This window comes from Phnomibacter sp., assembly GCF_036803085.1.
Taxonomy (GTDB): Bacteria; Bacteroidota; Bacteroidia; order Chitinophagales; family Chitinophagaceae; genus Phnomibacter.
Map to the genome: position 1 here is coordinate 576,715 of NZ_DAIRUZ010000002.1, position 57,671 is coordinate 634,385.

Annotated in this window: 54 protein-coding genes (2 of these 54 only partly in view); 27 read left to right on the forward strand and 27 right to left on the reverse strand. The window is 46.9% G+C overall.

Going from position 1 to position 57,671, the window contains the following annotated elements:
* Nucleotides 1–196, reverse strand: the start of a protein-coding gene (locus V7Q13_RS06210) for a hypothetical protein (protein ID WP_333799812.1). 917 nt of this gene lie to the left of the window's left edge; only the first 196 of its 1,113 coding nucleotides appear in the window; it begins with the start codon at nt 194–196; its stop codon lies off the left edge, out of view.
* Between the two features lie 185 nt (nt 197–381).
* On the reverse strand, nt 382–1,527 hold the full coding sequence (locus tag V7Q13_RS06215) for a methionine aminotransferase (protein WP_333799813.1): 1,146 nt from the start codon (nt 1,525–1,527) through the stop codon (nt 382–384).
* 64 nt (nt 1,528–1,591) lie between these two features.
* Between V7Q13_RS06215 and V7Q13_RS06220 the strand changes: the two genes are divergently transcribed.
* Nucleotides 1,592–1,996: a DoxX family protein gene (locus V7Q13_RS06220; RefSeq protein ID WP_333799814.1), complete on the forward strand. Its 405-nt coding sequence runs from the start codon at nt 1,592–1,594 to the stop codon at nt 1,994–1,996.
* On the opposite strand, the gene V7Q13_RS06225 is transcribed toward V7Q13_RS06220, so the two are convergent.
* Both V7Q13_RS06225 and V7Q13_RS06230 read right to left on the reverse strand, forming a co-directional pair.
* Nucleotides 1,991–2,752 (reverse strand): LytR/AlgR family response regulator transcription factor, encoded by a 762-nt coding sequence (locus V7Q13_RS06225; RefSeq protein ID WP_333799815.1) that lies wholly within the window; start codon nt 2,750–2,752, stop codon nt 1,991–1,993. The genes V7Q13_RS06220 and V7Q13_RS06225 overlap by 6 nt on opposite strands.
* On the reverse strand, nt 2,745–4,775 hold the full coding sequence (locus V7Q13_RS06230; protein WP_333799816.1) for a histidine kinase: 2,031 nt from the start codon (nt 4,773–4,775) through the stop codon (nt 2,745–2,747). The genes V7Q13_RS06225 and V7Q13_RS06230 overlap by 8 nt, the downstream gene beginning before the upstream one ends.
* Before the next feature lie 221 nt (nt 4,776–4,996).
* Between V7Q13_RS06230 and V7Q13_RS06235 the strand changes: the two genes are divergently transcribed.
* The 5 genes from V7Q13_RS06235 to V7Q13_RS06255 all read left to right on the forward strand — a co-directional run bounded on the left by V7Q13_RS06235 (nt 4,997) and on the right by V7Q13_RS06255 (nt 15,378).
* Nucleotides 4,997–6,265 (forward strand): OmpA family protein, encoded by a 1,269-nt coding sequence (locus tag V7Q13_RS06235; protein ID WP_333799817.1) that lies wholly within the window; start codon nt 4,997–4,999, stop codon nt 6,263–6,265.
* Between the two features lie 15 nt (nt 6,266–6,280).
* The gene (locus V7Q13_RS06240) at nt 6,281–7,885 is read left to right on the forward strand and encodes a tail fiber domain-containing protein (protein WP_333799818.1); all 1,605 of its coding nucleotides are present in this window, start codon (nt 6,281–6,283) and stop codon (nt 7,883–7,885) included.
* A gap of 104 nt (nt 7,886–7,989) precedes the next feature.
* Nucleotides 7,990–12,063, forward strand: coding sequence for a T9SS type A sorting domain-containing protein (locus tag V7Q13_RS06245; protein ID WP_333799819.1), 4,074 nt, complete (start codon nt 7,990–7,992; stop codon nt 12,061–12,063).
* Between the two features lie 110 nt (nt 12,064–12,173).
* The gene (locus tag V7Q13_RS06250; RefSeq protein WP_333799820.1) at nt 12,174–13,829 is read left to right on the forward strand and encodes a DUF1800 domain-containing protein; all 1,656 of its coding nucleotides are present in this window, start codon (nt 12,174–12,176) and stop codon (nt 13,827–13,829) included.
* Nucleotides 13,830–13,851: 22 nt separating this feature from the next.
* The gene (locus tag V7Q13_RS06255) at nt 13,852–15,378 is read left to right on the forward strand and encodes a DUF1501 domain-containing protein (protein WP_333799821.1); all 1,527 of its coding nucleotides are present in this window, start codon (nt 13,852–13,854) and stop codon (nt 15,376–15,378) included.
* Nucleotides 15,379–15,429: 51 nt separating this feature from the next.
* Here the strand turns inward: V7Q13_RS06255 and V7Q13_RS06260 are convergent, their stop codons facing one another.
* Nucleotides 15,430–16,512, reverse strand: a complete 1,083-nt coding sequence (locus V7Q13_RS06260) for a mannose-1-phosphate guanylyltransferase (protein ID WP_333799822.1) — start codon at nt 16,510–16,512, stop codon at nt 15,430–15,432.
* Nucleotides 16,513–16,551: 39 nt separating this feature from the next.
* Nucleotides 16,552–17,517 (reverse strand): KpsF/GutQ family sugar-phosphate isomerase, encoded by a 966-nt coding sequence (locus V7Q13_RS06265; RefSeq protein WP_333799823.1) that lies wholly within the window; start codon nt 17,515–17,517, stop codon nt 16,552–16,554.
* A gap of 299 nt (nt 17,518–17,816) precedes the next feature.
* On the opposite strand from V7Q13_RS06265, the gene recQ reads away from it, so the two are divergent.
* Entirely contained in the window at nt 17,817–20,144 is a 2,328-nt protein-coding gene (gene recQ, locus V7Q13_RS06270) for a DNA helicase RecQ (protein ID WP_333799824.1), read from the forward strand.
* 111 nt (nt 20,145–20,255) lie between these two features.
* Here the strand turns inward: recQ and paaE are convergent, their stop codons facing one another.
* Genes paaE through V7Q13_RS06285 form a run of 3 tightly spaced genes read right to left on the reverse strand, consistent with a single transcriptional unit; the run spans nt 20,256 to nt 22,169 of the window.
* Complete coding sequence (paaE, locus tag V7Q13_RS06275; protein WP_333799825.1) at nt 20,256–21,332, reverse strand: 1,2-phenylacetyl-CoA epoxidase subunit PaaE; 1,077 nt, start codon at nt 21,330–21,332, stop codon at nt 20,256–20,258.
* A gap of 21 nt (nt 21,333–21,353) precedes the next feature.
* Entirely contained in the window at nt 21,354–21,944 is a 591-nt protein-coding gene (locus tag V7Q13_RS06280; RefSeq protein WP_333799826.1) for a TetR/AcrR family transcriptional regulator, read from the reverse strand.
* Nucleotides 21,945–21,974: 30 nt separating this feature from the next.
* Nucleotides 21,975–22,169, reverse strand: a complete 195-nt coding sequence (locus tag V7Q13_RS06285; protein WP_333799827.1) for a hypothetical protein — start codon at nt 22,167–22,169, stop codon at nt 21,975–21,977.
* A gap of 465 nt (nt 22,170–22,634) precedes the next feature.
* Between V7Q13_RS06285 and V7Q13_RS06290 the strand changes: the two genes are divergently transcribed.
* From V7Q13_RS06290 to V7Q13_RS06300, 3 genes are all read left to right on the forward strand, one after another.
* Complete coding sequence (locus tag V7Q13_RS06290; protein ID WP_333799828.1) at nt 22,635–23,024, forward strand: PadR family transcriptional regulator; 390 nt, start codon at nt 22,635–22,637, stop codon at nt 23,022–23,024.
* Nucleotides 23,025–23,123: 99 nt separating this feature from the next.
* The gene (locus V7Q13_RS06295; protein WP_333799829.1) at nt 23,124–25,298 is read left to right on the forward strand and encodes a PspC domain-containing protein; all 2,175 of its coding nucleotides are present in this window, start codon (nt 23,124–23,126) and stop codon (nt 25,296–25,298) included.
* 191 nt (nt 25,299–25,489) lie between these two features.
* Complete coding sequence (locus V7Q13_RS06300) at nt 25,490–26,797, forward strand: NAD(P)/FAD-dependent oxidoreductase (RefSeq protein WP_333799830.1); 1,308 nt, start codon at nt 25,490–25,492, stop codon at nt 26,795–26,797.
* A 2-nt stretch (nt 26,798–26,799) separates the two neighbouring features.
* Here V7Q13_RS06300 and V7Q13_RS06305 read toward each other — a convergent pair whose 3' ends face one another.
* The 3 genes from V7Q13_RS06305 to V7Q13_RS06315 form a co-directional block, all read right to left on the reverse strand.
* Entirely contained in the window at nt 26,800–27,741 is a 942-nt protein-coding gene (locus V7Q13_RS06305) for a DMT family transporter (RefSeq protein ID WP_333799831.1), read from the reverse strand.
* A 76-nt stretch (nt 27,742–27,817) separates the two neighbouring features.
* A complete protein-coding gene (locus V7Q13_RS06310) occupies nt 27,818–28,804 on the reverse strand; it encodes a potassium channel beta subunit family protein (RefSeq protein WP_333799832.1) in 987 nt (328 codons plus the stop codon).
* 173 nt (nt 28,805–28,977) lie between these two features.
* Entirely contained in the window at nt 28,978–29,952 is a 975-nt protein-coding gene (locus V7Q13_RS06315) for a deoxyhypusine synthase family protein (protein WP_333799833.1), read from the reverse strand.
* A gap of 203 nt (nt 29,953–30,155) precedes the next feature.
* On the opposite strand from V7Q13_RS06315, the gene V7Q13_RS06320 reads away from it, so the two are divergent.
* Complete coding sequence (locus V7Q13_RS06320; RefSeq protein WP_333799834.1) at nt 30,156–30,773, forward strand: acyl carrier protein phosphodiesterase; 618 nt, start codon at nt 30,156–30,158, stop codon at nt 30,771–30,773.
* On the opposite strand, the gene V7Q13_RS06325 is transcribed toward V7Q13_RS06320, so the two are convergent.
* The 6 genes from V7Q13_RS06325 to prfA all read right to left on the reverse strand — a co-directional run bounded on the left by V7Q13_RS06325 (nt 30,765) and on the right by prfA (nt 36,139).
* On the reverse strand, nt 30,765–31,244 hold the full coding sequence (locus tag V7Q13_RS06325) for a GNAT family N-acetyltransferase (protein ID WP_333799835.1): 480 nt from the start codon (nt 31,242–31,244) through the stop codon (nt 30,765–30,767). The two genes, V7Q13_RS06320 and V7Q13_RS06325, sit on opposite strands and share 9 nt — an antisense overlap.
* A gap of 39 nt (nt 31,245–31,283) precedes the next feature.
* Nucleotides 31,284–31,907 (reverse strand): LPS export ABC transporter periplasmic protein LptC, encoded by a 624-nt coding sequence (gene lptC, locus V7Q13_RS06330; RefSeq protein ID WP_333799836.1) that lies wholly within the window; start codon nt 31,905–31,907, stop codon nt 31,284–31,286.
* Nucleotides 31,908–31,922: 15 nt separating this feature from the next.
* Nucleotides 31,923–33,230 carry a hypothetical protein gene (locus V7Q13_RS06335; RefSeq protein ID WP_333799837.1) on the reverse strand — a complete coding sequence of 436 codons (1,308 nt, stop codon included), beginning with the start codon at nt 33,228–33,230 and terminating at the stop codon, nt 31,923–31,925.
* Complete coding sequence (locus V7Q13_RS06340) at nt 33,223–33,960, reverse strand: type III pantothenate kinase (RefSeq protein ID WP_333799838.1); 738 nt, start codon at nt 33,958–33,960, stop codon at nt 33,223–33,225. The genes V7Q13_RS06335 and V7Q13_RS06340 overlap by 8 nt, the downstream gene beginning before the upstream one ends.
* A 361-nt stretch (nt 33,961–34,321) precedes the next feature.
* Nucleotides 34,322–34,909, reverse strand: a complete 588-nt coding sequence (locus V7Q13_RS06345; protein WP_333799839.1) for a hypothetical protein — start codon at nt 34,907–34,909, stop codon at nt 34,322–34,324.
* 165 nt (nt 34,910–35,074) lie between these two features.
* Entirely contained in the window at nt 35,075–36,139 is a 1,065-nt protein-coding gene (gene prfA / locus V7Q13_RS06350; RefSeq protein WP_333799840.1) for a peptide chain release factor 1, read from the reverse strand.
* Nucleotides 36,140–36,301: 162 nt separating this feature from the next.
* On the opposite strand from prfA, the gene V7Q13_RS06355 reads away from it, so the two are divergent.
* Entirely contained in the window at nt 36,302–36,721 is a 420-nt protein-coding gene (locus tag V7Q13_RS06355; protein ID WP_333799841.1) for a hypothetical protein, read from the forward strand.
* A 67-nt stretch (nt 36,722–36,788) separates the two neighbouring features.
* Here V7Q13_RS06355 and V7Q13_RS06360 read toward each other — a convergent pair whose 3' ends face one another.
* A complete protein-coding gene (locus tag V7Q13_RS06360) occupies nt 36,789–38,024 on the reverse strand; it encodes a caspase family protein (RefSeq protein WP_333799842.1) in 1,236 nt (411 codons plus the stop codon).
* Nucleotides 38,025–38,327: 303 nt separating this feature from the next.
* On the opposite strand from V7Q13_RS06360, the gene V7Q13_RS06365 reads away from it, so the two are divergent.
* A complete protein-coding gene (locus tag V7Q13_RS06365; RefSeq protein WP_333799843.1) occupies nt 38,328–39,749 on the forward strand; it encodes a tetratricopeptide repeat protein in 1,422 nt (473 codons plus the stop codon).
* Between the two features lie 19 nt (nt 39,750–39,768).
* Here V7Q13_RS06365 and V7Q13_RS06370 read toward each other — a convergent pair whose 3' ends face one another.
* Nucleotides 39,769–39,996 (reverse strand): hypothetical protein, encoded by a 228-nt coding sequence (locus V7Q13_RS06370; RefSeq protein ID WP_333799844.1) that lies wholly within the window; start codon nt 39,994–39,996, stop codon nt 39,769–39,771.
* A 239-nt stretch (nt 39,997–40,235) separates the two neighbouring features.
* Here V7Q13_RS06370 and V7Q13_RS06375 point away from each other — a divergent pair, with 239 nt between their 5' ends.
* The 9 genes from V7Q13_RS06375 to porG all read left to right on the forward strand — a co-directional run bounded on the left by V7Q13_RS06375 (nt 40,236) and on the right by porG (nt 48,835).
* Complete coding sequence (locus V7Q13_RS06375) at nt 40,236–41,252, forward strand: dienelactone hydrolase family protein (protein WP_333799845.1); 1,017 nt, start codon at nt 40,236–40,238, stop codon at nt 41,250–41,252.
* Nucleotides 41,253–41,357: 105 nt separating this feature from the next.
* Entirely contained in the window at nt 41,358–42,662 is a 1,305-nt protein-coding gene (gene murA, locus V7Q13_RS06380) for a UDP-N-acetylglucosamine 1-carboxyvinyltransferase (protein ID WP_333799846.1), read from the forward strand.
* A gap of 69 nt (nt 42,663–42,731) precedes the next feature.
* Nucleotides 42,732–43,187: a GatB/YqeY domain-containing protein gene (locus tag V7Q13_RS06385; RefSeq protein ID WP_333799847.1), complete on the forward strand. Its 456-nt coding sequence runs from the start codon at nt 42,732–42,734 to the stop codon at nt 43,185–43,187.
* Nucleotides 43,188–43,278: 91 nt separating this feature from the next.
* Complete coding sequence (locus tag V7Q13_RS06390) at nt 43,279–43,824, forward strand: CvpA family protein (RefSeq protein ID WP_333799848.1); 546 nt, start codon at nt 43,279–43,281, stop codon at nt 43,822–43,824.
* A 116-nt stretch (nt 43,825–43,940) separates the two neighbouring features.
* Nucleotides 43,941–44,717 carry an alpha/beta fold hydrolase gene (locus V7Q13_RS06395; RefSeq protein ID WP_333799849.1) on the forward strand — a complete coding sequence of 259 codons (777 nt, stop codon included), beginning with the start codon at nt 43,941–43,943 and terminating at the stop codon, nt 44,715–44,717.
* A gap of 24 nt (nt 44,718–44,741) precedes the next feature.
* Nucleotides 44,742–45,401 carry a CBS domain-containing protein gene (locus V7Q13_RS06400; protein ID WP_333799850.1) on the forward strand — a complete coding sequence of 220 codons (660 nt, stop codon included), beginning with the start codon at nt 44,742–44,744 and terminating at the stop codon, nt 45,399–45,401.
* Nucleotides 45,402–45,549: 148 nt separating this feature from the next.
* Nucleotides 45,550–46,905, forward strand: a complete 1,356-nt coding sequence (locus tag V7Q13_RS06405; RefSeq protein ID WP_333799851.1) for a POTRA domain-containing protein — start codon at nt 45,550–45,552, stop codon at nt 46,903–46,905.
* A 66-nt stretch (nt 46,906–46,971) separates the two neighbouring features.
* Complete coding sequence (locus V7Q13_RS06410) at nt 46,972–47,850, forward strand: NAD kinase (RefSeq protein ID WP_333799852.1); 879 nt, start codon at nt 46,972–46,974, stop codon at nt 47,848–47,850.
* 133 nt (nt 47,851–47,983) lie between these two features.
* On the forward strand, nt 47,984–48,835 hold the full coding sequence (porG, locus tag V7Q13_RS06415; RefSeq protein WP_333799853.1) for a type IX secretion system protein PorG: 852 nt from the start codon (nt 47,984–47,986) through the stop codon (nt 48,833–48,835).
* Nucleotides 48,836–48,942: 107 nt separating this feature from the next.
* Here porG and tsf read toward each other — a convergent pair whose 3' ends face one another.
* The 5 genes from tsf to V7Q13_RS06440 form a co-directional block, all read right to left on the reverse strand.
* A complete protein-coding gene (gene tsf / locus V7Q13_RS06420) occupies nt 48,943–49,773 on the reverse strand; it encodes a translation elongation factor Ts (RefSeq protein ID WP_333799854.1) in 831 nt (276 codons plus the stop codon).
* Between the two features lie 241 nt (nt 49,774–50,014).
* Nucleotides 50,015–50,923, reverse strand: coding sequence for a 30S ribosomal protein S2 (gene rpsB, locus V7Q13_RS06425; RefSeq protein WP_333799855.1), 909 nt, complete (start codon nt 50,921–50,923; stop codon nt 50,015–50,017).
* Between the two features lie 95 nt (nt 50,924–51,018).
* Complete coding sequence (gene rpsI, locus V7Q13_RS06430) at nt 51,019–51,408, reverse strand: 30S ribosomal protein S9 (RefSeq protein ID WP_333799856.1); 390 nt, start codon at nt 51,406–51,408, stop codon at nt 51,019–51,021.
* 64 nt (nt 51,409–51,472) lie between these two features.
* Entirely contained in the window at nt 51,473–51,916 is a 444-nt protein-coding gene (rplM, locus tag V7Q13_RS06435) for a 50S ribosomal protein L13 (RefSeq protein WP_333799857.1), read from the reverse strand.
* 260 nt (nt 51,917–52,176) lie between these two features.
* Nucleotides 52,177–52,749 carry a pseudouridine synthase gene (locus V7Q13_RS06440; protein WP_333799858.1) on the reverse strand — a complete coding sequence of 191 codons (573 nt, stop codon included), beginning with the start codon at nt 52,747–52,749 and terminating at the stop codon, nt 52,177–52,179.
* 233 nt (nt 52,750–52,982) lie between these two features.
* Here V7Q13_RS06440 and V7Q13_RS06445 point away from each other — a divergent pair, with 233 nt between their 5' ends.
* The 4 genes from V7Q13_RS06445 (at nt 52,983) to V7Q13_RS06460 (ending at nt 55,003) form a co-directional block, all read left to right on the forward strand.
* On the forward strand, nt 52,983–53,753 hold the full coding sequence (locus tag V7Q13_RS06445; RefSeq protein WP_333799859.1) for an exodeoxyribonuclease III: 771 nt from the start codon (nt 52,983–52,985) through the stop codon (nt 53,751–53,753).
* A 169-nt stretch (nt 53,754–53,922) separates the two neighbouring features.
* Nucleotides 53,923–54,228 (forward strand): DUF4286 family protein, encoded by a 306-nt coding sequence (locus V7Q13_RS06450; protein WP_333799860.1) that lies wholly within the window; start codon nt 53,923–53,925, stop codon nt 54,226–54,228.
* Between the two features lie 280 nt (nt 54,229–54,508).
* Nucleotides 54,509–54,778: an HU family DNA-binding protein gene (locus tag V7Q13_RS06455; protein ID WP_333799861.1), complete on the forward strand. Its 270-nt coding sequence runs from the start codon at nt 54,509–54,511 to the stop codon at nt 54,776–54,778.
* A gap of 102 nt (nt 54,779–54,880) precedes the next feature.
* Nucleotides 54,881–55,003 (forward strand): 30S ribosomal protein THX, encoded by a 123-nt coding sequence (locus V7Q13_RS06460; RefSeq protein WP_333799862.1) that lies wholly within the window; start codon nt 54,881–54,883, stop codon nt 55,001–55,003.
* A gap of 93 nt (nt 55,004–55,096) precedes the next feature.
* Here the strand turns inward: V7Q13_RS06460 and pyrH are convergent, their stop codons facing one another.
* Nucleotides 55,097–55,810 carry a UMP kinase gene (gene pyrH, locus V7Q13_RS06465; protein ID WP_333799863.1) on the reverse strand — a complete coding sequence of 238 codons (714 nt, stop codon included), beginning with the start codon at nt 55,808–55,810 and terminating at the stop codon, nt 55,097–55,099.
* Between the two features lie 414 nt (nt 55,811–56,224).
* Nucleotides 56,225–57,352 carry a cyclic dehypoxanthinyl futalosine synthase gene (gene mqnC / locus V7Q13_RS06470; protein WP_333799864.1) on the reverse strand — a complete coding sequence of 376 codons (1,128 nt, stop codon included), beginning with the start codon at nt 57,350–57,352 and terminating at the stop codon, nt 56,225–56,227.
* 131 nt (nt 57,353–57,483) lie between these two features.
* On the opposite strand from mqnC, the gene V7Q13_RS06475 reads away from it, so the two are divergent.
* Nucleotides 57,484–57,671 carry the 5' end (the start) of an aspartyl protease family protein gene (locus tag V7Q13_RS06475; RefSeq protein ID WP_333799865.1) on the forward strand. Its footprint extends 1,063 nt past the window's final position, so 188 of the gene's 1,251 nt are visible here — the first part of the coding sequence; the start codon lies at nt 57,484–57,486; its stop codon lies beyond the right edge, outside the window.

The window sequence follows — 57,671 nt, forward strand, 5'->3', positions numbered from 1 at the left end:
GAAAAGCTTCTTCATCAATATTATCGCTCAAAAAAGATGCATCGTCTTTTGCCAAATGTTGCTCAAGCTCCTGCGCAAACTTCGTGGCTTCTTCCGCAGTTAATGACGTATAAGGATCAGGACTGCTGCAAGAGAACACAGCTATCGAAAAAACAGCCACCACAAGCTTTGGCAAAATGCTACGAACAATAAACATAACGCAGGTTTAAAAGAAATGGAAAGGTAGGGCATTTATGCATCTGCCTTGCGAATGGTTGGCAGTTGTTGGTTGATGGTTGGTGGGAAGAAGATGTTAGATGTTAGTAAGCATCCTTGAAAATCTACTTTCATCTTCTCCATCAGTGTTCTGCAAAATTTCCCCCTCCGGGGGCAGGGGGCTAATCAGCACATTTTCTTTAACCGTTCTACAGCTGCTTCCAGCGTCGTTTCTTTTTTAGCGAAGCAAAAACGCAACACTCTGTGATCATCGCCATCTACATAAAACGCCGATGCAGGTATGGTGGCCACACCACATTCTTTCACCAACCGCATGGCCATGTTTGTATCGCTTTCATGGCTGATGTTGGCATAGCTGTACATTTCGAAATAGCTGCCAAAAGATGGCACTTCTTCAAAAGGTGTGGCTTGCATGAGCTGCCGGAAATAATCCCGCTTGGCTTGTAGCTGACCACTCAGGCGTAGGTAAGGTTCTTCCGGCTGCAGGTACTGCGCCAGTGCCACCTGCGCCGGGCTGTGGCAGCTAAAACAATTGAACTGATGTACTTTCCGAAACTCTTTTGTAAAAGCAGGCGGTGCTATGCAGTAGCCTAATTTCCAACCGGTGCAGTTGTACACTTTACCAAAACTAAACGACACAAAGCTGCGTTCGTATAAATCGGGGTAGCGCAGCATGCTCTGATGTTGGCGGCCATCAAATATGAGGTGCTCGTACACTTCATCACTCATGATGAGGATATTGGTGCCAGCTACCGTACTACGGAGTTGTGCAATGTCGGCTTCGCTCAGCACAGCACCCGTGGGGTTGTGTGGCGAATTGAGCAGTATCATTTTGGTACGTGGTGTAATGGCCTTGCGTACCGCCGCCCAATCAATGCTGTAATCGGGAAACTGCAATGGTATGCGAACGACTTTGCCACCGTTGATTTCAATGTTCGGAATGTAACTGTCGTAGGCAGGTTCAAACACAATGACTTCATCGCCTTGGCCAATGGCAGCAGTGATGGCACTGTAGATGGCATAGGTACCGCCGGGTGTAATGGTAATTTCTGTATCGGGATGAATGGTAGTGCCATACAACCGCTGCACTTTTTGGGCAATGGCTTCCCGCAGTGCCAAATGCCCGGGCATGGGTGCATATTGGTTGTAGTCATCTTGCATGGCTTTGCTCACCAAATCGGTCAATGCTTCATCCATGGGATAATCGGGAAAGCCCTGACCAAGGTTGATGGCGTTGTGCTCCGTAGCCAAAGCACTCATGACGGTAAATATGGTGGTGCCAACATTTGGCAGTTTGGATTGTAACATCATGTAGCAAACCTATAGGATTATCAAAACGAATGGTCAGTAATCGATGCTGGTCTGATGAATTTTTATGCAAGAAGCTACACAAAAAAAACCGTGGAGTGCATGGCTGATGGCGGCTGCTTATTTTCTGGCAGGCATCAATCATTTTCGGGTTCCTGAGTTTTATTTACCGTTGATACCTGACTATCTCGGCCATAAAATTCTGCTCAACAACCTGAGCGGTGTAGCTGAAGTAGTGTTGGCGCTGTTTTTGATAAATGCCCGCAGCAGAAGATGGGCGGCATGGGGCATTATGGCCATGTTGCTGGCCTTTGTACCTGCACATATCTGGATGATACAAAAAGATGGCTGCCTCGACCCCAACGGTTTGTGTGTACCAGTTTGGGTAGCATGGGTTCGCTTATTGATTGTGCATCCATTGCTATTGTGGTGGGCCTATCGTTGTTGCAAAACAACCACTACAACATCATAATTTTTCTACCCCCGACAGCAGCTCAATAATGCGGTCTTTTTTGGTACGGCTGATGGCCAATTCCGAACCATCTGTCATAACGATACTACCACCGTCATTGCGCAATAATTTGCGCATGTACTGTGGATTGATGAGGTGGCTTTGGTGTATGCGGATGAAGCCATTTTCCGACAACACTTTTTCTACATCTTTCAAAGTTCTGCAAATGAGGTGTTGCGTTTTATCGTTGCAAAAAATACGGGTGTAGTTGTTGTCGCTTTCGCAGCGGATGATACTCGCAATTTCTAAAAACTCCAGGCCTTCACCTGTTGGTAATGCTACTTTGGTTTTGGGTTTGTGCTGCGCCTGCATTACTTCCTGCATCAGGGCTATTTGCGAAGCAGTAATGAGCTTGTGTTTTTTCTCCCACCATTTTTCCAGCATGGTTTTCAAATCATCATCATCAATGGGTTTGAGCAAGTAGCTGATGGCGCTGTAGCTAAAAGCTTTGATGGCGTACTGATCGTACGCTGTTACAAATACCACATCTGCTTCGTAAGGCATCAGCTTGTTCAGCAATTCAAAGCCGTTCATTTCCGGCATTTCTATGTCCAGAAAAATGAGGTCAACTTTATGTGCCAGCAAGTAGCGCAATGCTTCGGCAGGTTTATTAAACGTACCGCTGATACTGATGCGATCGCCAAAGTGTTCAGTTAGTAATAATCGCAGCGATTCCGTGCAATGCAGTTCATCATCAATAAGAATAGCTTTAAACATGTGTGGGTTGTTTACAAGTGATTACAACACGGGTTCCGTTAATGTGTTCATCTACAATAATATCTTCTACCTGAACCGTTAGCGTTACATGTTCATGCAAACCGAAAAGCCGCATCCGTTCCATGGTTATATTCATGCCAAGGCTTTGGTGCTCCAGTCCGCCTTCTTGTTTTCGCAGCTGGCTGGCTTGCCTGCCTACGCCATTGTCTTCTATGCAAATGCAACAACCACCGGGCACTTCCGATACACTAATGCGTACCATTTTTTCGGGCTTGTTGCTGTTCATCAATCCATGCTTGATAGCATTTTCTGCAAAGGGTTGCAGCAACAAAGGTGGCAGTACAATTTCATCGGTATCAATATTCGCAGCCACTTCTATATGATAACGATACGTATCACCAAAGCGTTGGCCTTCAATATCGAGGTACAGTTGTGTAAGGGCCAGTTCTTCAGCCAGTGTCACAGTTTCCCGTCTTGAGTTTTCCAATGTTAGCCGAAGCAATTTGCTAAAACGCATCAGGTAGTCGCTGGCATTTTTATACTGCGCTGTTTGTATTTGATAGCGAATGCTGTTGAGGCTATTGAAGATAAAATGCGGATTCATTTGACTGCGCAGCGATTGCATTTCGAGTTGTGCCAATTGTCGTTCATATTCCAATCGCAATTGCTTTTCTTTTTGCGCTTCCAGTTCTGCTGTACGTTCTGCCACCGTTTGCTCCAACTGCACATTCATGTTGCGCACCAGTTGTTCATTCACTTCCAGCTGTTGTATGTACGATTGAAAATGTTGACGCTTTTCTTTTTCTGTTAGATACATTTTGTAACCGAGGGCTGCTGCAAACACAATGCTATCTAACAACACTGCCGTTTTTAACGCCACCATAGGGGTGATGTAAAAAAACGGTTTCGGATCGACAGAACGATACAAATTACTCACAGCTGCCCACGCAGTAAATGCTATAAAAATGACACTGGCCAGCATGAAGAACTTTTTCAGCGGACTCTTTACCTGTAGCACTATCCACACTACCGCTACAATACACAATACATAACTCAACAACCGAATCAACACAAAACCCGAGTTAGGCAGCAGGTAAGTATGTGTAGCAAATTGGTACACGGTAATACTTGCTGCGTAAAGCAAAAACACAGCAATAACTGTTTTGATGTACACACTCAACCTACGATAAGCAAATGCATTGACAAGGCTGGCGCCAAATGCTACATAAGCTGCATAAAAAACGTATTGTAATCCTTCGCTTACCTGCAGGTAATAGGGCATTACATGAAACACCAGCTTACCTGCATAGCTGTATGTACTATTTGTTTTGGGCAATAAATACAGCAGTGCACCAGCTATGTACATCACGTAATACATGAAGCTTTTTTCTTTGAACCACCAGCCCAAAAAACTCATGAAAAAAAGACTAAATACCAGACAGCCTAACACAACAGCATGGTACAAAGCTGGCGGACTATCTTCAGCATAAGCCGTCACAAGGCTTGCATCATAATAAGCAGGTGTTTCTAAATAAAAACTATGAAAGTACAAGTGTGCATGCTCGTTGTACACTTTGGCATACACCGTAGCAGTTACTCCTGCTGCTAAAGAAAATCCATTTGAATTGTTATCGTCATCAAACTGTAATCCGCTGCTATTGATGTAATCGCCGGAAAAGAGCTGTAGCACTGTATCAGGATATTGAACTGTCAATACAAAACTATCGCTACTGCCATGTGTGATGTATAAATATTGCGACCTGGAACTGTTGTTGTGCAGCACAACTCTCAGCCAGATATCTTTCTGCCCACGGCTCAGCCATTGCGAATCAACAGGGAGCCATGCTTTGCTCAGCGCAGCTTCCTGCCAATTGGAAGCCGCACTGGCGGGCATCACCTGCACGGATTGGTGCTTTTCCAAAGCAATGTAGCCATCTATTGCAGCCACAGCAATGGTATCGGCCGCTGATACACGGCCAACACAACAGTACCACAATGCAAAAAGAAAACAAACAGCTTTCATAGTGTAAACAGCAATGTACAAGAATCTGCTGCAGGCAACAAATATGCATTGAGCAGTTGGTAACACTCACTGAGAAAACGACAGGCTGCAGCAAATTCTCAGGCAACTATGCACAATGCTACGCTTCATGTTGCACAATACTCAACGCCCATTGCCTGCTGCTCATGGCCTTCATAGTTTCACCCTTGCATCATTTGCTCACCCCTCTCAGAAAGAAACGTATGAAACAATTGTTGTTCAGCTTCCTTGCACTTTGCAGTTGCCAATTGCTGCCAGCCCAAAATAGTGGCCAGCGCATTAAAGAAAATGCCAAATGGAAAACCGAAAACAAGGTGAACGAAAAAGTAGACCAAGCCATAGATGATGTACTGGATGGCAAACTGTTTAAAAAGAAAAACAAAGCTGCCGCTGACTCTGCCAAAACCTCAAGTGCTACACCCAATACAAACGCAGCAAAAAACGAACCTGGCATGCAGGAAAAACAACCGTTGAAAGCGTATAGCAAATTTGATTTTATACCCGGCGAAAAAATATTGTACAACGATGATTTTGAACGTGTGGCCGTGGGCGACTTTCCGGCAGAATACAACACAGATGCCAGCGGCGAAGTAATGACCATAGAAGGCAAAACCGGCAAGTGGTTGGGCCTTTCAAAAAACGGCAGTTTCATACCTGAAAAAATAACCAGCCTGCCCGACAATTTTACCTTGGAAATGAACGTGGGTATTCTTGATGACCCAGGCAATAACATGAGTGGATTTGGGTTGCATTTTAATACTGATAAAACACAGCTGTTTGATTACCATTTTGCAAGGGGCAGCTTTGTTACCCTGCACCCGTCTGGCGGCACCGCTGCATTCAGCGTGTATCAGGCAGCCACCGACAACAGCCTGAGCAACGAGTTTAAAATGCCACAATGGGACATCACAACCGACCAATCTTTTGCACGGCTGAGCATCTGGCGCCAGGGCAGCAGGTTACGGGTATATGTAAATGAAAACAAACTGATGGATATCCCTCGTTTCTTCAACCTGCAACAACCATATCACTTCGCCTTCTTCCGCGACTTTTTTGGCGATTGCAACCTGTTGTTGACAGATATAAGGTTAGCCGCCGGCGCCCCCGATACCCGCAGCAAACTCATTACTGAAGGCCGTTTCAGCACTACGGGCATTTTATTCGATTTTCAGCAAAGCAGCATCCGCCCCGAAAGCTATCAGGTATTAAAAAACATTGCGGCTACCCTTGCAGAAAACCCAACTGTACGTGTAAAAATTATGGGTCATACCAGCAACGATGGCGATGCCAACGCCAACCTGCTGCTGAGTAAGCAACGGGCAGCAGCCGTAAAAAATACACTGGTAAAAGATTTTGGCATTGATGCCAGCCGCCTGGAAACCGACGGCAAAGGCGGCAGTGAGCCAACCGACAAAGGCAGCACACCCGAAGCAAAAGCCAACAACAGAAGGGTTGAATTTATCAAACTGTAAATCGTTTTTACTCCTATGAAACATACACTCTCTCTTGCACTTTGCTTCATGAGCATGTTTGCTACTGCGCAACATGTGGGCATTGGCATTGCCAACCCAACAGACAACCTGCAAGTGCACGGTAACAATGCTACCAGTTCGGGCATTAGTTTTACCAACAACGCTACGGGTAATACTGCAGCCAATGGCATGCGGATTGGTTTGTTTTATGATGCTGCAAATGCCATCAACCGATACGGCTTTATTAGCGTACCTGCTAATCTGCCTTTCAACATTTGGCAGGGAACGCAACGCAGATTGGTGATGAATAATACCGGTGAAATTGGCATTGGCATGAGTCCTTATCCGGGAGCAACATTGTCTGTCAATGGTTCAGCATATGTAATTGCCAAACCTGCAACCGGTGCGTTGGTATTTGTGGCAGATACCATTGCCAGCAATACCAATCTGGGCACAGGTGTTGTGCTCACCAAACATTTAAGTACGGGCAGAAACTTTTTCAATTTCTTGCTCAGGGGTGATCGTTCACAAGCAATACTGGAAGTTGATTTTAAAAACGGTACCGCCAATGCAAAGCAAACTGAAATTTTGTTCGACTCAACCGGCAGAATTGGTATTGGCAATTATCTGAGCTACTACAACAACCCCATTCAATCGGACCTGCACTTGTTTGGCTCACAAACCATTGAAGGCAAAACCGGTGGCACTCAATTGTCCATTAATGGCCCTGCCAGCAACTATTCATCCGGCTCCTACTTTAAGCTGGCATACAATGCATCGGGCAACGAATCGGCGCCAGTTCCTTTAGGACAACGTTTTCATTATTTCATGAAGCTCAATGACAGTAGTGTTTTCAATTCACCTGATGCAGGTGGATCGCTGGCTATTGGGCGATACAGAACCACCCCCCTGGGAGCTATTTTTTACAAGAATGATTTGATTGCGTTGTCTCAAAATAAAACCGGGCAGGTGGGCATTGGTGGGTACCCTTTGTCGACAGACAATGTGCATGAAGTGTTTATGTGGGGCAATACCCGTTTTAGTGCGGATAAAATTACCCTCGACCGTCCCGCTGCAGCAAGTGCCAGTAGTGCCAGCATAGAGCTTCGCAATGAAGGTGCTTACCGCTATGGCTTTGGCTACGATGCCAGCAACGATCGTTTCTTTTTGTACGAAGGCAAAAGCAACAGCAATGCATTGTTCGTGAACAACGGCCGCCTTGGTGTTGGTAACCGCAACCCAACCACCAACACCCTCGAAGTAAACGGCAATGCCAGCAAAGCCACAGCCGGCGATTGGTTAGCCAACAGCGATGCCCGGCTGAAAAAAGAAATTACACCACTCAACAATGCCTTAGAAAAACTGCTGCAATTGAAGGGCGTTACTTACGAATGGAACGATGATAAAACCGGCACCACACGACCTGCCGGAAAACAAATGGGTTTTACAGCACAAAATATTCAGCAGGTATTTCCACAACTGGTAAGCACCGATGCACAAGGTTACTTACAAACCAGCTATGGTACTTATGACGCTTTGTATGTAGAAGCCATTAAAGAACTACTCAGCAAAATTGAAATGCTGGAAAAAAAGATTGCCGCTTTAGCTGAGCAACGTTAATGCCTACCATCAGCACACTCCTTTCAACCATCAACCTCATGCGTACCTCCTCATTTATGTGTAAGAATTTTGTATTGGTTTTTCTTTTTTGTGCAAACACCATCATGACCATGGCACAACCCGGCAATGATGATTGTGCCCAAGCTGTTTCTCTTTCGGTTTCTGCCTCTGGACTGCCGACATTTACGCAAGGGTTGACTACCGGTGCTACAGCTACGAGTGCCGGATGTACCGGTACCGCCACTGCCGATGTTTGGTATCAGTTTACAGCTGCGCAAAGCAGCCAGTACATTTACTTGCAACACAACAACAGCGGGCCTACCAATGCTGTTATTCAGGTATTGAGCGGAAGCTGCGGGACGCTTACATCCTTATCCTGCAATGGAAGCGGTATTACGCACAACTTTCCCAACACCATTGTTGTTGCACAATCAGGTCTTACACCTGGCCAAACTTATTTCATAAGGGTGTACTACAACAATACTACCAGTACAGGCTTTGGGATAGCAGTAGCCAACGCCGCACCCAACAATGAATGCACCAATGCCATTTCACTGGGAGTAAGTGCCAATGCCACAGGTTCGTTTATTGCTGGTACTACCATTGGTGCCACCGCCAGTACACCCAACAACAGCTGCATTTTTTCGAGCTCTAATGATGTGTGGTACACATTTACAGCATCAGCTGCTACACACAGCATCGATATCTTACAATTGAACAATCCACAACTACAACTTTTTACCGGTACCTGCAACAATCTTACTGCTACAGCCTGTAATTTTTTCTTTCAAAATATCAGTGACACTACCCGCATTACCGCAAGTAATCTACAAGTGGGTGCTACTTACTATGCAAAAGTTTTTTCGGGCAACTTCAATACCAACAACAGATTTCAACTGGCAGTCACAACGCCTTTTGTTGCTGCCAATGATGTTTGTGCCAACGCCACACCTTTGGAAGCATCTGAAACAACATGCAGCCCGCAACGCATATCATTTCGCGGAGCAGTACCAGACGCTGTATCGAATAGTAACTGCAGCTGGACGGGCACTCAAGACCAGGATATATGGTATACCATAACAGCCAATGCCGACAGACTAAAAGTAAAGTTTTGGCAGGATGGAGGCCTAAATACTTGGAGCAAAAGACTGGCACTATACAATGGAGATTGCCAAAACCTGAACCCATTGGTGTGCGGTGTTGCAGATTCGTTTACTGTCAGCGGTTTATCAGTTGGAACAACCTATTATTTACGTGTCGCAAAAAGTGGAGGCACCATTAATGATAGCATTGGTCAACTCTGTATGAGTATACCACCAGTTGCAGTTTACGATGATTGCAGCAGTGCAGCCATCCTGGCTGTAGGCAATAGTCACATCATCAACTATCAGCCTTTTACCATTAACAATGCCAGTTACTCACTGGCGGTTTCACCTGCTATCGCCCCATTTGTTACAGGCAATAAAAATGACATTTACCTTCAGTTTACAGCTACAGCAAGTACAAGCTATGTTGGTCTTTCGGCAGCCACAGCCAATGCAATAGAGTATGCCATTTTTAGTGGCAGTTGTGCCGCCCCTTCGCTTGTGGTTTCACCATCCATTATTGGCACAGATGTAAAGCTGGCACTTAGCACTACCATTGGACAAACCTATTACCTATGGCTTAGCGGTACCGGCAACCAGCAAATACGTGTAGGCGTAAGCAATGCAATTGATGCGCCCAATAAGGTATGCACAAATGCATATCCCGTTACCGTGGCAGCATCCTCAGAAAAAGCAATTCCTGTGAAGTTGCAGTTTGGCAGTAGCGGGCTCAGCCAGGCCTCTTGTCCTGCCGGGTATACCACCGAAACCTGGTTTAGCTTTCAGGCAAGTTCAGATTCTTTGGGCTTAGTGCTGGCAGCGGCTCCGCAAGGTTATGGCTGGCAGATATTTACCGGAGATTGCAACAATCTATCGTCGCTGAAATGTGGAACAGTAAATAGTAGCAACACCTGGACACCTACAATTATCAACGGTCTTACGGCTGGCACTACCTACCTGCTGCGTATGCTCAGCACAGGCTTTGTAGCAGAAACGAGACAACCACTCATGTACTTGTTTAATGCCAAAAAAGCGGCTGCCAATTATTGTTCGCAAGCGGTTCCATTGGCCATACAGCCTTCATCGGGATATGGCTTTGCTTCGGGCACTAATGCCGGTTTTTACAATGAGGTAAACAACTGCACTACGACGGGTGAAGCTTGGTACAGTTTTGTAGCCACAGCTACAGCACATACTCTTGTTGTAAAAGGAAATTTATCGCCACGCATTTCTTTATACACAGGCCAATGCGGCAGTTTGAGCTTGCTTACTGGTTCTTGCATCACAGCCAGCCAATCTGGCCGCGATGTGCGGAGCTTAATCAACCTGATACCTGGCAACACCTATTATGTACGAGTGGCCGGCACAGGCAATTTTGCCAACAGTGGTCAGTTTGACATTGCCATTACCAACAACAATACTCCGGCTAATGACGAGTGCATCAATGCCTTGGAGTTACCCATTGGCACTTTACTCCAAAATAAATTGAACCAATACCAGAGCACACGTGGCAGCACTGCATCCGCTACAGGAACTTTGCCTGTTACTACTTGTACTGCTTCACAAAATTTTGGTGATGTTTGGTTTTACTTCACCGGCAATGGCAAGCAGCTGACGATTGAAACAGACGCCCTCAACAATCAACCTGTAGTACATGTGTACACCGGAAGTTGTGGCAGCTTCACCAGCATTGCCTGTACCGATCAGTTGGGCATGCTCAATATTGCTTCGCAAAATGGTGTACGCTACACTATAAGAGTAGCTCCCAGATTTTCGACAGCCATACCCGAATTTCAGCTGCGTGTTTTTGAAACACCCGTACTACAGAGTAATGCACTCATCAATACAAACTGCTTAGGCCAAAACCTGGTGTTAAATCCCGGCTTCGATAGTTTACAGCAAAATGCGGTATGCCCTACCAACTTTGTTACACAACCTTCTTTTGGCAGCCCACGTTTCGACTTACTGCCAGTAAAAAGCTGGACAATGCCCAACCTGGCCACCACCGATATTTTTGCTACCTGCGCTGGTATTGCTGCTTCTGTAAATCCGTTGTACAACAATTGCACGGGATATGAAACACCACTTAGTGGTGGTAACTATAGCGGCTTTTTTGCGCATGTTGTCAACAGAGATTATCAGGAATATTTGCAAGGCCAATTATCATCGCCACTGGTAGCAGGCAAAACCTACCTCTTCAGTTTCAACATTAGTCTGTCTGATTTTTCGGCATTGGCCATCGATAAAATTGGAGTGTACTTTTCCAATACAATTGTACAGGTACCTATAGATGGTGCGTTGCCACTTACGCCACATTGGGAATCGCCTGCAGGTCAATTCTTCAACCAAAAACAAGGCTGGACCACTGTAAGCTTTTTATACACGCCTACTACAGCCGTTGAGTATTTTATCATTGGCAATTTTCAGCATCATTTACAAACAACTATTAGCCCCGCATTAGAAAATGGCGGCAGCAATGCCGGCGGTGCATTTAGTGGCTGTAGTGCCACAGAAGCAAAGCCAACAGTTTATTACTATGTAGACGATGTAAACATGGCTGAAGTAACCGGTACAGACTGTGTACTTCCCATTGATGATTTAAGATGGCAAACAAAACTGATGCAGGAAAATGTACAGATACTATGGAGCAAGCAGGAAGAAAAAGAAATCCGTAGTTATGAAATACAGCACAGTAAAGATGGCCGACTATTTAATACGATAGCAAGTGCATCAGCAATCGGAAAGCAACAATATCAGTATACACATCCATCGCCCGGCAGCGGCGTACATTATTACCGTATACAGCTGGTGTATAAAAGTGGTAAAACAGAAATCAGCAATGTAAAAAGCGTTACACTTTCTCTTGCTCAAAAACCAAACGTATTTCCATCTTTAGTTTTTGACCGTGTTCAAATTACTAACCTTGCAGACAATGCCAACATTACACTCATTAACCAGTGGGGGCAAGTTGTACAAACATGGAAAGCCAGCAAACAAGCCACACTCTTTATCAATGGAAAAAGCAAAGGCAGCTACCTCTTGCTGATAGAACAATCAGGAGAACGCTATACTGAGAAGATTATACTGCAATAAACCATTTATAAGCCATTATCTGACATCAGGTAACATTGATGTCAGATAATGGCGTTTGCCTTTTATCAAAAAGTAAAAGCACATACACAAGTGGCATAGCAATTGCAGCAATGAGCTGTACCTTGTTGCTGCTTATGCCTTATCTCGATACTTATTCTACGCCACTCACGGCAGCTACTGCTGCACATTTGTTGCGCAGGGCCACGGCGGGTCCACGCAAGCCAGAAATTTCGGCTTTTACAAGCCTCACCTCTACCGAAGCATACGACACGTTGCTGGCCAATGTGCAGTACTATCCCGAACCGGTCATTCACCTCGATACCGGCAATGCCGGCTTTGGCAATGCCCTCAACAGCGGCGCCCCGTTTGATACTGATTCTAATTTTGGTAAAGTGCAATCGGTACGGTTTTGGTGGCTTGGTTTAATGGCCAATCAAAGCCGGCCGCCCAGCCTTTTGGAGAAGCTGGCCCTGTTTTGGCAAAACCATTTTGTAGTGAGTTCAGAGGTTGTAACGGAGTACCGGTTTGTGTGGCGTTATCTCAATTTAATTCGGGACAATGCGCTGGGTAACTTCCGCAGCTTTGTGAAGCAAGTAACCATTGACCCTGCCATGCTCGAATACCTCAATGGCAATCAGAATGTAAACGGCGCCCCCAACGAAAACTATGCCCGTGAGCTACAAGAATTATTTACCGTAGGTGAAAAAGATTTTTATGGCAATGCCAACTACACAGAGCAAGATGTAAAAGAAGCAGCCCGTGTGCTTACCGGTTGGCGGCATTACAATTACTGGTGGAATGGCACCACTTCTATCTACAGTGCCTTTCAGCTCAACCGCCACGATACAGGCAATAAAATTTTCTCTGCCAAATACAACAATGCAGTTATTACCGGCAACAATACCACCAATGCTGGCAATGTAGAAGTAGATGCACTCATCAGCATGTTGCTCAATCATCCGGAAACACCCAAGTTTATTTGCCGCAAATTGTACCGCTGGTATGTAAACCCCAATGTGACGGAAGAAATTGAAAACAATGTGATTATTCCATTGGCAAATTTTTTCAAAAGCCCGGGCAACAATTACCAGATAGAACCTGTGCTGCGCAAGTTGCTCACCAGCGATATTTTTTTCGACATCAGCAATCGCGGTGCGATATTAAAATCGCCCATTGAGTTGATTATTGGTGCGTATCGATTGTTTAACCTGCCGCCGCCCAATGCGGCCACCGAGCCCGGTCCGGCAGAAAAATACCTCGGCAATGTGTGGTGGAATACACTCAGCATGCAAATGCCCATTACCGCTCAGTCATCTGTGTTTGGCTATGAACCATACTATCTCGCTTCAAGGTCGAAAGGTTGGTTAAGTTCGGCTACGTTGGCTCTTCGCTATCAGTTTGCCGACACCTTGATTTGGCCATGGCTGCAGGTGACGCCATCATACAAATTGGGCTTGGATTTAGTAGGATGGGCTACTTCGTTGCAGCCCAACTTTGGCAATGTGGCCGCGTCGGCTGCCATTACCACCGAGCAAATACTGGCCAGTTTTGCTGAGCACTTGTTTGTATTTCCGTTGAGCACTGCCCAGCAAAATTTTCTCATCGATACCATCATGATGCAGGGCATTCCGCGTAGCTCCTGGATATTTGAATGGAACCGCTACCGGCAAACACCCGCAAACCTCGACAACTTCAATACTGTTCGTTGGCGCTTATCGCTGCTGATGCGCTACATGCTCCGCATGGCCGAATTTCAAATTAGCTAACCCGCACCACGCATTTGCATTTATGAAAAGAAGAATCTTTGTTCGCAATACGGCTTTGGCTTCTGTGGCGCTTCCGCTTCAGCTCAATGGTTTTGGCATGACGGCCCACAGCGAAGCCAGCCATTTGGTGCAGGCGTTGGGCAATGTACCGGCTGCTAATGAAGACCATGTGCTGGTCATCATTAACATGGTGGGTGGCAATGATGGATTGAATACTGTGATACCTGTAGCGCAGTATTCGCAGTACTACAATTTGCGCAGCAACATTGCCATTCCTACCAACAAACTGCTGGCGCTGGAAGGCGAAACAGACATTGCGCTGCACCCGGCACTCTCGGGTATGCGGGATTTGTACAATGATGGATTGGTAAGTATTGTGCATGCCGCTGGCTATCCCGATTCTAACCAAAGCCATGCCCGCAGCAGCGATATTTGGATGACAGGTGTAAGTGCCAATCAATACGCCAGCACGGGTTGGGCGGGCCGATACCTGGAGCAGCGTTTTACAGGTTATCCAGCAGGATACCCTAGCGCCAGCATGGAAGATCCGTTGGCTTTACAAATTGGGTACACCGCTACACCAACCTTACAAGGCACAACACAATCTACAGGAGTTACCATCAACGATGCCAATGCATTTTACCAACTGATTGGCGAAAGCAGCAATGTGGCCGGCGAAGATTTGCCCTGCTGCGATGCCGGCGATTTGGTAGCCTTTGTGCGGCGGCAGCAAGTGCTGGCCGTGGGCTATTCAACCGAAATAAAACAAGCGGCGGATGCTGGGGCTAATCTGGCAACTTACCCCACACAAAACCGGCTGGCCGATCAATTAAAAATTGTATCCCGATTGATACACGGCGGTTTAAAAAGCAAAATTTATTTCGTGTCGATGGATGGTTTTGATACGCATTCGGGACAAGCCGAAAGCAGCGATGTAACCACCGGCACCCATGCCAACTTGCTGAAGCAATTGGGCGATGCAGTAAAGGCATTTTACACCGATTTGCAACTACAGGGCACACAACAACGAGTGCTGAGCATGACGTTTTCTGAGTTTGGCCGCAGGGCCAATTCCAACAGTTCGCTTGGCACCGATCATGGCCAGGCGGCACCTATGTTTCTCATTGGGCAAGGCTTGCAGAAAAAGCAAATCGGTACACCCTCAAACCTCGTCAGCGATTTGCTGCCGGTGAATCCGCAGCCATGGGAAACACAACGTGATTTGGCCATGCAAATTGATTTCAGAAGAGTGTACACTGATGTGCTCAACGATTGGCTGGGCAACGACCCCGGCGATACGGCGCAAATTTTGTATCAGCCTTTTGCCACCACCAGCATACTCAAACCCACCATTGAAACCATTGGCACGGGCAACTGGGCCGACCGCAGCACCTGGAGTGCCGGTCGCATGCCACTGGCCGGCGAAACGGTGATTGTAAATGCAGGGCACACCCTGCGCATTCCGCAATCGGTAAGTGTCCACAAAATGGAAGTGCATGGCACACTCGATGTAAAACCCGGTGTGCAGCTCAACATTACGGGACAATAAAAAACCATTCCGGGTGGAATGGTTTTTTGAAAAACAATTGAAAGCAACGCTTTACAAATACTTATCGCCTTTGTTGCGCTTTACTTCTGCCATGTAATCTTTTATTTCCTGCTCACGGTCTTTTTTGCAAATAAGCAGCACATCGTTGGTGTCTACAATTACAAAATCGTCGAGGCCCTGCAGCACCACCATTTTGCTATCGGGCACATGCACCATGTTGCGGGTAGCGTCTATCACCATTACGTTTTTACCCGTTACGGCATTGCCCAAATAATCTTTGTCCATGTTTTCGTAGGCACTGTTCCATGTTCCCAAATCGCTCCAGCCAATGCTGGCCGGAATGATGTGTACGTTTTGTGCTTTTTCCATAATGCCGTAGTCGATGGAAATATTGGTACACTGCGGATAGATGCGTACCAAAGCGTCATGCTCTTGTTCGGTATCAAACAAATTGGCTTCCGCAGCAAACACTTCGTACATTTCTGGCAAGTGTTGTTCAAAAGCATGCAATACATCGGCAGCCTTCCACACAAATATGCCTGCGTTCCATAAAAAGTCGCCACTGGCCATAAAGGTTTTTGCCAGTTCCAGGTTGGGCTTTTCGGTAAAGGTTTTCACCTTAAACACGTTGTTCTCCACTGCCACCTGATCGTATTGAATGTAGCCGTAACCGGTGTTGGGGTATGTGGGATTGATACCAAGTGTAACCAAGGCATTTCTTTCTTCTGCAAACTGCAAGGCCTGCTGTGCCAGCTTGGCAAAGCCCTGCTGATCGAGCACCAAATGATCGCTGGGCGATACAATGAAAGATGCTTCGGGATTGCGCTGCATGAGTTTAAATGCCATGTATGCTACACAGGGGGCAGTGCTTTTGCGGCTGGGTTCTTTCAAGATGTTGGCTTGTGGCAAATCGGGCAGTTGCTGTGCTACCAGCGGCGCATATTCTTCAAACGTGATGATGAAAATATTTTCTGCAGGTACAAAGGCTGCAAAGCGGTTGTAGGTAGATTGCAACAAGGTTTGACCGGTGCCGAGTACATCCAAAAACTGCTTGGGCAATCGGTTGCGGCTCATGGGCCAAAAGCGGCTACCAATACCGCCGGCCATAATGGCCACATATTGATGGTTATTCATGTGTTTGGTGATGATGCTTGGTTGGGTGTCATGAAGCTTTTAGTGTAGCCCCTCTTTTACGAGGTCGTGCAAATGTAGGATTCCCAGATATTGATTGTTGGCCGTTACTACCAAATGGGTAATGTCGTATTGGCGCAGCTCATCGAGGGCTTGCATGGCCATGGTATCGGGCTCAATAGTTTTTGGTTGGCGGGTGCAAATGTCAGCTGCTTTTACACCGGCAATGGGTTGTCTGCGTTCGAGCATGCGGCGCAAATCGCCATCGGTTATCACTCCAAACAAACTGCCGTCTGCATTTACCACAGCTGTAGCCCCCAATCGTTTGGCGGTCATTTCTATTACCGTTTCGGGTAGTGGTGTTTCGGGCCTTACCATGGGCACGGGGTTGTCGGCAATCAAATCAGACACCCGCAAAAACAGTTGTTTACCCAACGTGCCGCCGGGGTGGAAACGGGCAAAATCTTCGCCGGTAAAATGATTAAGGTGCATGAGGCACACGGCCAGCGCATCGCCCATCACCATTTGTGCCGTGGTGCTGCTGGTGGGTGCCAGGTTGTTGGGGCAGGCTTCTTTTTCAACAGTGGTATTCAGCACTAAGTGCGATTGTTGAGCCAGAAAACTTTCCATATTGCCCACCATACCTATCAGCGTATTGCCGAAGTTTTTGATGAGAGGCACCAGTACTTTTATTTCGGGGCTATTGCCGCTTTTGCTAATCAGCATTACCACATCGTGTGGAGTTATCATGCCCAAATCGCCATGGATGGCATCGGCGGCATGCATGTACAAGCTGGGTGTACCCGTGCTATTGAGGGTGGCCACCATTTTTTGGGCAATAATGGCGCTTTTGCCAATACCGCTCACCACCAGGCGGCCGCTGCATTCGTGAATAGTGGTAACTACTTTTTCAAACTGAGGATTGATAAACGCTGCTAAAGCTGAAATGCTATCAGCTTCTACCTGTATGGTTTGTAACGCCAGCGCCTGAATATTGGGTTGTGCCATGCGGTGGCAAAGGTAGCTTTTTGATGGCTGCTTTGCTGTGCAGTCCCGTTCATTTTTTCCGTTGAAAATGCTCCATTTAAAAGGTTTTTCTTTAACATTTTCTGTGTGAAATGCTACGGCAAAGCGTCGTATTTAAAAGTAACTTCGCCATCCTTTTTTCAGCAGGTGTGGCTATTGCCTACTGCGTAATGTTGTACAACACACTCCGTTTCTGGTCGTAAAAAAACCACATCTCTGGCTGAATTGAAGTATCTTAATGAAGTTCCGGGCAATTGTGCCAGGAAGCAAAATGGCATATCATGGCAAAAACTGTGACGAAGAAATCGGCAGCAACCCCTAAAAAAACAACGGGCACTGCAGTAACCAAAAAAGCATCAGCCAAAAAAACGGCTACCCAACATACCATCACGCCCATCTCCTCCTTTAGCCAGGAAGAACTGCTGGAAAAACTCAATTTCCATTTTGGTTTCGATGCCTTTAAAGGCAAGCAACTCGAAGCCATCAACAGCCTGCTCAGCGGTAAAGACACCTTCATTATTATGCCCACCGGCGGTGGCAAAAGCCTTTGCTACCAACTGCCTGCCATGATTTGTGAAGGCGTGGCCATTGTGGTAAGTCCGCTCATTGCCCTCATGAAAAACCAGGTAGACCTGGTGCGTGGCTACAGCGACAACGACAATATTGCCCACTTCCTCAACAGTACGCTGAATAAAACACAGCAGCGGGAAGTGAAAGACGACCTCACAAGCGGCCGTACCAAAATTTTATACGTAGCCCCAGAAACGCTGACCAAGCAAGACAACCTTGATTTTTTCCGTGATCTCAATATTTCGTTTTTTGCCGTGGACGAAGCCCATTGTATTTCGGAATGGGGCCACGACTTCAGGCCGGAGTATCGCCGCCTGCGGGATATGATGGATGAGATTGATGAAAAAATTCCGGTGATTGCCCTCACGGCCACGGCTACGCCAAAAGTGCAAAGCGACATTGTAAAAAACCTGGGCCTGCGGGATCCAAACATTTACATTTCTTCTTTCAACCGTACCAACCTGTACTACGAAGTACAACCCAAGGTGAAGAAGGAACAAACGGTACGCAACATTGTAAAATTCATTTCGCAAAACAAAGGCAAAAGCGGCATTATTTACACCCTCAACCGCAAAACAACCGAAGAACTGGCCGAAGTGTTGCGGGCCAACAACATAAAAGCAGTAGCCTACCACGCAGGTCTCGATTCGAAAATCCGTGCCGAACGACAGGATAAGTTTTTGAATGAAGATGTGCAGGTGATTGTAGCCACCATTGCTTTTGGCATGGGCATCGATAAACCGGATATCCGTTTTGTCATTCACTTCAACATTCCTAAATCCATCGAAAACTATTATCAGGAAACTGGCCGTGCCGGCCGCGATGGTATGGAAGGCAAGTGCATTCTATACTACTCTCACAGCGATGTGGCCAAGCTGGAACACCTGATGCGGGACAAGCCGCTTAGTGAGCGGGAAGTGGGTGCTCAACTCATCAACGAAACCGTAGCATTTGCGGAGAGCAACGTGTGCCGCCGCAAAATTTTGCTGCACTACTTTGGCGAAGAAGCTAAGCAGGAAAACTGTGGTCTCTGCGACAACTGCCTGCATCCGAAAGAATCCATCGACACCAAAGACGAAGTGATTAAAGTGATGAAAGTGGTGAAAGCGTTGGATGAACATTTCAATATTGATTACGTCATCAATATTTTGCTGGGCAACCCCATACCGCAGGTGACCATGTTCCGCCACAACAACATTCCGGAGTTTGGCATTGGCAAAGACAAAGACGCTCATTTCTGGAACAGCCTCATTCGGCAAATGCTGCTGAGCACTTTGCTCCGCAAAGACATTGAAGAATATGGCCTGCTGAAGTTTACGGATAAAGGAAAGGCATTTATGAAGAAGCCAACCGAATTCCGTATTGTGCTCAACAACCAGTTTGAAGATGCCAACGAAGATGATGGCGAATACGATGGTGGCGACGGTGGCGGCACCGGTGCCGCAGCCGATGACAAGCTGTTTGAAATGCTGAAAGAACTGCGTCAGCGGGAAGCGAAAAAACGTAGCCTGCCACCGTTTGTGATCTTCCTCGAAAACAGCCTGCAAGACATGGCCACCATGTACCCCACCACGCTGGAAGAGCTCGAAAAAATGCAAGGGGTAAGCAAAGGCAAAGCCATCAAATTTGGTAAGCCGTTTATTGAACTCATTGCCAACTACGTAGAAGAAAATGACATTACCAAGCCGGAAGACTTTGTGATGAAAAGCGTGGTGAACAAGAGCAGTAACAAGGTGTACATTATTCAAAACATTGATAAGAAAATACCACTGGAAACCATTGCTAAAAACAAGAGCCTTGGCCTGCACGAACTGCTGGAAGAAATGGAAACCATTGCTGCCAGCGGCACCCGCCTCAACCTCGACTACGCTATAGATGAAATGCTGGACGAATACGAGCAGGAAGAAGTGATTGAATACTTTAAAGGCTGCGAAACATCGTCCTTAGAAATAGCGCAAAAAGAACTGAGCGACCTGGGCCTCGATTGGGAACAGTTGAAAATTATGCGCATTAAGTTTTTGAGTGTGTACGGCAACTAAGCCTGCAGCATCAAAGCAACAGCCACGAAGCAAAACCGGCAACATCACGCAAGTGTATTGCTGCAGTTTGCTTCGTGGCTTTTTTATGCTTTAAAATAAGTAGCGAACACTCTACACATCAAAATCCACTTCTACTTCGGCACTACGCGGATGGCTTTGGCAGGTAAGAATATAGCCCGCCGCAATTTCATCGGGTTCCAGGCCATACACCACATCCATGTCTACTTCGCCTTTTACCAGCTTGGCTTTGCAGGTGCAGCATACACCGCCTTTGCAGGCATAGGGCAGGTCAGCACCTTGCAGCAGGGCCGCATCCAGTATGCTGTTGCCCATGTATTCCAATTCGAAAGATGAGTGAACGCCATCAATACGCAGCTGCACTTTGCTCATAGGTTGCTTGTGCTGCGCCGCCGCATCATTTCTGTGAATGGGCTTGTGCGATGCTGCAGAACTAAACAACTCCACATGTATTTTTTCAGTTGCCAAGCCGGCACGTATCAACGTGTCTTTGGCATCCAGTGTCATTTGCTGAGGGCCACACAAAAAGCAGGCATCTACTTTTGTTACATCAATCAATTGAGTAGCCAGCGTTTCACATTTGGCTGCATCAATACGACCATGATGTATATCTGCATCGGTTCTTTCGCGGCTCAGCACATGTATCAACCGGAAGCGTTCGATGTATTTATCCTTTAATGCTTCCAAGGCTTCTTTAAACATGATACTGCTGCGGTTGCGGTTGCCATACACCAATGTAAAAAGGCTGTAGGGTTCGGTACGCAGCGTGGTGCTGATGATGCTGAGTATGGGCGTGATGCCACTACCCGCAGCAATGGCGAGATAATGTTTTTGTTGCGCTGGTTGCAATGGCGTAAAAAACTTACCGATGGGTGGCATTACCTCCAACTGCATGCCCGGCTTAAGTTCGGTATTGGCCCAGGTAGAAAAAACACCGCCTTCCACTTTTTTAATGCCAATTTGCCAGGCTTCATCCAGCGGGCTGCTACACAGGCTGTAGTTGCGTCGTACATCCTGCCCATTGATATTGGCTTTAATGGTGAGGTATTGACCATGCGTAAATGCAAAAACGTTACGCAGCTCATGTGGTACATCAAAACTAACCACTACGGCATTGTTCGTTTCGGGTGTTACGCTTTTTACAGTAAGTGTATAAAAATGTTGTGCCATATTGCTTCAGTATCTTCTTTGTTATTGTTCCAATCCTTTTAACAGCAGCATCACCAAGTCATCGGCTATTTGTTTGCTGCTGATGGCCTTTTTGCTGCGCTGCCAATACTCAATACTCCGCACTGCCGAAAGTATGGTAAGCACTGCCACATGCGGGTGCACGGGTTTGAACTTGCCCGCATCAACACCTTGCTGAATGATGGCGGCAAGGCGGTTTTCGTAAAGCTTGCGCTGGTTTAGAAAATTGGTGAGCCAGGGCTCTTTCAAATGCTTCCAGTCGCGGTTGCTTACGTACACATCGTTGTACCGGGTAAGCAGCATGTGTATGTGAAACCGGATAATGGCTTCCATTTTGCGGCTGGCGCAACTATCGTCGGCCTCTAATTGTAGCAGGTGCGCATTAAAATCGTTGGCTACGGTGCAACAAATTTCCCGGAGCAGTTCTTCTTTACTACTAATGTGGTTGTACAAGCTGGCGGCTTCCATGCCGCTTTGCTCTGCCAGCTGCCGCATGGTGGTGGCATTAAAGCCGTTGGTTTTAAACAAGCCTGCTGCCTGCTCCAGTATTTGGCGGCGGCGGTTGGGGCTGGTAGTTTGTTTTGGGCGAGCCATAGCAATCGATTGGCACAAAACTAACGCTTGTTAGTTAATGAAATAGAAGGCGGTAAAACGATGGATGAGGTACGATGTAAAAGTTTGCTCCCGATAGCTATCGGGATTGTAGTTAACCGGAAAATCCTTGTCCCAAAAAATAGTTGGTGGTTGCTGGTGAAAAAAATCGAGACTCTGGGGCTTTTGATTATTTCGCCCCGCTGGGGCTTGATGTACTTCGCCCATGTTTCTATTCCACGGGTTGAAACCTGTGGTTAATGAATAGCCGCTGTAAGGTGGCTACCGACTTCATTATTTCTTATTGGTTATTCTTTATTCTACCGGCTTCTTTCCATCCTTTTTCCATGCCTTTTCCACTTCGGGCCCAAATGCCTGTTTCGCATGCCCACCATTCAGCAAGCTATTTTGCCGCTGCTCCAAAGTGATGAAAATGCACTTCATACAGCAAAACACCCTTAAACAATTATTTATCAATGTGTTGTATTTAAAAAACAATACTTCAGCCTGCCATGTACTAAAAAAAATATGGTACTGTGTGTTGCATAGTACCGAATAGTGCCTATATCTTTGTGTTGTCAACACGAGGAAGACGGAAAGGCACGAAAGCCAACCAAGCACCCACACCCGCACACTTTGATCATTCGGGCTTTTCGTCTTCCTGACTTTCGGACTTAATAAAACACAAACACCATGAACATTGAAAACACCGCCAGTCAGATGCGCAAGGGAGTGCTGGAGTTTTGTGTGCTATCGGTGATAAGCAAGGGTGAGGCCTACCCGAGTGATATCATTGAGCAGATGAAAGCTGCCAACTTCCAATTGCTGGAAGGAACGCTGTACCCACTACTCACACGACTCAAAAATTCGGGCATGCTCAACTACCGCTGGGTAGAAAGTAGTAGTGGCCCACCCCGCAAGTATTTCAGCCTAACCGACAAGGGGTTTGCCTTTTACCGGGAACTGGAAAGCACCTGGCAGGAAATGGCCAACGCCGTCAACAGTGTCATTCACAGCACCCCCCTCACACCGCCACCAGAAATGACAACCGCAAACACAAGCACACAACAACACGAAGCCTAACCCACTCCCCGCACCATCACACACCTACACAAGCACACTTACACCTCAACTGCTACACAAGCACTCCAACCTAAAATTTTCTCTCAAACACATTTCACCATGAAAAAGGTCATCAACATCAACTTTCAGGGCAGAGTAATACCCATCGAAGAAACTGCTTATGAGATGTTGCAAAACTATATCAGCAGCCTGCGCAACTATTTTGCCAATGAAGAAGGCCGCGAAGAAATCATCAACGACATCGAAAACCGCATTGGCGAACTGTTTGGTGAAGCCCTCAAAAAAGGCGCCGCCTGCATTACCGACGATGAGTTGAACAAGATTATGAGCAATATTGGCCGCCCCGAAGACTTTGCTGCCAATGATGAAGAGGCAGGTAGCGCCAGCGGAGCTTCTGCTGCAGATTATACCCACACCCAACAGCAGTACAGCTACCAGCAGCAGTACCAGCAAACCACTGAGCCCAAACGCTTGTACCGCGATGAGCAAGACAAAATTTTGGCCGGTGTAGCCAGCGGCATTGCTCACTACCTCGGCATCGACCCTGCAGTGGTTCGCCTCATCTTTGCCTTCCTCTTAATTGTAGGTGGCACCGGTATTCTGCTCTACATTATCCTTTGGATTGTATTGCCCAGCAAAAGCCTGGTAAACCATGTACGCAAACGCCTTTTTCGTGACCCAGATGATAAAGTAATCAGCGGTGTATGCGGTGGCCTCGGTAAGTATTTCGATATCAACCCTGCCATTCCCCGCGTCATTTTTGCAGCGCCATTCATCTTTGGCATCATTACGTCTATTGGTCGCAACTTTTTTGATGATGGGCCCATTATTGTAGGCGGTTTTGGTGGCTCTACATTTATACTGGTGTACGTTATCCTCTGGATTGTATTGCCCGAAGCACTCACCGCTTCTGAAAAGCTGGAAATGCGGGGTGAAAAAGTTGACCTCAACAGCATTCGCAACACCGTAATGAGCGACCTGCAAGGCTTTAAAGGCCGTGCCCAAAAAATGGGCGAAGACGTAAAAGTATCCGCTCAAAAAATGGGTGCCGAAATGAAAGAAACTTTTCAGGAACGTGGCCAGGCTTTTAATGCCGAAGTAAAAAAATCGAGTGGGGGGATTGGCAACGCCATCGCCATTTTGGTAAAAGCTTTTGTGTACTTCGTATTGGGTTGCGTAGCCTTCGGGTTGTTTGTAGCCCTCATAGCCCTCACCGGCGCCGGTGTAGGTGTAATGCCGCTGCACGACTTCTTTTTGCAAGGCACTTCACAAAACCTGTATGCCCTTGGTACGCTGGTACTGTTTGTAGGCGTACCCATCATTAGCATATTGGTGTGGTTTATCCGCCGCCTTATGAAAGTGCGTACTCACAACAAGTTTATTGGCTACGCTTTTACTGCCATGTGGTTTGTAGGTTTGTTTTGCCTCATTGCCTTGTTAGGCAGTGTACGCCGCAGCTTTTCTACACAAGTAGGTAAACGTGAAGAAATAAAAATTGAACAACCTGCCAACGGCAAACTGGAAGTAGCCATTGCCGATGAACAAATAACTTATTACGATGGCTGGTTTGAAATGGATGGCCTGGTAAGTATTGATGGCGACAGCATGCACCTGAATACCGCTAAAGTAAATGTGGTAAAAAGTAAAGACAGCCTGTACCATGTACACATGATAAAAATGAGCCGCGGCCGTGAACGTGAACAAGCCCAGCGGCTGGCCGAAAAAATCAACTTCCCCGTAGTACAAAAAGAAAATGTGCTCTACCTGCCTGCCACTTTTACCATTGCCCGAAACGATAAGTGGCGCAACCAAAAAGTACTGATTGTAATAGAAGTGCCAGAGGGAAAAAAAATCAGGATGAGTAATGAAGTAGAAGATTACGACTATTTCAGCATCGACTTTGGCCGCAGCCGCCGAGGCTTTAGGATAGACGTTGACCGCGAATGGGAAGAAGGCTTGTATTGGGAAGATGAAATTGACATGCAAATGACCAACGACCGACTGGAGTGGGATGGCCGTGAACCTGCCAGGGTCCGCAGCAACGACCGCCGCCGAAATAGCGACCGTGACCGCGAAACCATCATCACAGATACAAACAACGTGAAAGAACCAGCTGCACCAGCAGTACCCAACAAAAAAGCAACACCAGATAGTGTGTACCGCTACAAGCAGGCAACACAAAAAACAATAGAAACATCAACAGATGATGCAACAGTTTCTGCTGGTGGTTTTAAACCAATGTCGCCATTAGCCAGTGTACTCAAACTGTTTTAGTAACGTACGAATACCTTTTTTACACCTTCATTAGTTTTTAGGTTGGCGCCCTGCTGGTTTTTACCGGCGGGGCCATTTTTTTATACGCAGTGGCTATAGATGATTCCATGAAAAAAGTTGCGCCGGCACAAACGGGCAGCTTTATGATTCAGCTAACAAACTCTTACCAATAAGCATTGTTATCTTGTACTATGCACACAATCCGCAAAGTGGTCATTATCGGTGGTGGTTTCGCCGGTTTGCAATTGGCCCGAAAACTCAATACTAAGCCCTCATTTGCAGTTACCCTCATCGACCGTTTTAACTATCATCAGTTTCAACCCTTGTTTTATCAGGTAGCTACGGGTGGGCTAGATGCCAGTAATATTTCTTTTCCGCTGCGCAAAGTTTTCCATAACAGCAAAAACGTACGCATACGACTAGATAAAGTAACCGCCATTGATACCAAATCACAAGTGGTACATACCGAACACGGTACGCAGTTTTATGACGACTTAGTGATTGCCACCGGTGCAGATACCAATTTCTTTGACAATGCTGATTTAGAGCAACATACCTACCCCATGAAAAGTACGGTAGAAGCTTTGCAACTACGGCATAAAATCATTACCAACTTTGAAGCGCTGCTATACACACAGGACCCCATTTTGCAGCAGCGATTACTTACGATTGTAGTAGTAGGCGGCGGGCCAACTGGTGTAGAACTGAGCGGCGCCATTGCCGAAATGAAAAGCTTTGTACTGCCTAAAGATTATCCTGAAATTGATTTTTCGAAAATGCGCATTTTGCTACTTGAAGGCACGGGTAAAACACTTGGTGCCATGAGCGAAAGCAGCAGCCGGCAAAGCCAGCAATACCTGCAACAATTAGGTGTAGAAGTTATGACCAATACGCTTATGGATACTTACGATGGGCAAACCATTACACTAAAAGATGGTAAGACTATCGAAAGCGGATTGGTGATATGGGCTGCAGGCATAAAAGGCAACGTGCCCGATGGCATCGACCCTTCACTTCTTGTGCGGGGCAACCGCATCAAGGTCAACCAGTTTAATCAGGTAGAAGGTTTTAATAATGTGTATGCACTGGGCGATGTGGCATGGATGCAAACAGCCAACTATCCCAACGGGCATCCGCAGGTGGCCAATGTAGCCATCAATCAGGCAGCCAACCTTGCCAGTAACTGGCATAAATACAGCTACGATACTACCCATTGGAAAGCATACGAATACAACGATCTCGGCAGTATGGCCACAGTTGGCCGCAACAAAGCAGTGGTTGATCTGCCATTTCCAAAATCGTCGGGAAAAAGATGGCACTTCGGGGGCTTGTTTGCCTGGTTGGTATGGATGTTTTTACACCTGATGCTGATACTCGGGGTTAAAAACAAACTCATGGTGTTTATCAACTGGATGTACAACTACCTCACTTACGACCAAAGCTTGCGGCTTATTTTCAGAGAGTTTGACCGCGACCAACGATTAGCAGAAAATACCTGATGCTAAGCCCGGCGACCAAGCAGCAAACTGCGCCAGGTAACCGCTTCACCAGCCCGTGCTTTTTTGAACCCGGTGTTTACCAAAAAAACACCCGCTACCGTTACCAAAGCACCTACGAGTAAAAACAGGCTCCATGCTTCTCCCAACATAAAGTGGCCGAGTACTACTGCCACCATGGGGTTGATGTATGCATAAATAGATGCCAGTGTGGTAGGCAAATGCTGCAGCGAATAAATGAAAGCACCAAACGTAATGATGGATCCAAACGTAACCATGTATGCCAAGGCGTACCAGGTTTGTGCTGGTATTTCTTGCAACGGCATGGCAAAGCCAGCCCCTGTAGAAATACAGGTGAGCATGAAGCCCGCTAAAAACATTTGCCAACCCAAACTATAATAGCGGTTGAGGCCAACGCTGTTGTTGGTGGTAATAACGGTACCTACAGCCCAGGTAAAAGCGGCGATAAGAGAAAGGATGATGCCGAAAGAAAAATCGCTGTTGGAAAAGTCGGCAATGTGCTCGTAAAAAATAACGGCCACACCGGCAAAGCCCAAAATCAATCCAATGCTGGCCAAAATATTGGGTTTATCGCTGCTGCCCCGTGCCCAGTCTATAATGGCTACAAACAAGGGAAAGATGGCCCCAATAATAGCAGCAAGTCCGCTATTGATATATTTAATGCCCCAGGTAGTGAGGCCATTGCTGCTTACAAAAAGTAGCAGCGCCATCATAATGAGGTAGCCCCACTCTTTGCGGCTGGGCCACACCGCTTTGCCTATGGCGGCAAAAAAAATGAGGTAACACAAACCGCCCAGCAACTGGCGAATGGCAGAGAAAAACAACGGATGCACACCTTGTATACCAAACTTAGAAGCCACCCAGGTAGTACCCCACACCACCGAAGTCAGCACCAATGCCAAATATGGAAGAGCACTCTTTTTCATGAAGGCGCAAAGGTAAGTGCCACAAGGTGTTTGCTTTGTGCTAAAACATTCAGCCGTTCTGTTTGCCTACACCGATTTACCAGGGGGTCACCACAGGTTTGTTTTGCAATACCGCCTCAATGCGTTGCATTACATCCGGTGTCAGCTTGGGCAATACTTCCAACGCCTGCAGGTTTTGCGTAAGCTGCGAAGCCTTGGTAGCGCCTAAAATAACGGTACTCACATTGGGGTTGGCGGCACACCACGCAATAGCCAGCGATGCCATGCTGCAACCCAGTTCTTCGGCTATAGGAACCAACTGCCGCACTTTGGCAATGCGGTCGTCGTTCAGTTGTTTATTTACCAACCACTCAAAGCCTTCCATGGCCAGGCGGCTGCCCTCAGGTATGCCATTGTTGTACTTGCCGGTAAGCACCCCTGCAGCCAGCGGACTCCATATAGTAGTGCCGAGGCCTATGTTGTTGAAAATATTGAGGTAGTCTTTTTCGAGTTTGGTACGGTTAAACATGTTGTACTCAGGTTGCTCCATGGTAGGACCTATCAGCCGATACCGATTGGCTACCATGTGAGCTTCTGTTATTTCCTGAGCACTCCATTCGCTGGTGCCCCAGTACAATATTTTACCTTGTTGTATCAGGTGGTTCATCGTCCACACTATTTCTTCCATGGGCACGTTTTGGTCGGGGCGGTGGCAGAAATACAAATCGAGATAATCAGTTTGCAGGCGTTGCAAGGCTTCGTGGCAGGCTTCTACTATGTGCTTGCGGCTGAGCCCGGTTTGGTTGGGCTTGTTGTTGGGCCGGCTGCCAAAAAACACTTTGCTGCTGAGCACATAGCTGGTGCGGTCCCAACCTTTTTGCTGCAGTACACGGCCCATCATTTTTTCACTTTCACCAAAAGCGTAGCCTTCGGCATTGTCGAAAAAATTAATGCCGTTGTCGTAGGCTATGCCCATGAGTTCATCGGCACTGCCATCTTCCAGCTGCTTGTGAAAAGTAACCCAACTGCCAAAGCTGAGAACTGAAACCTGTAGTCCTGATTTGCCTAACCGACGATATTCCATATTGATGAAATTAAAAAGGAAATAAAAAACAGGTTGGTTGATTGATGGCCCTATTATTTGGTCAATCTACCAACCTGTGTAAAATGGTTGTAACAAATGCCGTGGATTGCAAACCACAAAACCACTAAGACAAACAAGTTTCGTTAGGAAAACTTGCAACCTGCAAACTTACTTTACCAACCCAAGATGTACGCAAACATCAACGGTGCTACAATTGTCGCATCACTTTCTACAATGTACTTAGGTGTATGAATATCGAGCTTGCCCCAGGTAATTTTTTCGTTGGGTACTGCACCACTGTAAGAACCGTAAGACGTAGTGCTATCGCTGATTTGGCAGAAGTAACTCCAGAAAGGAACATCATGCCATTCCAAATCCTGATACATCATGGGCACCACACAAATCGGGAAGTCGCCGGCAATACCACCACCAATCTGGAAGAAGCCAACGCCCTTGCCACTGCTGTTTTGGCGGTACCATTCGGTCAACCAAACCATGTATTCAATACCACTTTTTACCGTGCTGGCTTTCAGTTCGTTTTTAATAACATAACTGGCAAAAATGTTGCCGGTAGTGCTGTCTTCCCAACCGGGTACTACAATCGGAATGTTCTTTTGCGCAGCGGCTACAATCCAGCTGTTTTTGGGGTCAATTTCATAGTACTGCTCCAGCTCACCACTCAATACAGTTTTGTATAAAAACTCATGCGGAAAATAGCGTTCGCCCTTGGCTTCAGCATCTTTCCACTGCTTTACCAAATGCTTTTGCAAACGGCGGAAAGCTTCCTCTTCCGGAATGCAGGTATCGGTTACCCTGTTGTAATGATTTTCGAGCAAATCCCACTCATCTTGTGGCGTTAGGTCGCGGTAGTTGGGCACACGCTTGTAGTGGCTGTGGGCTACCAGGTTCATCACGTCTTCTTCGAGGTTGGCACCGGTGCAGCTAATGATGGCAATCTTATCCTGCCGAATCATTTCGGCCAGGCTGATACCCAACTCGGCGGTACTCATGGCACCAGCCAGGGTAACCATCATTTTGCCGCCTTCGGCCAAATGTGTTTCATAGCCTTTGGCAGCATCAACAAGTGCTGCAGCATTGAAGTGACGGTAATGATGGAGAATGAATTGTGAAACGGGTCCTTTGTTCATTGTTTGAATTTAAAAGTAACCGCCTTCAGATCATGCTGCAAACCACGCAGCATGAGACTTTGCGAAATATTGAGGCGCAAAAATAGTGCAATGCAAGAGGATTTTGCCTTTAGTGTTTTCGCACAACCTGTCCTGCATCAGGCTAGAGAAGGCATGGGGGTGTAATTGCCTTTTGCTCTTAGCAACTGGTGTATATTGCTGCAATGAATTATCTGGCGCATGCATACTGTTCGTTTCGGGAGCCGGGCTGGCTGGTGGGCAATATGATCAGCGATTTTGTAAAAGGCAAAAAACAATACGACTATCCGTCGGCTATACATACCGGCATTCGGTTACACCGCCTCATCGATACATTTACCGATGCACATGCTGCAGTGCAGGAAGCCAAAACTGTTTTCCGGCCGCACTATCGTTTATATGCCGGTGCTTTTGTAGATGTGAGTTTCGATTATTTCGTAGCCAACGACCCCCGTTGTTTTACCAACGCAGCAGCCCTCGAATCCTTTGCACAGTTTACCTACCAAACCCTGCAAGACCACCATGATGTGTTGCCCGAAAAATTTAAGGGGATGCTACACTACATGCGGTTGCAAAACTGGCTGTACCACTACCGCAGTATGTGGGGTATGGAAAAAAGTTTTGGCGGCGTAGTGCGGCGTAGCCAGCACCTTACCGATAGTGCTACTGGTTTTGCATTGTTTCAGCAACACCTGCCCTTGTTACAAGCATGTTACAATGCTTTCAGTGCCGATTTGTGGCCCATGCTGGAAGAATGGCGCCTGGCACAAATACACAATAGTGATGATTCTTCTTTACAATAAAATGCCCATGCGGTAGTTGTGTACCAACTGCCCTGCAGCGACACGGTTAGAGTAGTTGCGCAGCAGGCCTTCCGTTTCAAAGCCGGCTTTTTCGTACAGGCGTTTGGCCCTGGGGTTGTCGTCATCTACATCCAGTTCGAGTCGGGTATAGCCAAGGCTTTTGCAAAAATGAATCGTTTCATGCATCAGCAGTAATCCAAAACCGTTACGTACATATGTTGGATGAATAGCTACAGCGCCGATGTAAGCAGCATGCGCCATGCGGTGCGTGTAGCCGCTTATTTTTACCATGCCCACTGCATGCCCGTTGATCTCGAAAATATACTTGACACCTTCGTTGAGCTGTGCTGCAAAAATGGGTTCAAACGCATCTTTACTCATGGGTTCGTACAAGAGGTACGGGTTGTTTTCCGGTAAAAAATAGAGGTCGTATACAAAACTAAAATCGGCTACGGTTGCAGGTCGGAGCATGTTGATTATTTATCGCTTCAAAAAGCGGCAAATGTAGGGCTATTGGGGCTTGGCAACCGTTGGCTTACTGTTAAGTACGGGTTTCAAAGTATCCACTGGAGTGGCCGATGAATCGGCGGTTTCGCCCGGTAGCAGCACAGGGCCCACCACATTATCGATGGTGTATTTGCTAAAATCACTTTTACTTCTAAAGCCTGTGCCACGCAGGTTTCGGGTAAGGCTGCGGATGTACACCGAATCATCAGTATAAAACAATTCTTCTGTTTGATTCCACCATAGTGTTTGGCAAAGCAAAGTGTCGCCAACCATATTGTACACCACTACGCTGTCTTTCAAAAAAACTTTGTTGAGTCCTTCGTAGTAACGGGCAAATTTTGCCGTCACTACATTCTGCAGCACTCTGAGGTCGTTATAAAAATCTACATGGATGGTGTTGGGAAAATCGACATACTGTGTATCTCCTTTTACCCTTTGCATAGTGGGTGCAGTAAGGTAAGCGGCCAGGTTAGCACTTCTGCTAAAAATGGCTTTGATGTTTTTCCCTTCTTCTACCTCTTGAACTTTTCGGGTAAGGGCGGTTACCTCCTGCACATTGTTTTCGCAGGCCGTTGCTATGACAATAGCACTACAAATGATTAACCAATATGCTTTGGAAGTTGCCATGCAGCAAAGTAACCATTAATCAAACTTCCGCTTCTGAAACCACAGGTCGCCCAAGCTTATACCAACGTTGAGGCGGAAAAATGTTTCGCGGATAGGTACATCAGTATTTCCTCTCCTTCCGTATTCAAAAGAAGTATTGATAGCTGTGTACTGATTGGAGTAAACATTGTACCGGCGAATGGGCAAACCCATACCGAAGGTTACACCCCAAACGGGTAGCTGATTGCCCGCCACGGTTACCATGTCTTTACCGGTATAAAAACCAGCCCTGTATACCACTTTGCTAAAATAGCTTTTGCTGGTAGCAGCAGTTGGCGGTATAAAATGGCCGCCAAAACGAAGCATTTTGGTATTGGCCAATTGGTCGGCACGACCATAGAAGCGGAAGGTGCTCCAGTTAACTGTTTCGTATTCGCCACCAAACAGCCAGCTGCCTTCTTTTTCGAAAGTGAGGCCTACTGAGTAGCCTGCGGGCAGTTCAATTTTCCCGCTATTATCTTTTATGTTTTCTACTACATCAAGAGAGTCGGTACCCGTTGTAGCATTGTACACGAATGTTTGGCGAAGCAGGCTCTGGCTGGCATTTACACTGTTGCCCAAAAAGCCGTTTGCTCCAACCCTTGCGTAAAAATCTTTACCCAACTTTAGCTTGTACTGAAAACCAGCATCGGCGCTAAACTTGCTGTAAGAAGTGTTGCTTTTTTGCATGGCGTTGAAGTAAAACACCGAATCGTTGGTGATGACTCTTTCTGTGCTCAGGTCTTGCTGGCCAAACAAAAAGCCCACGTTGATACCTGCAGAAAAACCACCTACCCTATAGCCAGTGCCAATAAAGGCACGGTAGCTACCACCTTGCCCTTTGTAGCTGGTGAGTACACTATCAATGCCCGGCAATCGGCTGGCATCTGAAATATTATAAGCCACACGGGTGTAAGGGCGCAGGCCAAAAGCCATGCCCCATTTGGTCATCCCTTTTTTATCTTTTGCCAAAGGCATACCAATAGCCACGTAGTTGAACAACAAGTAACCCGATTGAGATTTGAGGGTTTTGGTTGGGTTAATCAACGACCTTGATTCCATTTCGGCACCCACATCAAACGTTACGGTTTGCAGTTGGCTGTACGAAGCAGGGTTCATAAAATTGACCGCCTGATAATCGGCATAGGCTGCGGAAATGCCGCCCATAGCCCTGTTGGTTACATTGCGGGAATTGTAGAGTTCACCAAGGCCGTAGCGGGAGTAGGGCGAATTAATTTGCGCCTTTGCCTGATAAAATAAAGAGATGGCAGACAAAACGGCCAATACTCGGAGCGGCTTAAACATTGAGGTCACAAATTGCATAAAGTCCTTTAAACAATAAATCGGGGTCGGCAAATATCAAGTTTTTGAGGTGGGGGGCCAAATGCACTAAATCACCCCCGGTTAAAAGCACGTTAAATGCCCCGTACTTCTGTTTGTAAGCATCTATAAACCCATCTATTTCTATGGCCAGCCCAAGCACCACGCCACTTTGAATGTTGGTTTTGGTATCGTAGCCCACCAGCGGCACGTTCCACTCGGGGTCTACAATGGGTAGTTTGGCGGTAAATGAATTGAGGGCTTTCATCCGCATCACCATGCCGGGGCTAATGCCACCGCCCAAAAATTCGTTCCGCACATTTACAAAGTTGTAGGTAACCGCAGAGCCGAGACCTATCACCAGGTTGTTTTGGCCGGGGTGCATTTGTACAGCAGCCGCACAAAGTGCTAAGCGGTCGGCACCAATTGTTTCTGGCTTGCCCACGGGGGTTGCAAAAGGCAATTTGCTGTTTGCCTGCAAAATATGGGCCTCGGTATGCTGGTGTAGCAGGTCTTCAATGCTTTTGTGGTGATTGATGACAGAAGACAGAATGCTGCATTCCGGCTGCCATTGGCGCAGCAGGCTTTCCATGCCGCTTGCTAAATCATCATCGAAATAGTGAACATCCACCAGCTGTTGCTGATGAAAAAGGGCAGCCTTTTGTCGGGTATTGCCAAAGTCAATACAAAGCGTTTTGCGAAGCCTGATGGGCATAAAAACATGAATTGGCTTCAAACCTATCGGAAAACATCAGTATTGCAAACTGTATACAAAAAATCAGCCCCAGTAGAAACTGGGGCCTCAACCAAAACTAACTGCTTATGAGAAAAAAATTAATTCGCTTGTTTGTATCAGTAAGACGTTGTGTGTGTTAGAAAGTTACCTGTGAGTGCTGTTAAAAATTTCAAAACCTCTTTATCTGTTCGGAACTCTAATTTACTATTTCCCGATCACAAAACAAAGTACTGAAATCTTGCACTAATAAATCATGATTTTAGTTCTGATTAACCGTGATTTAACACAGGTCTGCCAATGTTTTTGCAAGGCTTAACAGGCTGCTGATACAACTGTGACATTACTTGCCGAAAAAACCCTGAATCATGTCCATCAATCCGCCAGCACCACTATTGCCCGGCTGTTGCTCGTTGTTGCCCTTAACCTGATTGATGATGTTATTGAGATCTAATCCGCCACCGCCACTATTGCCGCCGCCGGTAAACTGACTAATGATGTTTCCAATATCCAACCCGCCCTGCTGGCCACCACCGGTGAGGCTACCAATAAGGCTGCTGATATTAAAGCCGCTGTCTTCGGGCGCAGTGCTGTTAGTACGTTTTACCAAAGTCTGCATAATCATGGGCAGCAATGAACCTGCAATACCTTTAGCCGTATTGCCATCAATGCCCAGTTTGCTGGTAATATTCTCTACAAACGAGCCCTGTGCCTGCTGGGCCAGTGGGTTGCTCATTACATTTTCTTCCTGCTGAAAAAGGCCCATGAGTTCCTGTACATTGCCATTGGCAATAGCTTGTTGCAACGTGCCGGCTACCGCATAGCTGGCTTCACTCATAACGGCATTGTTTTGTTCGTTAGGCACAGCAGGGTTTTGTACCACTTCGTTTTCGCCGTACTCTTTTACCATTTGCAATAGTTGATCTAACATATTATGAAGTTTGTAGGTAAGTTAATGCCAAAAGGGCTCCTTCAAAAAAAAATGACAAAAAATTTCTATTACCAGTTGCAACAATTGGGCAATTGATAAATGAAAAAATGGTTGCTGCGAAGCAACACTTCGTCAGCAACCATTCCGGCATAATGCACAATATTGCTACTGCATATTCGCCATTTTTTCAGTGTTTTCGGCGAGTTGCAAGGCTTCAATAAATTCATCAATCTCCCCACTCATTACAGCATCAAGGTTGTACACAGTGAGGCCTATGCGGTGGTCTGTTACTCTACCCTGCGGGTAGTTGTAGGTGCGAATTTTAGCGCTTCTGTCGCCGGTACTTACCAGTGTTTTCCGCTGGCGGGCTATTTCTTCTTCGTGCTTGCGTACCTGCTCTTCGTACAATCGGGTTCGTAGCATGGTCATGGCTTTTTCGCGGTTGCCCAGCTGGCTGCGTTCTGTTTGGCAAATTACAACGGTGCCCGTGGGTATGTGCGTTAGCATTACCTTGGTTTCTACCTTGTTTACGTTTTGGCCACCGGCACCACCGCTACGGGAGGTTTCCATTTTTACATCTGCAGGGTTTAGTTCAAAATCTACTTCTTCTGCTTCGGGCATTACAGCCACGGTAGCTGCCGATGTATGCACCCGTCCCTGAGTTTCGGTTGCGGGTACCCGCTGCACCCGATGCACCCCGCTTTCAAACTTAAGGGTGCCGTATACATCTTCGCCTTCTACTTCTACTACCACTTCTTTGTAGCCGCCCACGGTGCCTTCGCTTTCGCTTACCAAAGCCGTTTTCCAGCCTTTTTTGTTGCAGTAGCGCAGGTACATTTCCAACAGGTTGCCGGCAAATAAACTGGCTTCATCGCCACCTGTACCGGCACGTATTTCCAAAATGGCATTTTTATCATCCTGCGGGTCTTTGGGTATCAGCAGTTTTTTCAGGATGGCTTCCAACGTTTCGAAACGCTCAGTTAATACGGGCAATTCTTCTTTAGCCAGTTCCCGCATGTCGGCATCTTCGCCGGCCAGTAATTCTTTGCTGAATTCGAGGTCGGCCAGCACTTTTTTATACTCCTCAAAAGGTAGCACAATTTTTTCTAACTGGCGGTATTCTTTGCTCAGTGTACCAAACTCCTTTTGGTTGCTCACCACTTCGGGGTTGGTAAGGGCTACACCTACCTGTTCAAATCTTGCCTTTATGGCTTCCAGTTTATCAATCATATCAGAAAAATCCTTTTGGGGCGGCGAAGGTAACAAACCCTTGTTAGTTGTACCCTACACAATCTTTTTGCAAAACCATAACCAATTAGGAGTTAGGCTTTTTGATTTCATTAGTAAACGAATGTTTTCTCCGGCATTCCATATGTGCAAAATCATAATACTATGCGCAGTACATTTTTTACCCCCCACCGATTGGCTTTGATGGCAATGATGTTTGTAGCAACTGCTGTGCAAGCCCAGTACCGTGACCGAGATGATGACCGGTACGACCGCGACGACCGCTATGAAAGACGCTACGATGACCGCGACAGGATTGACGATAACCGAAGCCGAAACATGTATCCGGTAAGGCAGCGGCCCAATGCACCTTATGTACGGCCTACGCTTCGCCCATCGGGCATGCACATTTGGATAGATGCAGAATGGATTTGGCGCAATGGCCGCTATGCATACCAGCCCGGCTACTGGACCGTGCCCCGCAAGCACATGCAATATGTACCCGGCTACTGGCACCGCAGCCGTGGTGGTTGGATATGGGTACAAGGCTACTGGACGGGTGGCCGTGGCAGAGGCAGATGGTAATGAGCTGATGCCTAAAGCAAACCGGGCCGACGCAATGTCGGCCTGGTTTGTATGTATGTGAAAGATATTAGTTGATTCTAAAAATCGGATGCTGCACACAGGGTTTCTGCCCTACCGTGGGAATATCGCAAATGGTATTGTTGGCTTTTAGGATGGTTTGCTTTTGAGCGTCTTTAATAATCTGATCCCAGGTAACGCCCCGCATGGCATTGAAAGGGCTCAGCGAACGATCGAGTGCCGCTTTAAAATTGTAAGAAAAGAAGCCGCCATACGCCATATTGCCAGCTGCTAATTCACCTTTTGACGCTGCCGTCATCAATATGGAAACAGGCTTGGCAGGCATAAATAACGCCTGACATGTGTTTTTATCCCACGGTACGCCAGAGTTTCTGGTACGTGTTACATCGGCCATGGTGGGAGCTATGGCAGCAGGATCGCTGTTGCAGCAGTCGCTCATCACCAGGTTTACCCTCGCACCTTTTGCTTTTATCATATTGTAGATGATTTCCATGTTCAGCGAGTTTTCTTTCAGCGGTTCAAAACTAGCCTGCCTTAATACAAGGTGTGGAAACTGATGCTGGTCCTGTGGGTTGCTAAACCCGTGCCCGGTGTAATAAAACACAACAATGTCTTTGGGTGATGGGCGTAACGCCTGAATAGCAGCCTCTACATTTTTCTTGTTGTAGCTGGGGCCAAACACCGCCGTTTCTTTGAAGCCAATTCCCATGAACATAGCCAACTCTCGATAGTTTTTGGTTACTCTTAGCCGGTCTTTTTCACAGGTAGGTCCTATTTCTTCATCCTGCGTATCGGCCACCACCAGCAAGTGCAGGGTGGTGCCCAACTGATCGGGGCGTAAGGGCCTTACAGAAACATTGAACAAACTGGTATAAAATTCTTCGTCTTTATTAAAGAATTGAGATACTAATTCTTCTGTCAGGTCTTCGTCTGTTATCAATGAAGCGCCTTCATACTCCAGCACTTCAATCTGGTCATCTTCATCGTGGATTAAATCGCCTCTGAATACTTTCCATGGCACAAAAAAACCTTCTTCATCTTCAAAAAAACCAAATGCATCGAGTGCATATTTCTCCTGCATATTACCCCGCACCATTCGTGGATTTTCGCCCTGCAGCAGCATAAATGTTGTGTCCTTTTCCGTTCTCGACTGTGCCTTAAATGTTTCGATAGCTTCGGTCAAATCCATATCAACAACCGCATCTTGATTGCCTTTACTATCTGTAAAATGCACCCGTACAAAACCGGTACCATCATCGAACCGAACAATGAATGCTTCGTGCATTTGCGGCTCGCCGGTTGCTGCATTAAATGATTCGTAACTGCACCGGTAAATAGATTGGCCGAACGCAGTGAAAGCTCCAAAAAGACAAAGCATAAGAAGTGAGTAAAAACGCATAACAAGGGGTTTGAAGAGGGTGTAAAAAGAAGCAGGACATCAAGTTGCTTTTTGAATGTACGTTTCATTTTTGGCTTTAGCAAGTTCTGCGGTGGCTTGTATAATATTGCAAATAAGAAAAATCTGACAACGACTGTTTTGGAATGCCGGCATTGCCACTTACATTCACGCAACACCGCTCAATAGATCATGCAACTACCTTACGTCACCCGTCCGTTTTTTATATTATTTATCATCTTCATGTGTGTAGGCATGGCCTTTGCCCAACGGCAAAAGGAAGACAGCCTTAGAAAACTGTTGGCGAAGCCCGCAGCAGATACGCATACTGTAATACGTCAATGGCAGCTGGCCGACCAAATGAATAAGCACACTCCCGACACGGCTTTGTATCTGGCACAGCAGGCCCTATCGCTGGCGCAGCAGTTGGGATACACCGAAGGTGAATCGAGGTCATTGGGGGTTATTGCAAATACGCTCATTAAACTGGGCAACTATCCCACAGCATTGGATTACTACCTGCGCAAATTACAAATTGAAGAAACCAGAAACATGCCCCGCAACCTGGCAAGTGTAGTGATGAATATTGGAGTGGTTTACATGTTTCAGCAAGAGTATAGAGAAGCTTTGCGCTACTATTTGCGGGCCGATTCTTTAATTGAAAAATTTAGCCTGAATGATATACGATACAACAGCGCACTCAACATTGGCGACTTGTACGATCGTATGCAAATCAACGATTCTGCTTACCTGTTTTTTAGTAAGTCGCTCATGCTGGCAACAGCTGCATCGGATAGTGGATTTATGGCTACCTCCATGGTAGGACTTGGCCACAGCACCCAAAAACAACAACAGTACGACAGGGCTGCGCAATATTATTACACCGCCATACCCTTACTGATAAACGCCAGCGACAATGATTTGCTTTGCGAAGCATACCTGGGCCTGGCACGCTTATTTCAGCGGTTGCAGCGTAGTGATTCGGCTATTTATTTTGCCACTCAATCTTTTGAGCTGGCGCAAAAAGTAAACTTTCCTTCCCGTGCTCTCGATGCTGCACAAATGCTTACTACGTTATACAAAAACAATCGACGGCCAGATAGTGCTTTTGCTTTTTTAGAAAGAGCCACCATACTAAGCGATTCCATCAATAGCCGGCAGCGGGTAAGGCAAATGGAAATGCTTTCTACCAACGAGCAACTGCGCCAGCAAGAAGCAGCTATTAACCGCATGAAAGCTCAGGAGGAAAGATCGAAACAACTGCAATACCTGTTCATCAGCATTTTTATTCCGCTGGTATTTTTGTGCACTTTCTTTTTGAGTAAGCGAAAAATACATACCCGTGTTATCCGCTTTATGGGTATCATTTCACTGCTCATATTATTTGAGTTTCTAACGCTGTTACTTCATCCGCTGGTAGCTGAATTTACCCATCACAACCCAGTGTATGAGTTACTCATTTTTGTAAGTATAGCATCGTTGCTTATACCTGCACACCACCGGTTGGAGCATTGGATAATTGAAAAGCTTACCAACAGGCCTGCCGGCACCTTACCCGCCTACATGGTACGGCTGAAAACACTACGGCTAAAAATAAAAAAGCCGGCTCCGTAAGTGAGCCGGCTTTTCAGCATTATTGCTGTGCAGGTGGTGGTGTATTGGGTGTTACCACTGGTCGGGTAGAGGCAGAATCTCGCACCACAGAATCTTCTACCGGTGCGGTAGAGTCAGCAGCGGGGGCTGCGGTGGTAGTTTCAGCAGGTTTTTCTTCCGACGAACCACAGGCGGTTACAAAAAAAGAGGCCATCATTACAGCGGCCATCATTGCAAAACGAAAAGACTTCAGCGGGCTTAGTTGCATGGTATAAAAAAATTTAATGATGGGTAAGTTAACTGTTTCCCTCGTTGATTCAAAACACAGCTGCTATTTTTTAACCTGTCGGTATTGATCCCTTCTAATAGCGAAACTGTGGAGAAGCCAGCTTTTTTGGGCATTGCGGCACAATTTATCTCTTGCCCTTGCACATTTTGGCACTAATATTGAAGTTCAAAAGTGGCTGTAAATATTTTACAGCTGGTACGGTTTGTTTCAGATTACTTATGAATTACCTGGAAAGATGCAGCAGGCTGGCTGCACTTATCCTGCTAAGTGTGTGCTTGCTCAGCAGCACCGGGCAGGCACAAGTGCAAACACCCCGATACACCAAAGTAAACCTCAATTGCAACGGCTTTTATGAATACCTACCCAGCGGGTATGCCAATAATCCTTCGCAAAAATTTCCACTGATAGTATTTGTACATGGCCTTGGCGAACTGGGCGATGGATCTGCTGCCAAGCTGCCACTGGTGCTTCGTAATGGCCCACCTAAACTCATCAACAACAAGTCATGGCCCGATTCTTTTAATGTAGAAGGTCAGTGGCACAAACCCATCGTGATATCACCACAGTTTATAGAATGGCCTACACCGGGCGACATGGATACGTTGGTGAACTATTTGATGGCAACGTACAAAGTAGATCGCAGTCGTATTTATGTAACAGGCCTTAGCATGGGTGGCGGTGTTACGTGGAACTATGCCAGCAACAGTGCCGCAATATGCCGCAAAATTGCCGCCATTGTACCCGTTTGTGGCGCCACTACCCCCAGCACAGCCCGTGGTGCCACCATGGCCAAGCACAACCTGCCTGTGTGGGCCACCCACAACCAAACCGACCCCACCGTGCCCGTAAGCAACACCGATAATTATGTGAGTTACATCAATGGTGCCGCAGTGCCTCCCAATCCGCTGGCCCGCAAAACCATTTTTCCGGTTTCGGGGCACGATGCATGGAGCAATACTTACAACCCAAGCTATAGAGAGAATGGCAAGAATGTATACGAATGGATGCTGCAGTTTAGGCGGGAATTTACCAGCACATGGGTGGGAGGCACCGCTACTGCCTGGGATAACAATGCCAACTGGAGCGAAGGCATTGTGCCCGATGCCAATACACATGTCATCATCAATAGCGGCAATGTAATTATGCGTAGAAACGCGGAAGTGAAAAGCTTAACGGTAGCTCCCGGAGCTTCATTTCGGGTGGATGCAGGCTATAAGCTCAGTATTATACAATAAGCAAGAAGTAAGTTTTCGTATTGCATTTTTTAGTGCTGCAACTATTTGGCATTTTCGCAGCTACAGCAAGGCGGCCACTGTCAATCGTCATGCTGGCGAAAGCGTATGAGTCAATTTGTAGTAAGAGGCGGCCACAAACTCAGCGGCACTATTGTGCCACAAGGCGCCAAAAACGAAGCCCTGCAAATCATTTCGGCTGTGTTGCTCACCGCCGAGCCTGTAACCATTACCAATATACCTGATATACTGGATGTAAACCTGCTGATAGAACTGCTGCAGGAGATGGGTGTAAAAGTGCAAAGGCCTCAGCGGGACACCTGCATTTTTCAGGCCGATGATGTAGATGTTGATTATCTGCACAGCCCCGCTTTTCATAAAAAAAGTGGTAAGCTGCGGGGCAGTGTGATGCTCGCAGGCCCCATGCTGGCCCGGTTTAAAAAAGCCTTTGTACCCAAGCCCGGTGGCGATAAAATTGGCCGCCGCCGGCTCGATACCCATATTATCGGTTTTGAAAAACTGGGCGCCACATTCACCTATCATCCCGAAGATGGCTTTTACCACCTGAGTGGCGATGCCATGAAGGGAACCTATATTTTGCTGGATGAACCCAGTGTAACCGGGACTGCCAACATTGTAATGGCCGCATCGCTTACACCCGGCACCACTACCATTTACAACGCCGCCTGCGAACCTTACCTGCAGCAGCTCTGCGCCATGATTAACCGCATGGGTGGCAAGATTAGCGGCATTGGCAGCAACCTGCTCAGCATTGAAGGTGTAAGCTCTTTGAAAGGTACCGAGCACCGCATGCTGCCCGATATGATTGAGATTGGCAGCTTCATTGGCCTCGCCGCCATGACGCAAAGCAATATCCGCATTCAGGGTTGTGGCATTCCGCACCTCGGCATCATTCCCGAAAAGTTTCGGCAGCTGGGTATTCAGTTCAGTATTGAAGGTGATGATATTGTAGTGCCCGAGCAAGACAGCTACGAAATTCAAACCTATATGGACGGTGGTGTACTCACCATTTACGATCATCCGTGGCCGGGCCTCACCCCCGACCTGCTAAGCATTATGCTTGTAGTAGCTACACAAGCCCGGGGCAGTGTACTCATACACCAAAAAATGTTTGAAAGCCGCCTGTTTTTTACCGACAAACTCATAGATATGGGTGCCCAAATTATATTGTGCGACCCGCATCGTGCCGCCGTTATCGGTCTTGGCCGCAGCCAAAACCTGCGGGGCATTACCATGAGCAGCCCCGACATTCGGGCAGGTGTAGCATTGCTCATTGCCGCCCTGAGTGCCGATGGCAAAAGTGTGATTCAAAACATTGAACAGATAGACCGTGGTTATCAAAACATCGACGGCCGCCTGCAGGCATTGGGAGCACACATTGTACGGGAGTAATGGCCGCATATTCACGTACCTTGCAGTGCCAAACCATCATTCTTTTTGCAAATAAAAAACAGCAATACCATGAGCTTAGAAACACAGATAATGGAGCAATTGAAAGAAGCCATGAAGGCAAAGAACGAAGCCAAACTACGTTCGTTGCGGGCCATTAAAGCAGCCATTATTTTGGCCAAAACCAGCGAAGGTGCCAATGGCGAAATCAGTGCCGACGATGAAATGAAACTCTTGCAAAAGCTGGTGAAGCAGCGCAAAGACAGCCTCGATATTTACACCCAGCAAGGCCGCGCCGATTTGGCGGTGAAGGAGCAGGAAGAAATTGATGTCATCAATTTGTTTTTGCCCAAGCAAATGACCGAAGAAGAATTGAAAACAGCCATTGCCGCCATACTGGCCGAAACCGGTGCCAGCAGCCCTGCCGATATGGGCAAGGTAATGGGCGTGGCCACCAAGCAATTGGCGGGTAAAGCCGATGGTAAAGCCATTAGCGCCATGGTAAAAGCCCAGCTCAGCGGTCAATAGTTTTTGCCTGATCAAATACAATAAACCCGCTGCTTCCATCGATCGTATGGGCAGCGGGTTTTGTTTTACTGCATCGCCTATTTTTATCTGTATGACGATTGATATCATTGCATTAGTAGTATTGGCCATTGCCGTGTGGAAAGGGCTACAAAAAGGATTGATTGTTGGGCTGTTTTCTTTCATTGGCATTTTTGTGGGTGCTGCAGCTGCTCTCAAACTCAGCGGCATGGCCGGCCAATACTTGCTGGCACACTTTCCCAACCTCGGGCCTTGGGTACCGCTATTATCGTTCATACTCGTTTTTGCCGGGGTAGTTATTTTGGTGCGAATCATTGCCGCCTTTATTGAAAAAACACTGGAATGGAGCATGATGGGATGGGCCAATAAACTCGGCGGCATCTTGTTTTTTACCCTGCTGTATGCATTGCTGTTTAGCATTGCTCTTTTTTATGCCGATAAAATGGCCTTGCTTTCTGCCGATACCAAGCAGGCTTCTGTAGCTTATAGCATGTTGCAGCCCATGGCTCCGGTACTCATGGATGGCATCGGTAAGCTTATTCCTGTTTTCAAAGATTTGTTTGGCCAGTTGGAAGCCGCATTCGATGGCCTTACCACCCCGGCACAAAAACCTGCTTAAGCATTGCAGGCCAACATATTGCAGGCTGTATAGTCAAATCCTTTATATTAGCGGCATTCGCCATTCCTATGGATGCGAATTATTATTTTTACTGAGCATAAAGGCCACGTAGTTACATGCCGTACGAGATAAAACATAAAGACAAATTCAAGTATATAGAAGTAGGTGAGGGTGAACCCCTACTACTGCTGCATGGGTTGTTTGGAGCACTCAGCAATTTCAAAGATCTGGTGGAGCACTTCAGGCTCACACACAAGGTGATTGTACCGATGCTGCCATTGTTCGATCTGGATATTTTTCATACCTCGGTTGGCGGGCTCGAAAAGCACGTTCAGAAATTCATTGAAACTTTAGACCTGCACAACATTCACCTGCTGGGCAATAGCCTTGGCGGTCATGTAGCCCTGGTACATATTCTCAAGCACCCCGAACGCATTAAAACACTCATCCTCACCGGTAGCTCAGGATTGTTTGAAAATGGCATGGGCGATACTTATCCCAAGCGTGGCGATTACGAATACATCCGTAAGAAAACCGAAATGACTTTTTACGATCCCAAAGTGGCATCCAAAGAGCTGGTAGACGAAGTGTTTGAAATCACCAACAACCGATTGAAAGTGATTAAGATTATTGCCTTGGCTAAGAGTGCCATCCGAAATAATCTGGGTGAAGAACTGAATCAGATACAACAACCTACGCTCCTAATTTGGGGCAACAACGATATTATTACGCCGCCGTTTGTAGGCCGAGAGTTCAACAAACTCATTCCCAACAGCGAGTTGCACATTATCGATCATTGTGGCCACGCCCCTATGATGGAAGTGCCGCAGGAGTTTAATGAGGTGCTTTCCCGATTTTTAACAAAGCACAGTGAGCCAACCGTTGTTGCTTAGCGTATTGTTTAAAAAAAATACACCATGCTTAACCAACAGTTGATATCGCCCCTGATTACAGCACTGCAGCCCGGGCAAACTGTTGAGCAAGCACTGCTGCAAATGGAAGACCAGGAGGTTGCCCATTTACCCCTTGTAAAAAACGGCAAGCTGGAAGCACTCATAGCCGAAGCAGATTTGCTGGATGCCAACAGCAACGATACTTTGGAATCATTGTTTCAGTATTCACCCATTATTGCTGTGGCTGCAGAGCAGCATTTTCTTACAGCAGTGGCCAGCCTGGTAGGCAGGCAGCTTACAGTAGTGCCTGTAGTAACCGGCCAGTATGAATACATAGGTTGCATAACTGCGCAGCAATTGCTGCAGTATTTGGCACAAATGATTGGGGCCAATAGCGGCGGTGCCCTGCTGGTTGTAGAAATGGAGCCCCATCAGTTTAGCATCAGTGAGCTTTCGAAACTGATTGAAACAAACGATGCACACATTACTCAGCTCAATACTGCAGTTCATCCGGAAACGGGCATGCTGTTGGTAACCATTCGCATCAATAAAAATGAGGTAAGTGATATTGTAGCCACGCTACAGCGGTACGATTATCACCTGGTGTTTTATGCTGGCGAAGAGCATTATGAAAATGAGCTGCGCCAAAACTATCAGCACCTCATGAATTTTTTAACCATGTAGGATTGGGCAGTTTCCCCTGAGCCCCTACCTTTCCTGTTCGTCTATAAAAAAAGGGATTGAGTGCATGCTGCTGAGAAAGGTAATTTTTTGTACACTGCTGATGATGATTTGCGCCACCTGCTGGTGCCAGCGGTCCAGTACAAAAGCCTTGAGCGATACACTGCAACCAGCTTTTAACCCCGACGGCAGTATCGACACCAGCAAAACAACTATCCGAAGCATTTCTATAGTAGGCAACCGTGTTACCCGCGAAGCGATTGTATACCGCGAAGTAGCCATCCGGTCTGGCATTAACTACACCAACGCCGATCTCGAAAAAAAAATGCGCCTTACCAAGGAGCAACTCATGAATACAACACTGTTTGTATCCGTTGAGCTTAGCCGTGTACCTGCCGGCGATGGCTTTTGCGATGTTCAAATTGTAGTAAGCGAACGATGGTATTTGTTTCCATTGCCCTACTTTAAAGTAGTAGACCGCAACTGGAATGTGTGGATTAATGATTACAAAGCCAGCCTCGACAGAACACTTTTTGGCGTAAAAATTGCCCACAACAATACCACCGGCAGAAATGATAAAATGAACGTCTGGATTATTGGTGGCTACACACAGCAGGTTGAGTTTAAGTACCAACTACCTTACGTAGACAAGAAAATGGAAAAAGGTTTTACGGTGGGCATGAACTACGGCCGCAACCGCGAAATCAACTACGCTACCGATAGCAACAAACAATTGTTCAGATCCTTGCCGAGTTTTGGCAGAGATTACCTGCGGGTGGAAGCCGCTTTCTCTTACCGCAAGGGTAGCCAAAAGCGTTTTTACCTGCGTTCTGTATTTGGTTGGGAAAAAATTGATACGGCTTTTTACAACCTCAATCCAAATTATCTCAACGGCCAGCTATCGGCCAGCTATCTCGATATAATTGCCAACTACCAGTATTTCAATGTGGACTATATACCCTTTCCGCTGCGTGGATGGTACATAGATATGAATGCCAGTCATCGTTTTTCCAAAGCTTTAAGCATGAGCCAGATTGGTGGCCGTGCACTTGCTACCTGGGAGTTTTTGCCCAAAACGTATATCAATTTTCAAACAGCTTTTGCTTACACACTGCAGCGGCAGCAAGCGTATTTTAACAACCGCTTGATGGGCTACGGCAGCCTGTACATGCAGGGCCTGGAGTACAATGTGATTGATGGAACCTTTGGCATTATGGGCCGCACCACATTGCGCCGTAAGTTGTTTAGCACCACCTTTAAAGGGCCCGAAAAATGGAAGACCTACAGCCGCATCCCCTTTACTTTTTACCTGAAAGGCTATGGCAACCTGGGGTATGTGTATGACAAAGTGCCGGGCGTTACCAACTTTATGAACAACCGCCTGCTGCGTACTGCCGGCTTGGGTTTAGAAATTGCCAGTATTTACGACGCCGTACTCAAGTTAGAATATAGTTTCAATCAGTTTGGCCAGAGTGGTTTTTTCATACACACCAGTGCCGACTTTTAGCAATAAGCCAGTAGCTTAGCCCTGCAAGCTGGTTGAATAACCAAAAAATGAAGTAGAACAATCCTCATGAAAGTTGCGATATATAGCCGGGGCATCGAAGTAGAACAAATGGAACATTATGCATGGTTGCTGCAAGAGCTCACCCTTCAGAAAGCCAGTATACTGTTGTACAAATCGCTGGCCAGCACCGATAGTTATCCTTTTTTGCAGAAATACAAGTACGATGTATTTGAAACAGATACCCACCTGGACGAAACAGTAGACTGTGTGATAAGCCTTGGTGGCGATGGCACTGTGCTGGATGCTGCCATTCTTATACGTGGCAAAGGCATTCCACTACTGGGTATCAATTTTGGCCGGTTGGGCTTTTTGGCCACGTTGGGCAAAGAAGCACTGAAGCAAGCCGTGGAAGCCCTTGTACACCGCAGCTATCATATAGACCAGCGTACACTCATACATGTAGATGCCGATGTACCACTTTTTGCAGCGGCACCAATTGCCCTCAATGAGTTTGTAATACACAAAAGAGATTTTTCGCCAATGATAAAAATTCACACCTACCTCAACGGTGAATTTTTAAATACCTACTGGGCCGATGGTGTAATTGTAGCTACACCCACTGGTAGTACAGGCTACAACCTAAGTTGCAATGGTCCAATTGTTTTTCCTGAAAGTAAATCGCTGGTGATAACACCCATTGCCCCGCATAACCTCAATGTGCGTAGCATTATTGTTCCTGATGACAACATTGTAAGTTTTGAAGTAGAAGGCCGTGCCGAAAACTTTATGTGTGCCATGGATGCCCGCCGCGAAGTAGTAGATATTAAAACACAGGTAGCAGTGCGTAAAGAATCATTTACCGTTGGGCTTGTACGCCTGAGTGAAAATACTTTTTTGGAAACCCTGCGTAAAAAACTGGCATGGGGATTGGATATCAGAAATTGAAGTCCGTTAAACAAGCAGGCTTTGTACTTTTTTGTTCACAACGCTTAAAAAAAGCTGCACAGAGCCGCTGTTGAGTGCATACCAAACCTGTTGCACATTCGTTTTACTCGGGTACCCAGTTACTTTGCATACAATGAAAAAATGTTTTTTTGCAATACTATTACTAATAGCTGCTGCCTTGCCGGGCAAAAGTCAGCTGTATGAATCAACGGTGCTCAATGGTGAGTTTGGCGTAGCCGTGGGTGCCGCCCATTATTTTGGCGACCTCAATACCAATGCCAGTTTGAGTCGGCCAAAGCCTGCTATTTCATTATTATTCAGAAAGCAATTTGGCAATTACATAGCCCTTCGGCTGCAGGGTACCTACGCCCGGCTTGGCTATAGCGATGTTCACAGTAAAAACATAACGGAGCGTACCCGCAACCTTAGTTTCAATACCGACGTATTTGAGTTGGCATTGATGGGCGATTTCAACTTTTTCCGTTTCATCCCCGGCCAGAGAGACTACAACTTTACGCCATACGTTACGTTTGGTGCAGGCTTTTTCACCTACGATCCTTACGCATTTTTGGCTGGCGAAAAATACTTTTTACGCCCATTGGGCACCGAAGGACAAGGCTCGGCACTATACCCCGACCGCAAGCCTTACAGTAGCATGGCCGTAAGTTTTCCTATTGGCATTGGCATCAAGTACAACCTCTCGGCACGTACCAACCTGACGTTTGAAATTACCCACCGCTTTACCAATACCGATTACCTCGATGATGTGAGCACTACTTATGCTGGTGCGGCGGCATTTCCCAACCTGCCCGATGGCAGCCCATCGCCTGCATTTTTACTGCAAGACCGTAGTTACGAATTAGGCCCGCCCATCGGTACAACCGGCAGGCAGCGGGGCAATAGTTTGCAAAAAGACCAATTCATTACTGCACAAATCGGTATTACGTTTAACCTTACTTCTTATCGTTGCCCTACGGCTTACTAAGCTTGCAGCGGCTACATTTTTCCTTTATAACCTAGAATAGAAAAGGCCCACCGTTTGGTGGGCCTTCCTTATGGTATGCACTGTTGGGCAGTGCAGGTTTTCGATGATTATCCCAGCGCTACACGCTTAAAGCCGAGCACCTGTACATCGCTGCCCAAGTATTCTGCTACGGTTTTGCTGCTGTCTTTTACAAAAGGCTGTTGCATCAATGTGTTTTCTTTAAAGAAAGCATTGAGTTTGCCTTCGGCAATTTTTGCAATCATTTCCTCAGGCTTACCGGCCATTTTTGGATCGTTCTTCATTTGATCGATCACAATAGCACGTTCACGTTCGATGGTTTCGGCAGATACGCTTGAAGCATCAACGGCCAGTGGGTTCATGGCAGCAATTTGCATCGCTACGTCTTTACCTGCATCAGCAGCTTCTTTGCTCAGGCCTACCAATACGCCCATGCGGTATGCACCGTGGATGTAAGAGGCTACGTATTCAGCGTCTACACGCTCAAACTTGCTGATACCGATTTTTTCGCCGATAGAAGCCAGTTTGTCGTTGATGAGTTCAGCAACCTTAGTACCGTTTACGCTTACTTCAGCCAGTTCTTCTGCGCTTTTTACGTTGTTGGCAATAGCTGCGTCGGCAATGCTTTGTGCAAAGGCAACGAAGTCAGCATTCTTAGATACGAAGTCAGTTTCGCAGCTGATGCACACGGCAATACCGGTTTTGTTGTCGGCAGTGGTTTGTGCAATTACTACACCTTCTTTGGCTTCGCGGTCGCTACGCTTGGCAGCAATCTTCTGGCCTTGCTTACGCAACCAGTCGATGGCAGCTTCGAAGTCGCCGTTGGTTTCAGTCAGCGCTTTGCGGCAATCCATCATACCGGCACCGGTAGCCTGACGGAGTTTATTAATATCAGCAGCGGTAATTGTTACAGTTGACATATGAGTTGAATTTGAAAATTTGACAAGGTGAAAATTTGAGCATGAAGCAGGCGATACTGTTTCACATTCGTTTTTCAAATCAGGAGCATGGTCGTTATTAAACATGCTCCGGTGCGATACCCAAAGTTCGTTTGGTAGCAGCGCAAACCGGAGCAGGTTTTATTATGGTTTCATTAAGTACAACAAAGGATGCAGCCTAATGAACAAAACCGATGGGCCTAAGCCCAAGGGCTACCGGACATTAGCGGCCACCACCACCGGCAGGCTTACGACCACCGCCGCCAGCATTGGCTACGCGACGACGGGGAGCACCACCAGGACCAGCAGCGTTGCCGCTGTTGGCACCACGGCCACGGCCACCACGACCAGCACGGTCACGGTCTTCGCCACCTTCTTCGGCATCAAAACGAGCCGATGCTTCGGTTACTTCTTCTTCAGTATCCTCTTCTTTAGCAGCCTGACGCTCAGCCAAACCTTCGGCAATAGCAGCAGTGAGGTAGTTTACGATGATAGCGATAGACTTGGTAGCGTCATCGTTGGCAGGAACGGCGAAGTCTACTTTGTTGGGATCGCAGTTGGTATCTACCATACCGAGGGTAGTGATACCGAGGCGACGGGCTTCAGCCAAAGCGATGTGCTCGTGGCCAATATCTACCAAAAACAGGGCAGCAGGAATGCGGCTCATGTTGGCAATACCGCCGAGTACCTTTTCCATTTTGTCCTTATCACGGGTCAAAGTGAGGCGTTCTTTCTTGGTAATGCTTTCCAGTGTACCGTCGTTCAGCATTTTTTCGATGCTCTGCATTTTCTTCACACTCTTACGCACGGTGTTGAAGTTGGTGAGCATACCACCCAACCAACGTTCAGTAACGTAAGGCATGTTTACACGCTGAGCACATTCAGTTACGATTTCTTTTGCCTGCTTTTTGGTAGCCACAAACATGATTTTTTTACCGCTCTTGGCAATTTGCTTAAGTGCGGCTGCAGACTCCTGCAGACCTTCTACTGTTTTGTTGAGGTCGATGATGTGGATGCCTTTCTTTTCGGCAAAAATGTAAGGCAGCATTTTGGGGTTCCACTTCTTTTTGAGGTGACCAAAGTGTACACCTGCATCGAGAAGCTGCTGCTGGAGAGAAGTATTTTGTTCCATTTGAATGACTTGTTTGTTGTTTGTAGTTTTTTGTTTGTTGTTGGTTTGTGCCGTTTGGAAAACCAACAACAACAAACCAAAAACCAAAACCGGAATTAACGTTTAGAGAACTGGAAGCTCTTACGTGCTTTCTTCTTACCAGGTTTTTTACGTTCTACAGCACGTGGGTCGCGGGTAAGCAGGCCAGCGGCTTTCAGTGCAGGGCGGAACTCTGGGTTTACTTCAATGAGGGCACGGGCAATGCCGAGCTTGGTAGCTTCGGCCTGGCCTTTGATACCACCACCAGCAGCGTTTACTTTTACATCATACTTGTCGATGCCTTCAACGGTTTTCAATGGCAGTTCTACCTGATTTTGCAGGTATACCAACGGGAAATACACTTTGTAATCCTTGTCGTTTATAGTGATAGCACCGCTACCCTTGGTCAGAAATACGCGGGTTACCGCTTCTTTCCTACGACCCAATGCATTTGTTTGCTTTTCCATTTATTTGGAATTTGAGATTGTAATGTGGTAAAATCCTATCGCCCCTGTGGGCATTAGGGGGTTGTTAGAATTTCAGATCTTTTGGTTGCTGCGCAGTGTGCGGATGCTGCGTACCAGCATATACAAACAGCTTCTTCACCATTTTGCGACCCAGACGGTTTTTGGGGAGCATGCCTTTTACGGCACGTTCTACAATTACTTCAGGGCGACGCTTCAGCAAATCCTTAGCAGTTTCTTCTTTGAGACCACCGGGGTAACCGCTGAAATTCTGGTACATTTTGTCGTCAAACTTGTTGCCGGTAAATACAACCTTATCGGCGTTGATAACAATCACGTAGTCACCAGTGTCTACGTGTGGAGTGTATGAGGCCTTGTGCTTGCCACGCAATACAGCGGCAATACGGGCACACATACGTCCTACGGTTTGATTGGTACCGTCTACAACGAACCACTGACGCTGTACGGTAGCCGCATTCGCATGCTTTGTAGTAAAATGTAACTTACTCATTCTTGTTTTTTTAAGTTGGATAGTGTCGCCATCCCGTACACTACCCGGTTTTCAAATTGGGTGGCAAAGGTATCGGGATACACAACATACAGCCAAGATTTTACAAGTCTTTTTTGTAAGCACCTATTGCAACGTGTTGATTTTCAATAAAATTTTTTACTGCTTTTTTATCTCCATAGCTCAAAGTGGCCACTGGCAAGGCTTTTGAGCCTATGAAATGCCGAAAGGCTTATCCCTACAATGTTTGGTGTAATGGCTATTTACAACCTTATCGTATCCAACATGCGCATCTCCCCCGGCTGCAGGCCTTCAATAGTAAGCCTGCCCTGGCGCCAACGTACCAGCCGCAGGGTAGGAAAACCCACGGCAGCCGTCATGCGGCGTACCTGCCGGTTTTTACCTTCGGTAATAGTGAGGCTCAGCCAACTGGTGGGAATATTGGCCCGATAGCGGATGGGTGGATGCCGCTCTGGCAGGTTGGGTTCGGCAGGCAGCAGCCTTGCATGGGCCGGCAAGGTTTGGTGCGGTTTGCCATCAATAGAAATGAGCACTCCTTTTTCCAGCTGTTGCAAAGCTTCATCAGTTATCTGACCTTCTACCTGCACCCAGTATTCTTTTTCGGTTTTGGCATTGGGGTGCAGCAGTTGCTGGTTCAGGCGTTTGTCGTTGGTCAGTAGCAGCAGGCCTTCGCTATCATAATCGAGCCGGCCAACCGGGTACACATCTTGCTCCACAGAAAAAAAATCTTTCAGCGTTTGCTTGCCTTCTACGGGGCTAAACTGACTCATGACCTGAAAAGGCTTGTAGATGAGGTAATATTTTAGTTTGGGCATACGCTACATTTTTGAACCACGGAGACAAGGAGGCACAAAGGAACACTAAGGAATCAACAGTTGGCGGTTTGCAGTTTGCAAGGCCTGCCTTTTGTTTTTTGAAACACATTTGCGCATTGATTTCACTCATTGACTCATTGACGGTATTTCATTGGCATATTTGCACATCTGTTTTTCGCAGTTTATTTGTCCCATTTGCACATCAGCACAATTGCTCATTTTCACATTTATCTATGCGTATCATATCCTACAACGTCAACGGTATTCGGGCGGCAATAAAAAAAGGCTTTCTCGACTGGCTGCAAACCGACCCAGCCGATATCATTTGCCTGCAGGAAACTAAAGCAGTGAAAGAAGACATTGATCAAAGCACTTTTACCCAACTGGGCTACCACGACTATTGGTTTAGTGCCGAAAAGAAAGGATACAGCGGCGTGGCCATTCTCACTAAAAAGCCAGCCGACCAGGTACTGTATGGCAATGGCATTGCCCAGAGCGATGCAGAAGGCCGGGTTATAAGGGCCGACTTAGGCGATGTAACGGTGGTGAACGCCTATTTTCCCAGCGGCACCAGTGGCGATGAAAGGCAAGCTTACAAATATGTGTGGCTCGATGAGTTTTTGGGGCATATCAATGACCTGCGCCAAAGCCGGCCGCAACTGGTGATTACCGGCGATTACAACATTGCCCACCGCGAAATAGACATCCACGACCCGAAGGGCAACAAAAAGTCAAGCGGCTTTTTACCAGAAGAACGAGCCTGGATGGACAAATGGCTATCGCATGATTTGATTGACACTTACCGTCATTTGAACCCTGAGCAAACCGGTGCATATAGTTGGTGGAGCCAACGCTTTCCGAGTGTGCGGCTCAACAACAAAGGCTGGCGCATTGACTATATTTCTGTAACCGGCAATCTGGCGCCCCGCATCAAAGCCGCCGCTATTTACCCCGATGTAAAACACAGCGACCACTGCCCTGTGTATGTGGAGCTGGGTAAATGATCGGACGCGGATAAAATGCAATGGGACGCGGATTTACACGGATGAAGAGAGGATTAACACAGATATTTTGGGGATGCCTTCCTATCAACTATCATCCAGCATCTACCAACTATTTTAGCCCCCCTATAGGCACATTTTCAAATTAGCTCTTTAGCACATTTGTATTTCTATGCACATTTATAACGTCACCACCAAAGTAACCTGGGCCATACACCAAGACTGGCTGCAATGGATGCAACAGGTACATATACCCGAAGTAATGGCAACGGGCTGCTTTAACCGTTGGCAAATGGTACGACTATTGGAAACCGAGGACGAAGACGGCCCCACCTACGCCGTTCAGTACCACGCCGACAGCCGCCAGCAATACGATACTTACATAGAAGTACATGCGCCTGCACTGCGCCAAAGCAGCATGGAAAAATGGGGCAACCAGTTTATTTCCTTCCGCAGTTTGATGGAAGTAGTTGCCTGATTGTGGAAAAGAATCAGCAGGGCTTTTTTTCGTTTTTGTAAATGGCATAAGCCCTGAAACCTGCGCCAGTACTGCATTTCGTGAAACAAATCGCCAAAACCCTTGCTACACAAGCGTTTTGGCGATTTTTGCTTTTTTTTGCCTCTAATTTTCATGACCTCCAAAAACGGCGGAAACCCAATACTGGCAAGGGTTTGCGCAAAAAAAATGTTGATAACTCAGCACCTTGGCTGATGGTGGTACATTCTATATTTGTTGAAGACATTTAAAAACTCATTTTATGAACAAAGCTGATTTGATTGCCAAGATTGCTGAAGATGCAGGTATTGCCAAAACACAGGCTGGTGCCGCTCTTGATTCTTTTGTAGAAGCGATCACTAAAACATTGAAGAAAGGTGACAAAGTAACCCTGGTTGGTTTCGGTACTTTCTCAGTTTCTAAGCGTGCCGCCCGTACAGGTCGTAACCCACAAACTGGTGAAACCATCAAGATCAAGGCTAAAAAAGTTGCCCGCTTCAAGCCAGGCAAAGAGCTTTCTGAAAAGATCTAATTTTACGCTGACCTACAGCAAAAAGCAGGGTGTGCAAACGCCCTGCTTTTTTATTTGGGTTGTATCAGCCTATATTTGCCGCTCTAATAAAATCAATCAACTATGGGAAGAGGTGATAAAAAAACCAAGAAGGGTAAGATCTTCAAAGGCTCTTTTGGTAAGTCTCGCTTGGCTCGCCCTACGCAAAACAAGCGTAGCGCTGTTATCAAGAAGGAAGAAGCGTAATGATACATACGCCCCCGAAAAAATTAAAAGCAACAGTGTTTACTGTTGCTTTTTTATTGCGCCCGGTTGCCCGCAGCTGCTATCTGATGTAGCTTATTTACTTACCAAAGTGCCCACCTGTTCGCCCATCACCACTTTTTTCAGGTTGCCGGGGGTGTTCATGTCAAATACAATAATGGGCAGGTTGTTTTCCATACACAGGGTAAACGCCGTCATGTCCATCACTTTCAGGTTTTTGCTGATGCACTCCTGATAGCTGATTTGTTCGTATTTGGTAGCGGTTGGGTCTTTTTCAGGATCGGCAGTGTAAATGCCATCTACCCGGGTGCCTTTCAAAATCACTTCGGCTTTAATCTCAATGGCCCTGAGTGAACCCGCAGTATCCGTGGTGAAATAGGGGTTGCCGGTACCGGCACCGAAAATCACGACCCGGCCTTTTTCAAGGTGACGCATGGCCCGGCGACGGATGTATGGTTCTGCCACCGCTTCCATTTTGATGGCGCTTTGCAAACGGGTGTACACACCAGCTTTTTCCATAGCACTTTGGATAGCCATACCATTGATAACGGTAGCCAGCATGCCCATGTAATCTCCTTGTGCACGTTCGATGCCGGTATCGGCTTCGTTCATACCGCGGTAAATATTGCCGCCGCCAATTACAATAGCCACTTCCACACCTTCCGCCACTATAGATTTGATTTCGGCAGCGTATTGCGCCAGCACTTTAGGATCGAGGCCAAAAGCATTGTCGCCCATCAGCGACTCACCAGAAAGTTTGAGCAATACCCGTTTGAATTTAGCTGCCATGTGTTGGTAATTTTTACGTAGAAAGTGGCGCAAAGAACCTGAAAAAAAAGCGGACAGCAAAAAGGAAAAACCCGTCCTGCTGACAAAGGAAGCAGCTCATCAATAGGAGACGGGAAGTCAGAAAGTCCGGAGTCCGCTGACAGGAGTCCAGCGTCAACCGCCTACTCTCAGTCCTCGTTCCTTTTCCTACATCCGGTTGGTATCGCTACCAACCGCTAATTAACCGGACTGCCCATTTGATTTTGTGATGATTTGAATCAATCATAAGAACACAACGTCCTTTGCAAGAGACATTGCTAGCCAATAAATAGCCATCGATTCAAAAAAAATCTGCGCATTCGTGGCTACCAGTATTTGGCCACAGATGCACAGATTATTTATTAGATATTGAAAGCTACAAACAGAGCAGCAATATCAATACGTTATCACTTGCTCTTCGATGACTGCAGGTAGCTCCCGCCATTGGTACAGCTGGTTGCGCAGCTGTGGCTCAAAGCCTGCTTCGGCTATGGCTTCCTGAATGCTCTTGTACGTAAAACGGTGTGGCGCACCGGCTGCACTCACCACATTTTCTTCGAGCATAATGCTGCCAAAATCGTTGGCACCGGCATGCAGACTCATTTGTGCTACGGCCTTACCCACCGTGAGCCAGCTGGCTTGAATGTTGGTAATGTTCGGCAGGAAAATGCGGCTGATGGCAATCATGCGTACATACTCTTCGCTGGTGGTAAGGTTGTGTACACCACGTATGCGGGTAAGCAGGGTATCTACATCCTGGAAGGTCCATGGAATGAAGGCGGTGAAACCATAGCTGCCTTCCGGCTTACGGCTTTGTACTTCCCGCAATTTTTCCAAATGCTCAAAGCGTTCCCGCAGGGTTTCTACATGGCCAAACATCATGGTACCACTGGTAGCCAAGTTGAGCTTGTGGGCTTCGTGCATTACATCCAGCCATTCTTGCGCACCACATTTACCCTTGCTGATGAGGCGACGCACCCTGTCGACCAATATTTCGGCACCGGCACCGGGCAGGCTGTCCATACCCGCTTCCTGCAAGGCTTTCAGCACTTCGGCATGGGTACTTTTTTCCAGCTTGGTTATGTGTGCCACTTCGGGTGGCCCGAGGGCATGCAGGCGGATATCGGGAAACTCAGCCTTGATGGCACGAAACGTATCGACATAATACTTTAGGCCTAGCTCAGGATGATGACCGCCTTGCAGCAACAACTGATCGCCACCCCACTGAATGGTTTCCGCAATTTTTTTGCGGTAGGTATCCATGTCGGTGATGTAGGCTTCGGCATGGCCGGGTATGCGGTAGAAGTTGCAAAACTTACAGTTGGCAATGCACACGTTGGTGGTGTTTACATTGCGGTCTATTTGCCAGGTTACTTTGCCATGCGGCACTTTTTGGCGGCGCAGGGTATCGGCCACGGCCATGAGCTCTGCCAGCGGTGCATGCTCAAACAAAAACATGCCTTCTTCAATGGTCAAAAATTCAGACCGGAGGGCTTTGTCGTATAAAGTTGGTAAATGAAACATAAGTATGGTATAACAAAAAAGAGCTGCTGCTGTTGTATGCCATGCAGCGGAGGTGAGCAAAAGTAAGCCTTCGTGTATGAATGCAAATGATACAATAGCACTAATGCTATTTGCCTGTAAATTGTACCTGAATGATTGCTCAACTCTCTTTCTACGTAAAAATAGTTTCCATTTGCTGGTGGCTGTACCTGCTATTGTACCCGGTTTTGCCGGCCGCAGCACAAACCAAAGAAGCAACGGCAAAACTGCTAACCAGTTTCAGATTTGAGCAAATGACCGGTGGGATTATACTGCTGAAAGCTGCAATCGATAATCACCC

Bases quoted from the DNA above. Each gene is read 5' to 3' on its own strand.
- V7Q13_RS06215 (WP_333799813.1), bottom strand. From the start codon at position 1,527: ATGATGTTACAATCCAAACTGCCAAATGTTGGCACCACCATATTTACC.
- V7Q13_RS06220 (WP_333799814.1), top strand. From the start codon at position 1,592: ATGCAAGAAGCTACACAAAAAAAACCGTGGAGTGCATGGCTGATGGCG.
- V7Q13_RS06225 (WP_333799815.1), bottom strand. From the start codon at position 2,752: ATGTTTAAAGCTATTCTTATTGATGATGAACTGCATTGCACGGAATCG.
- V7Q13_RS06230 (WP_333799816.1), bottom strand. From the start codon at position 4,775: ATGAAAGCTGTTTGTTTTCTTTTTGCATTGTGGTACTGTTGTGTTGGC.
- V7Q13_RS06235 (WP_333799817.1), top strand. From the start codon at position 4,997: ATGAAACAATTGTTGTTCAGCTTCCTTGCACTTTGCAGTTGCCAATTG.
- V7Q13_RS06240 (WP_333799818.1), top strand. From the start codon at position 6,281: ATGAAACATACACTCTCTCTTGCACTTTGCTTCATGAGCATGTTTGCT.
- V7Q13_RS06245 (WP_333799819.1), top strand. From the start codon at position 7,990: ATGACCATGGCACAACCCGGCAATGATGATTGTGCCCAAGCTGTTTCT.
- V7Q13_RS06250 (WP_333799820.1), top strand. From the start codon at position 12,174: ATGAGCTGTACCTTGTTGCTGCTTATGCCTTATCTCGATACTTATTCT.
- V7Q13_RS06255 (WP_333799821.1), top strand. From the start codon at position 13,852: ATGAAAAGAAGAATCTTTGTTCGCAATACGGCTTTGGCTTCTGTGGCG.
- V7Q13_RS06260 (WP_333799822.1), bottom strand. From the start codon at position 16,512: ATGAATAACCATCAATATGTGGCCATTATGGCCGGCGGTATTGGTAGC.
- V7Q13_RS06265 (WP_333799823.1), bottom strand. From the start codon at position 17,517: ATGGCACAACCCAATATTCAGGCGCTGGCGTTACAAACCATACAGGTA.
- recQ (WP_333799824.1), top strand. From the start codon at position 17,817: ATGGCAAAAACTGTGACGAAGAAATCGGCAGCAACCCCTAAAAAAACA.
- paaE (WP_333799825.1), bottom strand. From the start codon at position 21,332: ATGGCACAACATTTTTATACACTTACTGTAAAAAGCGTAACACCCGAA.
- V7Q13_RS06280 (WP_333799826.1), bottom strand. From the start codon at position 21,944: ATGGCTCGCCCAAAACAAACTACCAGCCCCAACCGCCGCCGCCAAATA.
- V7Q13_RS06285 (WP_333799827.1), bottom strand. From the start codon at position 22,169: ATGGGCGAAGTACATCAAGCCCCAGCGGGGCGAAATAATCAAAAGCCC.
- V7Q13_RS06290 (WP_333799828.1), top strand. From the start codon at position 22,635: ATGAACATTGAAAACACCGCCAGTCAGATGCGCAAGGGAGTGCTGGAG.
- V7Q13_RS06295 (WP_333799829.1), top strand. From the start codon at position 23,124: ATGAAAAAGGTCATCAACATCAACTTTCAGGGCAGAGTAATACCCATC.
- V7Q13_RS06300 (WP_333799830.1), top strand. From the start codon at position 25,490: ATGCACACAATCCGCAAAGTGGTCATTATCGGTGGTGGTTTCGCCGGT.
- V7Q13_RS06305 (WP_333799831.1), bottom strand. From the start codon at position 27,741: ATGAAAAAGAGTGCTCTTCCATATTTGGCATTGGTGCTGACTTCGGTG.
- V7Q13_RS06310 (WP_333799832.1), bottom strand. From the start codon at position 28,804: ATGGAATATCGTCGGTTAGGCAAATCAGGACTACAGGTTTCAGTTCTC.
- V7Q13_RS06315 (WP_333799833.1), bottom strand. From the start codon at position 29,952: ATGAACAAAGGACCCGTTTCACAATTCATTCTCCATCATTACCGTCAC.
- V7Q13_RS06320 (WP_333799834.1), top strand. From the start codon at position 30,156: ATGAATTATCTGGCGCATGCATACTGTTCGTTTCGGGAGCCGGGCTGG.
- V7Q13_RS06325 (WP_333799835.1), bottom strand. From the start codon at position 31,244: ATGCTCCGACCTGCAACCGTAGCCGATTTTAGTTTTGTATACGACCTC.
- lptC (WP_333799836.1), bottom strand. From the start codon at position 31,907: ATGGCAACTTCCAAAGCATATTGGTTAATCATTTGTAGTGCTATTGTC.
- V7Q13_RS06335 (WP_333799837.1), bottom strand. From the start codon at position 33,230: ATGTTTAAGCCGCTCCGAGTATTGGCCGTTTTGTCTGCCATCTCTTTA.
- V7Q13_RS06340 (WP_333799838.1), bottom strand. From the start codon at position 33,960: ATGCCCATCAGGCTTCGCAAAACGCTTTGTATTGACTTTGGCAATACC.
- V7Q13_RS06345 (WP_333799839.1), bottom strand. From the start codon at position 34,909: ATGTTAGATCAACTATTGCAAATGGTAAAAGAGTACGGCGAAAACGAA.
- prfA (WP_333799840.1), bottom strand. From the start codon at position 36,139: ATGATTGATAAACTGGAAGCCATAAAGGCAAGATTTGAACAGGTAGGT.
- V7Q13_RS06355 (WP_333799841.1), top strand. From the start codon at position 36,302: ATGCGCAGTACATTTTTTACCCCCCACCGATTGGCTTTGATGGCAATG.
- V7Q13_RS06360 (WP_333799842.1), bottom strand. From the start codon at position 38,024: ATGCACGAAGCATTCATTGTTCGGTTCGATGATGGTACCGGTTTTGTA.
- V7Q13_RS06365 (WP_333799843.1), top strand. From the start codon at position 38,328: ATGCAACTACCTTACGTCACCCGTCCGTTTTTTATATTATTTATCATC.
- V7Q13_RS06370 (WP_333799844.1), bottom strand. From the start codon at position 39,996: ATGCAACTAAGCCCGCTGAAGTCTTTTCGTTTTGCAATGATGGCCGCT.
- V7Q13_RS06375 (WP_333799845.1), top strand. From the start codon at position 40,236: ATGAATTACCTGGAAAGATGCAGCAGGCTGGCTGCACTTATCCTGCTA.
- murA (WP_333799846.1), top strand. From the start codon at position 41,358: ATGAGTCAATTTGTAGTAAGAGGCGGCCACAAACTCAGCGGCACTATT.
- V7Q13_RS06385 (WP_333799847.1), top strand. From the start codon at position 42,732: ATGAGCTTAGAAACACAGATAATGGAGCAATTGAAAGAAGCCATGAAG.
- V7Q13_RS06390 (WP_333799848.1), top strand. From the start codon at position 43,279: ATGACGATTGATATCATTGCATTAGTAGTATTGGCCATTGCCGTGTGG.
- V7Q13_RS06395 (WP_333799849.1), top strand. From the start codon at position 43,941: ATGCCGTACGAGATAAAACATAAAGACAAATTCAAGTATATAGAAGTA.
- V7Q13_RS06400 (WP_333799850.1), top strand. From the start codon at position 44,742: ATGCTTAACCAACAGTTGATATCGCCCCTGATTACAGCACTGCAGCCC.
- V7Q13_RS06410 (WP_333799852.1), top strand. From the start codon at position 46,972: ATGAAAGTTGCGATATATAGCCGGGGCATCGAAGTAGAACAAATGGAA.
- porG (WP_333799853.1), top strand. From the start codon at position 47,984: ATGAAAAAATGTTTTTTTGCAATACTATTACTAATAGCTGCTGCCTTG.
- tsf (WP_333799854.1), bottom strand. From the start codon at position 49,773: ATGTCAACTGTAACAATTACCGCTGCTGATATTAATAAACTCCGTCAG.
- rpsB (WP_333799855.1), bottom strand. From the start codon at position 50,923: ATGGAACAAAATACTTCTCTCCAGCAGCAGCTTCTCGATGCAGGTGTA.
- rpsI (WP_333799856.1), bottom strand. From the start codon at position 51,408: ATGGAAAAGCAAACAAATGCATTGGGTCGTAGGAAAGAAGCGGTAACC.
- rplM (WP_333799857.1), bottom strand. From the start codon at position 51,916: ATGAGTAAGTTACATTTTACTACAAAGCATGCGAATGCGGCTACCGTA.
- V7Q13_RS06440 (WP_333799858.1), bottom strand. From the start codon at position 52,749: ATGCCCAAACTAAAATATTACCTCATCTACAAGCCTTTTCAGGTCATG.
- V7Q13_RS06445 (WP_333799859.1), top strand. From the start codon at position 52,983: ATGCGTATCATATCCTACAACGTCAACGGTATTCGGGCGGCAATAAAA.
- V7Q13_RS06450 (WP_333799860.1), top strand. From the start codon at position 53,923: ATGCACATTTATAACGTCACCACCAAAGTAACCTGGGCCATACACCAA.
- V7Q13_RS06455 (WP_333799861.1), top strand. From the start codon at position 54,509: ATGAACAAAGCTGATTTGATTGCCAAGATTGCTGAAGATGCAGGTATT.
- V7Q13_RS06460 (WP_333799862.1), top strand. From the start codon at position 54,881: ATGGGAAGAGGTGATAAAAAAACCAAGAAGGGTAAGATCTTCAAAGGC.
- pyrH (WP_333799863.1), bottom strand. From the start codon at position 55,810: ATGGCAGCTAAATTCAAACGGGTATTGCTCAAACTTTCTGGTGAGTCG.
- mqnC (WP_333799864.1), bottom strand. From the start codon at position 57,352: ATGTTTCATTTACCAACTTTATACGACAAAGCCCTCCGGTCTGAATTT.